This is a genomic window from Rahnella sp. PD4, assembly GCF_049199325.1.
GTDB classification, from domain to species: domain Bacteria; phylum Pseudomonadota; class Gammaproteobacteria; order Enterobacterales; family Enterobacteriaceae; genus Rahnella; species Rahnella perminowiae.
The window spans coordinates 1-57,671 of record NZ_JBLZQF010000008.1; the positions used below are offsets into that span (position 1 = coordinate 1).

Here is a 57,671-nt window from a genome sequence, read left to right on the forward strand (position 1 = left end):
CTGGCTGAATATAACAACGAGCGGCCTCATGAATCCCTGAACAACCTGACGCCGGAAGAGTACCGGCTGATGGCCGAAAACCCGGAAGTCTCAAAAAGTGCGTGGAACTAAAACAGGTGTGCTTACAGATATATCTTCTTTCAGCGACGCGAGGAGTATGGTGGTGGGTATTGGCTTGGACAAGTTTACGCCGACTGGTTCAGCTTTGTTGTGGAAGAACCGGTTTCGCTACATCGTGGCATGCAGTATCTGATATCAATAAAGAGCAATGAAGAGGGGATTATGAAATTCGATGACAGCCTGGATAATTTTATGCTGACGAGTGAGTGACAAATTAGTGACGCACCTATAGTGCCGCAAGAGTGTCACTGATATGTCATTACTTTCCTGTGTGTCACTTGTGAATGCAGGATAAGCCAGTTAAAACAGTGACTTATTGATACGCCGACGTTCTTCTAAGCCTTAGGTCACAGGTTCGAGCCCTGTAAGGCGTCCCATTCAAATCAAGCAGTTAACTGTCAGCCGTTCCCTCCCAAATTTGCGAGTGGGACAGATTTGGGACTGGAACCCCAAAAATAACGTCTATCTGCTTCGCGTGCTCCGTTAAATGATTTGTCGCCAGAAGCGCGATCGCCGTACCATCTCGAGCGACTCCCAGCCGCCCATTTCCTGAAGAACTGATCGCGGGACACCGGCCTTAATCAGCCAGCTTGCATCAGCACTAAGAAATGTCTGATAGATTCAGCTAAGCACAAGAATATGGTTTGGTAAATAAAATACTCATAGGTAGGAAATGAAATGATCAAAAAATCCTGAATCTATGGCTTGATTACATTGATACTGTTGAAGGAATAAATAAAGCTACTGAAAAAGACATACAGCCTGGTCTGTTGAACCAGGCTAAGAATAACAGAAGCTAAAATATCCGTCATATATCTAGTAATTTAAAGTTGATTTCAGCATTGCTTCATTTGGTTGAATGGTAATACAGTTTTCAGAACAATTGTTGCTATTGGAAATCACAGGGTTTTTGGGTACAGAGTATGAGAATCCCTTGCTTTTCTTAATAGTTAAAAGTATGCCTCTTGCAGCCCATGGTGCATAGACAGAGTTCTCTCCGAACTCGTCATATCTCACAATACGGGAAAAGGCACCCCAGTTACGCTTAGAGATATCTACCATAACGGCTCCGCTAAAAGATTTATCTACTTTGTTACTAATTTCAGAAGCTACGGATTCTATCTCTGATATCTGGTTAGATATCATATAGTTATTTATATTTCCTGTCGCGGTCACTCCGGCAGATGCAATCAACAGAACTGATAATACTCCAGCTCCTTTGATTCTGAAGTGTGTGAATAAAAAGTCAGAAAATTTCATTAAACTAAATAATGAGACCGCAACTATACAGATAGACATTGCAACAATGGATCTTTGTGCAGCCCAACTTTCAGATACGTATAAGTTAGGGAAGTACGACCCAGCAATAAAAACAAGCGTGAAGAGAACTTTTTTAATTCCATCTTTATTACTGTAGATATAGGCCAGGCCCATACAAAAGAAGACAAGACCAATTATAAGCATGGGTTCGCTGGCAGATATACTGTAGTTAGCCAAGGAGTTTGGTATAGCTTCACCAAAAAACCATCGGATTTTACCCGTTGGGTTATCTGTCATCGTAGAGCGAGATAATGTTTGTCCAAAAGCTAGCAGAGGGACAACTTTAATCATGATGAGGCTTGAAAGCATGCCAGAGCACATCATCACAAAAGAATTAAAAAGAACGCGGTAATTAACGGATTTTGGTGACAGGCACTGATCTAACAAAGCAAAAGCCATAAATGCCATGCCGGCAGGTTGATATATTGCAAATGAGCAACATATAAACATCCATGATATTAACCATCTGACCAGTTTTTTGTTAAAAAAAGAAGAAGTCAAACAAGAGTAAGATAAACCACTAAACAATACAGCAAGAGTAAAAGGATAACATGTTGCCCAAGACGAATACACCTGAAAAGAAGGAAGCAAGGCAATCATCAAGGGAAATGTGAAATTATATTCGTCCCTGTTAAAAAGATGTATTTTAGTTATAAATCTGTTTATAAATACAGCAAGAGCAAAAAGAGATATCACTGAAAACGATCTCTGCATCCAAAGGTCTTCAATGCCACTAGTTATCACTCCATCTATTATTCTGAAAAGGGCAAAAAGAGGCCTGCCTGAGGATATATCAAATACATAGGGTGCATCTAAACCTGCTAATGCGTTTTCAATAGTGCCAAAATCATCCAAAAAAGCATAAGTGGATGTTAAGACACTTGAGTAAAAAGAAATTATTACTATGAAATAGGATAATAATATAAATTTTATATTGTTAAGATTTATAGGCATATGTAAATTCCATTGCTTAATGGCATCTTTTAAATGATTAATAAGTCTTTATGGTTATTTAGGATAAGTCTTATCTCAAACGATCGCAATAATTACTGAAAATTACTTGCGGCAAGCATAGAAAAGCCCGGTAGCTGGAAGGATACAGTCTTAGTTCGTATCAGCAGATTGCGGTATAAGGTATTTAAGATTAGTGACTTATCGCGCCGGCTACCCGGCTAACACTCCATCTTTTCTTAAAGCTTTACCCATCTGTTGACTGGTACGCCTTGATCAAAAGTGCTGAATGATACAACCATTTATTCATTCAGAATCTTCAAAGGGGCCTCATCACCATCACCATCCAAAAGTGCCAGAGTAGTCACATGAATTGCCATAACGTCGTCAATTTTTGCATGCGCGTTTGGCCTGTTCATTTGCTGACAGGTATACATGCCTGCGTACTATTACGATAGATGAGCCATCTTCCATTTTCTGCAATGCCGAAAGTGACACGCCGGCCTGAGCCCGGCAGCTTGCCTGCGTATTGCGAAGGCCATGAAATTAGTAATACCCTCTGCCTTGGTATTCTCCGCATACATAATTGTTGAGTACTACAACTCCCGTGCCGCAGTAAGTATCATGGTCGGGGACAGGCAAACCGGGTTGAAAGCCGATGCCGGAAAATCTACAGCGGTAGCCTGTTGCTCTGTCATAAAATTCAGTCAGTAGTTGATGTTGAATTGGGAAGTGTTAAGATAATGCTTACTGGCAATAAACAATCATTTTGCAGGGTAGGGTAATGCAATCATTAGTAAACCATAATGCCATCCATGAAGAATTGCCTGTCGCGGCCAATGATGCAAATGCCTTAGCAACCACTATTGATACTATCGTAACTGCAAAGGGTATAATCCCTGCCTGTGCTGCAAAAATTTTATATGTGGCTACAGAATTCAATAATGAAACATACGATATAACAAAAAAACCGGCTTATCCTATATTTCGTTATTAACATAAGCGCCCAATAAGGGCGCCTGTATCTTTAAATGTTTGATTTAATATCGTTTGCTATTATCTGATGAACCATGCCTTTGTTGGGTAGTACAATGCTTTCCAATTCAGCGATTTCATTATTTTTATCTTCAAGACTTCCATCATTAAATTTGTCGAGGAAAAATAGAACACTAGCGAAATCATTCGCTATGTGATTGCATTTTGCAGCAAGAATTCCTAATTCGTTGAACTCAGCGTGGTTATCATTTTCAATAAAAATGGATGGTTTATGGAATAAAGGATATTCTACAATAAAGGATATACCATCGGTCACAAGGATATCGGACCAATCAAAGGAAGCAACATAATCATAATCGTAGTCCATGCTGGTATTATTCAGCGATGTCCATTTAGAAAGAAAATAATCAACATTGCTCTTTATTTCGTCAGATTTTGCCCGCATAAAATCAAAAAGGGCCGGATGCGGTCTTAATTTGATGTGAACATCGTTATTTTCTTCAGCGTAACGCAAAAAATCCAGATAATTTTTATCGAACGTACCAAATGATAGCCACCCTTGATCTACACTATGATGCGGTGCCCATAATATATTTGTAATTCCGGATTTTTTTTCAGAATCGCCAGTTTCTTTCATTTTAGTATGTATGTAATCAAGCTTCGGGTGTCCGAAGTATCTTGCGTTCACGCCGCGTAAAAGAGAGTTTTTGCACAGTTTTTCATAGGCATATTGTGTGTCGCAGTAAATCCGCCAACTATTATTGTGCAGATCCTGATTTGACTGGAAGTCAAAATCTGTTCCTGATGAAATATTTTTTACTATATTTACTGCATAATAAGGAACATAACATAATTTTGCGAAATTTATTCTGTTAGCACTGAATCCTGGTGGAATATCATGATCCCATGGCGATTGTCTAAATATAACATCAGGAGATAGTGTTGTGAGGATTGTAGAAATTTCCTTGTCAGAATAACTACTAATTCTCATATGATTAATGCCGATTTTTGATAAGGCAGCACTGGTAATCTCTTCGCCAGAATAACCCTCCACACCAGGGAAGGATCTCGGTATGCTTGCAATGGTTACTTTTAAATCGGGATCTTGAGATAATTCAAGAAATAAATTAGCGACAGAATACCATGTATTCATATTATGAATTAAAAATAAAACATGTGGTTTCATTTTATTATATGAATTTTTCTTTGATATGATATTTAGTAAGCTAAAGATTCGCTCTGCATCCTCTCCTTTAACCGGCGATTCTAGCAGTTCTAAAACTCCAGAGGAAATAGTATCTAAAGATTTATTCGTTAATTTTAAAGTTTCTATTTGTTCTTTTAGTATTACTAATTCATCTGTAATACGAGAAAGTGCTAATTGCTCTTTTTCTTTCTCAGTAACAAAAATGTCTTGCATGTTTTTGACTGACATTAATAAATTATCAATGCCTGATTTATTTTCATTAATACCATAATGAATGTTATCAAATCTTTTAAGGAAAGGTGATAATAAATATTTAGCCACTTTTTTCATTGTTAAGCCTTATTTATGAAAATAAACTCAAATTGTCATTGAAATATACTGTAACTTAACACAATAGCTATCAAGGGTATTAGAGATTTCTTTGAGAAAACTCTTAGAAGGGGCGTTGATATAAATTTCTTTGCTACCGGTCACTCAAGCATGGGAACAATGAGTGGCCTGAGTGATCCGAAATCGAGGTCCTTAACGCCTGCGCATTCCACTACGAGACCTCTGGCTGATTGCTGTTATGGCGGCTTAAAGTGAAATTTTGGCTGTTTGGGTATCAGGAGTCATATCTGGCTTCATGTGATCACGACTTTTACTGGGTGGCAACTGTCTTACGCAAGGGGATTCGCTAACTATCAGCGCACCGGTAAAGTGTGTCCTCCGATTTGACACGGAGGAGAGATAAGATCTTTGACTTTCCTTTTAATACAGGTATTTCAGTCAACATCTTTTATATGCCTGAACTTCAGTCCCTGTAAAAGGGCCGGGACATTTCTACTCAGCGGGGACTAAAAATCCAGTTCAAGAGCAAAACACAGGTAGGACATCAACGGTGCACAATGTCTGAACTGTTCTGCGCAAAAATCGATAACATCAGGCTTACACAGATCCTCAAAAGCGATGTTTTTAATTGCGATAAAATCTTTGCGTTTTAATTCAGCTAACAATGGGTGATTTTTATCGAAGCCTCTTGGCGGACGACTGAGACTGTCGCCATCCATTACAAACCCGTTATCATGCAATGTTTTGAGCGCTTTTTGATAAGCATTGGGGTTTTCATCAATGCACGCGCGAATCGCGTTTAACGCTTTTGATTCCGGATGCCAGATCCCCGCTGCAATAAAACAACCGTCTTCGGCGATGTGCAGATAGAGTCCCGGAGCGTGAACATCTTTGCCCTGAAAGTGACGAAACTGAATGCCAACATTGGTTTTGTATGGCGTTTTATCTTTGCTGAACCGGCTGTCGCGCTGCGGGCGCATCAGGCTGCCGCCCACTTTTTTCGCGACGGCAGTCAGTCTCGGAGAAATGGCAATAATCTCAGGCTGCATTTGCTCGATAAAGCGCAGCGCGGGGGTTCTGAGCGTGTTCTCGTATTCATCCTGATTGGCTTTAAACCAGTCGCGGGTATTGTTTTGCGCGAGCTTATTCAGAAATTGCAGGCCGGCGGCGCTAAAGATTGTCCCAGCCGCAACCGGCGTTTTAGGTGTCTGAGTCGTCATTATCATTGAACCTTTCTTACTGCTGATGGAAGAATCAGGGAAGATCCTGACGCCTGAACCCATTCAGTGCAAACTGAAAAGTAAAAAATTTTCATGATTAAACGATGTGGGGAGCAGTGTGCTCTCAAGCCCGCCAGTGGAGTTCGGCGGGCCTTTTCATGTCTGAGACCGGTCAGTTAATCGCGGCAGTTACTTTTCCCGCTTTCCCTAACCCGCCATTCGCCCGTTCACTCAGCTCAAACAATACGGGTAATAAATGTGCGGTCGCCTTCAGATAGGCGCTGACCTGCGGGATGCCTTCCGGCGGTACTATCTCGCCATTCTCCAGCCCTTCACTCAGGCACAATAAGCCGTGACACAACCCTTCGGCAGAGTCGGATGCCAGCGCGCTGATACCATAAAGAAGACCACCTGAGACGCTAGACTCGGGTGGCAGCTCAGACAGGGTTAGCGTACCGGCTTACACGAATCCGATGCTTCTTGCGAAGCCCCTGCCTGAGCCACCATTATTTGGGGTGAATCAAAGCATACGAAATTATCACATAATTTCGTCGTGTAAGTATCGGAACGCTAATTCCGGCTGCGGATCGTGCCGCAGCGGGGAAACTTTATTCCTGCTGCCGGAACAAATAAACAGGCTGGATGCATTTACAGGGAGTTGTATTCAGATTTGGAAGACATCTCGTAAGGTTCTGCTCTGCCTGTCTTTTATTCTGCCGTAATATTTCCCCGTCATCTTCTCTCCGGTGATCCCGATCACAAAAAGTCCGGCGCAGCACGATTGTGTATATATGTGCCTTTCCTGCTCTCACCCCACAGGGCACTTGTGCTTATCGTAATGACTGAATGATTTTTTTCTGATGTCCGTTGCTGTATTCCCTCTTTCCGGAGAAAAAAATGTCGTCATCTGATGTAGCAAAACTGACTGAAAGTCCGCTCAAAAATACCAAAGTAATGAACCTGTTTGTGTCTTTTGCGGCGGCGATGGCGGGGCTGTTATTCGGTCTCGATATTGGCGTGATTTCTGGTGCGCTTCCCTTTATTACTGATCATTTTGTGCTGAGCAGTCGTCAGCAAGAATGGGTTGTCAGCATCATGATGCTTGGTGCGGCGTTCGGTGCACTGGCCAATGGCTGGCTTTCTTTCCGGCTGGGACGTAAATACAGCCTGATGGCGGCGGCACTGCTGTTTATCCTCGGTTCTCTGGGCTCGGCTTTCGCTTCGAGCGTCGAAATCCTGATGGTGTCGCGCCTGATCCTCGGCTTTGCTGTCGGCATTGCCTCCTACACCGCACCGTTGTATCTGTCTGAAATGGCGTCAGAAACTATTCGCGGTAAGATGATTGCCATGTATCAGCTGATGGTGACACTTGGCATTTTGCTGGCCTTCCTTTCTGACACCGCCTTCAGCAGCAGCGGTGACTGGCGCGCGATGCTGGGCGTGCTGGCTATCCCGGCATTTGTTCTGATGATCGCCGTGTGTTTTTTACCGAACAGTCCGCGCTGGCTGGCTGCCAAAGGGCAGCATATTGAAGCCGAGCGTGTGCTGAGAATGCTGCGCGACACCTCGGAAAAAGCCCGTCAGGAACTGAATGAAATCCGTGAAAGCCTTAAACTGAAACAGGGCGGATGGGAATTGTTTAAAGCCAACGGCAACGTTCGCCGCGCCGTCGGTTTAGGCATGTTGTTGCAGGCAATGCAGCAGTTTACCGGCATGAATATCATCATGTATTACGCGCCGAAGATTTTTAATCTGGCGGGATTTACCAGTACACGCCAGCAGATGATCGCCACCATTATTGTCGGGCTGACGTTCGTGCTTGCGACGTTTATTGCCATCGGCATGGTCGATAAGGCCGGACGCAAACCGGCACTGAAAATTGGGTTTAGCGTGATTGCGCTCGGCACGCTGGTGCTGGGATATTGCCTTCAGCAGTTCAATCTGGGTACGGCCGGTACAGCACTTTCCTGGCTGTCGGTCGGTATGACCATGATGTGCATTGCCGGTTACGCCATGAGTGCTGCGCCGGTGGTGTGGATCCTGTGTTCTGAAATTCAGCCGCTGAAAAGCCGTGATTTTGGTATCACCTGTTCGACGACCACCAACTGGATTTCGAACATGATTATCGGCGCTACTTTCCTGACACTTATGGATAATATCGGTGCGGCAGGGACATTCTGGCTATACACCGCGCTGAACGTGGTGTTTGTGGTGATCACTTTCATCCTGATACCGGAAACGAAAAACGTCACGCTGGAGCAAATTGAAAGAAATCTTATGGCCGGGAAAAAACTGCGCGATATCGGGCAGTAAAGACCCCGATCCTTCATAGTGGATGTGAACTTTATCAAGGAGCAGTTGATGCGCGATTTACATAAAATGACGGGTGGGCTGGATTACCATATTAATGACGACGAATTACGCGAAATTCGTTATCAGACCCGAGATAAAGTGGACGCATTTAATGCGCTGGGCGCCCGTCAGACGGCGGAGAAAGATGCCCTGATCAGGGAAATTTTTGGGGAAGTAGGCAGCAATGTCCATTTTGAAAAAGGCATGCGCATTGACTACGGCATAAATACCCGAATCGGGAATAATGTATTCATCAATTTTAATTTTGTATTACTCGATTGCGCGCCGGTCACAATAGGGAATAACGTTTTTATCGGCCCTGATGTGCAAATTTATACCGCACAGCATCCGCTGGATATCGATTTACGTCGTGAACATATTGGCAGCGCCCGGCCGGTGAGCCTGGGTAACGATGTCTGGGTTGGCGGCGGATGCGTGATATTACCCGGTGTGACCCTCGGCGATGGCTGCACAATTGGCGCCGGAAGTGTCATCACTCGACCAGTGCCTGCGGGGGTTGTCGCCTGTGGAAATCCCTGCCGGGTGGTACGCAACCTGACGTAATTTATATCTGACAGTCTTTCAGCCATAAAAAAGCCCGCTCCAGGCGGGCTGCAAATGCAAAAAGTACAATATTTCTTAAAGTGCGGACAGAATGAGACACAACTTAAATAAAATCAATTAATTATCTTCATGAAATAAGTATCAACACTCTTTGCGTGTGTTTTGATTAAATAGTGATCTGTGCGACTAATTTTTATATCGCAGCGCATCAAGCAGCAAGGCAAACTTGCCCTCTGGTCGCAAGAAACGAACGGCGTTATGGTTTATCCCATGACGAACTTTCCAGCAGTGGTTACCGAAGCGGAGAATGAGATGACAGATAAAATGAAAATTACCAAAAGCGGTTCTGTACCTTCACAAACAGGGCCGGAAAATTATTTTACCGGCACAGTACGTATCGACGCGCCGTTCAGCGGCACCGAATCCGCCCGTGTCGGTGGCGCAACCGTGACCTTTGAACCGGGCGCACGTACCGCATGGCATACGCATCCGTTGGGTCAGACGTTGATCATCACACACGGCCGCGGCTGGGTGCAGGAGGACGGCGGCGAAATCCGCGAAATGAATGTGGGTGATATTGTGTGGATCCCGGAAGGGGTGAAGCACTGGCACGGAGCTACTCCGGAGAATGCGATGACTCACATCGCGATTGCTGAATCCCTCAATGGCAGTCCGGTTGAGTGGATGGAGAAAGTGACGGAAGCTCAGTACAGTAAGTAATTTTTTGCTGTTGTGAAATTTATATCACTTTGCTCAAAGGGGAGGGTAAAAGCCGCTTTTTTGCAGCATAAGGTAAATGCTTAAAATCACGACAGCTATTTCTGTTTTTGCGGCTTTTTAACCTAAACTTTTCGGTTAACCATTGACCTGTCTTATTTAACGCTAAAAACCCCCGCTGTTCGGCCCATTAAAAACACCGCTTTCAGTAGCTCTGAGATCAGTAACTCGACTAATATAAATAAAAATCAACTCAAGAGCCGTTTCCCGTATGCCATATTATTCTCCAGGTGAAAGTCTCGTTCGCGAGCGCTCAGAGCGCTTCTTGCGGCGAATGTACTTAATGCGGATACTTGGCACTTTTCTTTGCTTTTTTCCTGTATTTTCGGTGCTTCTTGAACGCAATGCATCCTGGATACCCATCAGCCTGCTGGCGCTGAATGCCTTTGTCTGGCCGCATATTGCCATGCTGATTGCACAGCGTTCAAATCATCCTAATCAGGCGGAATTCCGAAACCTGGCATTCGATGCCATCGCGGGAGGCGCCTGGGTGGCGCTGATGGGGGTTTGCCCGCTGCCGTCGGCCATTATTACGGCTATTCTCATCGCTGACCGCTTTTCCGCCGGTGGCTGGCAATTGCTGCGCCGCGCCGCGTTGTTTTATTGTGCTGGTTTTATTATCTGCTGGCCATTATCGGGAATGACGTTTTACTCCACCGTTACCAACCGGACGTTGTGGCTGACGTTGCCGCTTTCCACGATTTATATTATTGCTTTCAGTGCCGCCAATTATTCTATTTCCAGAAAGCTGCGGGATAAACAACACGAGCTGGAAAAAGCCGCCCTGATGGATCCTTTTCTCGGTTTGCCTAACCGGAGGCTACTCGACCGGCGGCTGATGCTGGAGTTTGAACGCGCAAAACATGATTTATCCTGCCTGATGGTGCTGGGCGTCGATGATTTGAAAATGGTGAATGATTTGTTCGGGCGTGAAGCGGGGGATTATGTTTTGCGCTCGGTATCAGCGATTTTACGTCAGGAAACCGGGCAAAATGATTTCCCGGCTATTCTGGGGGGTGACGAATTTGTAGTAATCCTGCCGGGTATTTCCGAAGAAGAAGCGTATGCCGTGGGTTACCGGTTATTACTCAAAACCTCAGAAATACGCTTATCGCAGGATTCAGGTTTCCAGTGCTCGCTGAGTATCGGCGTGGCGACATCCCGAAATTATGATGATTATAACCAGTGGCTGGAGGCTGCCGAACGGGCATTGGTGAATGTGAAACACAATGGCAAAAACAGTATTGGCAGCGTGAGCCGGACGGATGTCTCTGCTCAGCTACACTTATAACGTTAACGTTTTCCGGGATGAGTAATGAAAAAGATCACCATGATGTGGGTTGCCGCGGCAGTCGCTGCGGGTTTACTGGCAGGCTGTTCATCTATCGATAAACCGGTTGGCGATGCTCCCTATCGCCCGGCCAATTTTGACCCTTCCTTCACCCAGGGTGAGGCAAGTTACACAACGTCCGTCTTTTCAATCCTTGAACGTCAGCGCCGTGCGGACACTTATAAAAAGATTTTCGATTTTTGTACCGGCAAATTCCAGACAATGGGGGAGAGTAATGACGGTGAGAAGGTTCATATAAGATTTACCTGCTTGCCGAAACAGACTGTACAGACGCAAAACTCGTACTCCATGCAGCAGACGTCACCTTCGTTGTACTAAAAATGACTATCGGCAACTTTATCCGGAGATTTTATGCACAAGGAAAGACCTGATTTTATCCGACACTGGACCGAACTTGAAGGTCCTGACGACGGCAATTATCCCGGTGATGATGAACTGATGTCGCTGGGTGCCCCCCTTGGCAGAGCGCTTGGCCTGACGAAAATTGGCATTCATCACGAACGTTTGTTACCGGGACGTCGTACCTGTTACGCCCACGCGGAAAGTGCTGAAGATGAATTTGTGTATGTGCTGGAAGGGCATCCTGATGCGTGGATTAATGGTTATCTGCACCCGCTGAAACCGGGCGATGCTGTGGCATTTCCGCACGGTACCGGTATCTGCCACACCTTCATTAACAACAGCGATGAGGAAGTGCGCCTGCTGGTCGTCGGCGAGGCCAACAAGCCGGAAAATCGCATTTATTATCCGCTGAATCAGGAATATGAAGCGACGCGCAAAGACCGCTGGCGGGACGTACCGGAGCAGCAATTTGGTGATCATGACGGCCTGTCGGATTTGCATCGTGAGCAAAAGAAAAAACCGGTCAGTTGAATACCGGCTTTTCTCGTGAAGACGTGCTTTTAAGCCCATTTACTGAATGGAGAGCGATTGCCAGCGCTGCTGACAATACGGCATCATTCGGTGAATTTTCAGGCTCTGTGCCTGATGACGGTTCAGTGAATAGCCCTCCGGCGTAATTTCTAACGTGTCGCCGGTTTGCAGCTTAAAGTCATTATCAACGGACAAAATCAGCTTCAGGTTTTTAAAAGCCTGAATGCAGATATATTTCAACCCGCTCTGTGGGATATTCAGGATTTCTATGATTTTCCATTCCATACGCGCACTCCTTTTCTGTTACTGCCTGATTTTTCGTTTCCCTTTTCTACATCAGTTCCCTGTCATTTTTTGTCATCACAAGGTAATGATTTCTTTATAGGCGTTCCTGTTATTTCAATGCTTGAAGTGACTCACAAAAAAGGATTGCAGAAACTCCTGCAGATCGCAGAATGGATTATTTAAGAAAATAAACGCGATTTTCGGAAGGTTATTCCGAACCTGACAGAAACGTAAAAGACTTGAAATCACTATCAGAAAACAGGTATTTCTGAACTCTTTATAATTTTCAGGGCTGAATATTATGACAACCGGTTCAATCTTTCCCCCACAAGATGATTTCATCTGGCTCGAAGGTTTACGCAACGAGAAAGCGCTGGAATGGGCGCGTGAGCAAAATACCATCACACTGGCCGCCTTTACGCAGGGCAAAGATTTCGACCCGCTGCGGGAGAAAGTGCTGGCAGGCCTGAACTCACCGGACCAAATCCCCGGTGTCTGGAAATGTGGCAACGACTGGTACAACTTCTGGCAGGATGCGAAGAACCCGAAGGGCATCTTACGCAAGACCACGTTGGATGAATTCCGTAAAGCCGAACCGCAATGGGAAACCGTGCTGGATATTGATGCACTGGGTAAAACTGAAGGGAAAGAGTGGGTGTTTCACGGTTTCTGGAATTTGAAACCGGATTTTGACCGTGCACTTTTAGTGCTGTCTCCGGACGGGGGGGACGCCTCTGAAGTGCGTGAGTTTGATTTAATCACTCAGAATTTTGTGATGGACGGTTTTTATTTACCGGTCGCTAAAAGCCGCATCAGCTGGATTGACCGCGATCATTTATTTGTTGCCACCGATTTTGGTGAAGGTTCCATGACCGGTTCCGGATATCCGCGTATCGTTAAAATCTGGCAGCGCGGAACACCGCTTAGTGAAGCGGTCACCGTATTCAGTGCCGAAAAGACAGACATGATGGCGGTGGGGTATCGCGATGCCCTGAAAGGATTTGAGCGCAATTATGTGGTGCGTGTCACTGACTTCTATCACCGCGAAGTCTTCCTGCTGGATGACCTTAAAAACTTAGTCAAAATCGACGTACCGGCGGATGCCAAATTCAGTACCTGGCGGGAGTGGATCCTGATCCAGCCTTCCAGTGAATGGCAGGTGAACGGTGAAAGCTGGCCATCCGGTTCGCTGCTGACCATGAATTTTGACGCCTTTATGGCGGGCGAACGTACGCTGAAACCGCTGTTTGTACCGGGTCCGCATGTTGCTCTCAGTGGTGTTACGTCAACCCGTGACCAGCTCAACGGCTATTCCTACACCCGTGATCATATTATTCTCAGCATCACGCGGGATGTCGTCAACCGGCTTGAAGTGCTGACGCCGAAAGATGGCAGGTGGCAGCGTGAACCGTTCGGTAAAGTGCCGGAACTGAGCAAAATCAACGCGTGGGGCGTGGATGATGAGACCAATGAATATTTCATGAGTGTCAGTGGTTTCCTGCAACCGGCCAGTTTGTCACTCGGAAATCTCGATAACGGCACGGACGTGGAAGCTGAAATGCTGAAACAAGATCCTTCGCATTTCGATGCCACCCGTTATCAGGTCAGCCAGCTTTTCGCGGTGTCCGACGACGGTACCCGCGTTCCGTATTTTGTCATCTCGTCCAAAGACGTGGTGTATGACGGCAGAAATCCGACGCTGCTGTATGGCTACGGCGGTTTCGAGGTCTCACTTGAGCCGTATTATCTTGGCGTCAGTGGCGTGGCGTGGCTCGATCGCGGCGGCGTGTTTGTGGTGGCGAATATACGTGGCGGTGGTGAGTACGGACCGGAATGGCATAAAGCGGCGCTGAAAGAAAAACGTCTGCGCGCTTATGAAGATTTCGCGTCTGTGGCGAAGGCACTGATTGCCAGCAAAATCACCTCACCGGCCCACCTGGCGGCGCAAGGCGGCAGCAACGGCGGCTTGCTGGTTGGCAATATGCTGACGCGCTACCCGGAATTATTCGGGGCCATCGTGTGTGAAGTGGCGCTGCTGGATATGTACCGGTACACGCAAATCTCGGCAGGCGCGTCGTGGATTGCTGAATATGGCGACCCGCAGAAATCAGAAGAGTGGGCATTTATCCGCGAATTTTCGCCGTATCATAATATCGATCCGACAAAAAAATATCCGCCGGTATTGTTCTCAACAGCGACCAGTGATGACCGTGTCGGGCCTGACCATGCACGTAAAATGGCAGCGAAAATGCAGGCGCTGGGTATTCCGGATGTCTATTTTTACGAGAATACGGACGGCGGCCACAGTGCGGCGGCTGACAAAAAACAATCCGCGTTTAAACGGGCGATGGTGAGCGAATTCCTGCTGCACTTTATCGGCCGTGACAAAGCCGCCGGTTGATATAACCTGTGAGAGTCTGATGTAAAACGGGATGCCTTGCGGTATCCCGTTAATATTTCGACATGTTTTATCCCTTCATATCGGCTTTAAAAACGTTGCTCCTTCCACCTTTCCTTGTTTATTATTTCGGCCTGAATTGATAACAATTATCAAAATCATTTTTTATTCATTCTCATTTTCGGGTGATCGTATGTTAAAGAACACTGCACGTGTGCTGGCTGTTACCGGTCTGATGGCGGCTTCCTTCGCCAGTTTTGCTACCACCTATCCGCTGACGGTCACGGATATGGCCGGCCAGAAAGTCATCATTGATAAAGCACCTCAGCGGATTATTTTGCAGGACGGACGCGATCTTCTGGCTCTGGCCGTGTTAGATAAAGCCAATCCTTTTCAGCATGTAGTGGCCTGGAATAATCTGCTGAAGAAAAGCGACAGTGGCACCTGGGATATGCTGAAAAGCAAATGGCCTGAATCAGCGAAAATTCTCGATATGGGATTCAATGATAAAGGGCAGGTGGATCTGGAAACAGTAATCGCTAAAAAACCGGATCTGATGATTGCGCAATTGCGGGCGAAAGATTCACTGGCTCAGGCGGGCGTACTGGATAAACTTGCCGCGCTGCATATCCCTGTGCTGTTTGTCGATTATGAATTGGATCCGGCAAAAAATACCGCGCCAAGTATTGAGCTGCTCGGCAAAGTGATGAATCAGGAAGACAATGCCCGCGCTTATACCACATTCTATAATCAACATTTCCAGGCTATTCAGAAAGCCGTCTCGGCGATTCAAACCAGGCCGCATGTCTTTATCGAGCCGATTGCCGGTCGTGACGACTCCTGCTGTTTCACCCACGGTAATGCGGGATGGGGAAAACTTATCCAGGCGGTAGGTGCCAGTAACATCGGCTCCAAACTGCTGCCCGGCGCATCAGGCACTGTTTCTCTGGAACAGGTGATCAGCATGAAGCCGGACGTTTACATCATGACCGGTTCGGCGCGTCCGAAAAGCGGTTCCGTGACGCACATCCTGCCGTTCGGCTACGGCGCAGATGAAGCGGATGTGGAGAAAGAGGCTAAAGTGTTGCTTTCACGCACCGGCGTGGCGCAAATCCCTGCAGTGAATGCGGGCCGTGTTTATGGTGTTTATCACCAGTTCTACAACCATCCGTATAATATTGTCGGCATGGAATACCTGGCGAAGTTTATTTATCCGCAACAGTTTAAAGATCTGGACCCGGCGAAGACTTACCACGACATCGTGCGTAACTATACTAATCTGCCGGATCAGGATTTCATCTTCGGCTGGACCCCGAAAAAGTAAGTACAGATATTTTCCCCGCCTGTGGCCTCACAGGCGGATTTTCAACCCCTCAGCGCGTTTTCCTCACTAACTTTACCTCCGTCACATTTGTTGACACTCCGTTAATTCATACAAAAATATAACTGTATTACTGTATCTGTATAACGCCGACTGGCGTCGTTTCTGACGCAGTGCGACACATCAACAAGGTGAATTTATGCAATCTGAAGAACAGCGTTTAATTGACGGGCTTTTTAGTCGCTTACAACAGGCTGAGTCCAGTACGGCACCGCGTGATGCGGAGGCTGAACGTGTGATTCAGGCTCATATCCGGCAGCAGCCGTCTGCCCCGTATTACATGGCGCAGGCGATGATTATTCAGGAAGCGGCGCTGACTAAACTGAATGCGCAGGTACAGGAACTGCAACAGCAGGTACAGCAGTTGCAACAACAGGCACAGACCGCTAAACCGCAAAGCACCGGTTTTCTGGCCGGCTTGTTTGGCGGTGGCTCGTCTCAGCCTGAACCGCAACGCCAGACGTCGCAGGGCAGTCAGCCCATTCCTGGTACGCAGGCGTGGGGAAACCCGCCTCAGCAACCGCAATATGCCTCACAGCCGCAACAGCAGGCACCGGCCGCACCGCAGCAACCGGGTTTTCTGGGCAGTGCATTGCGCACGGCGGCGGGCGTCGCGGGCGGGGTGGTGCTGGCAGATATGCTGACCGGCATGTTCCATCACAGCCAGCCGCAGGAAATCGTCAATATCATCGAAGAACCGCCGGTTCAGGATCTCAATCCGGCTGACAGCAGCTTCCTCGATAACAGTCAGAGTTTCGACAGCAATCAGCTTTCATGGGAAGATGCGTCGTTGCGTAATGATAATGCGGATCCCGGTTTCGGAAATGATGATTTCGACACTGATGATTTCAACAATGATGATGACTCATTTTTCTAACCGCTTGATGTCAGACGGCTATTAACGGCCCTTTTGGCAGCAGAAAAAAGTAACAGAAAGCGAAGAGTGAGAGGTTTATCGCTTATTGCCATCAGAATTCTGGACAAAAGTGAAATCTGTTGCTGTACTGTATTTGACACACGTTTTGTGTCCAACATTCACGTAAAGGTAAGTTTGATGTCTAAGATTAAAGGTAGCGTTAAGTGGTTCAATGAATCTAAAGGTTTTGGTTTCATTACCCCTGAAGATGGCAGCAAAGATGTTTTCGTTCATTTCTCTGCTATTTCCAGCAACGGTTTCAAAACCCTTGCTGAAGGCCAACGCGTAGAGTTCGAAATCACCAATGGTGCCAAAGGCCCGTCGGCTGCTAACGTTATCGCTATCTGACTTTAGCCGATTTATTAAAAAAACCCGCCGAAGCGGGTTTTTTTTTGTCCGTCATGCGTCAATACCTTACGCCGGTTTCCGCACCAGCATGACGAACATCACGATGGCAATCGCGTAGCAGCCGAGAATGGTCAGCCCCATCGATAATGCGGGCTGGCTGCCAAAACCTGTTACCGGTACGGCAATCGCCCCGAGTGCAAACATACACACCCCCAGCAGGGCAGACGCGCTGCCTGCATTTTTCCCCTGACTTTGCATCGCCAGCGATCCGGCATTCGGGCTGATAATCCCGATCACCATCACAGAGAAGAAAAGGGGCACCAGCAACAACACGAGTGGCGCATTCAGGCTGGCGGAAATCACCAGCGCCACAGAAGCCACTGCGGCGATGCACAAACCGGCTTTGACCAGCGCCATTTCGCCGAAGCGACGGCTCAGGCGGGTAGAGACCTGAGCGGAAATCACCAGACCGATGCCGTTAATCGCAAAGCACAGGCTGAACATCTGCGGGCTGAGATGGTAAATCTGTTGCAAAACAAAAGGTGATGCGCCGATATACGCGAACATTCCGGCCATAATAAAGCCCTGCGTCAGGCATAAACCCATAAACGGACGATGTTTCAGCAGGCCGAATACCGAGCCTAACAGACTGAAAATACCGCCCCGGGCACGGCGTTCGGGCAATAAGGTTTCATGCAGTTTTAGTGATGAGAAGCTGAACAGTAAGATGGCAATAAACGCCAGTACACCGAATATTCCCCGCCAGTTAACCCAGCTCAGCAATGCGCCGCCCAGTACCGGGGCGATGATCGGTGCCAGTCCGTTCACCAGCATCAGCAATGCAAAAAACCGTGTCAGTTCATGCCCGTTATACAAATCCCTTGCCACTGCGCGTGATAATACCGCGCCACCGGCTCCGGCGATGCCCTGTAACAGACGGGCGACAATCAGCTGATTGATATCCTGCGCCACCGCACACCAGACCGATGCAGCCAGCAATAAAGCCAGGGACCACAACAGCGGGCGCATACGACCATAACGGTCACTCAGCGGGCCGAACAGTAACTGACCGAAACCGAGGCCAAGTAAACCTGCGGTCAGGCTTAACTGTGCGCTGGCGGTGGACGTATTCAGATCACCCGCCATTTCCGGCAATGCCGGTAAATATAAATCTGTACATAACGGCCCGAGTGCGGCGAGCGAGCCGAGAACAAGGGCATAACCGAGGCGTTTTTCGTGCAGGTGAGCGCTCATGGTAAAAGTTTATTCCCGTTTGCTGGTGGTAAAATCCGTTTCGAAGAGGCTCTGGAAGTAGCGATGGTATAAGGCTTCCAGAAGCTCAGCGTCGGCGTGAACAGTCGTCATACGACGAAAAGCAGTGCCTTCACAAATCACGGCTAAGGATTCGACTTTTGCTGTCATTTCAGCATCAGAAAATTGAGGAAAAGTGGCAGTGAGAAAAGATTTTGCTTCCTTAAACAGCTGCTTTTCGGAATCACGCCAGATTTTTTCCACAATCGGATTGCGGGTCGCTTCTGCAGCGACTTCCAGCATCAGGGCATGGTCAATTTCGGCCTGCTCTTTTTGTCCGGCGCACTGATCTTCTTTATACGGCGCGCTTAAATTGCCGATCCGCCGGTGCGCCAGGTTGTGGGCCACCTGTTGCAGATTGTGCGCGTTGCCGGTCATCAGCCGGATTTTCTTCATCACAATTCGCCGGACAATTTCTTCTATTATCGCGTCTTTATTGGCGAAATAGCGGTAAATCTGTCCCACACTGAGCTGCGACGTTTTCGCTATTTCAGCCATACCTGCGGCGTGGAAACCATGCTTGCGAAAGCACAGACGTGCAGCGGCAATGATCTGGTCGCGTCGTGCGCTGATGCGCGCATCTTTAGTGCATTGTGGTGGGGGATGCATGAGATATCCGGTCATTTGGCTGATGTGGATTGTGAACGATCATTCTCAAGTATAGGGAATAGAGAGAGGCAGGTAAATATTTGTATTATGAATGGGGTAAAAAGCGGTTTTTATTTCTGCGCTATTAAGCACAATATAGACATGAAAACGGCGCCATCAGGAAGAAAGCGCCGTTTACGGAAAGAGATAAAGCTGCGGGCTACGCGGGGCTGTTAAGCAAAGTATGCCTGCAAAAATGCCACCACAGTCAGCACACAGAGGGCTACAGTCAGGAATTCAGAAGATGTTTTTGGAACAGAAAACATGTCATGCCTCAAAGGTAAACCAGGTTGAACTGACACTATTATCTGCAGATAAGATGAAGGAAACATTAAGATACGCGCGTGAGGAGATGGACCGCCATCACAGATTTATCACAGCGATGCCTCTTGTCATAAAAAAGGCATCGCCGGAAGATAGGATTAGTGCGCGCTGAACCAGCTGACCAGCATAAATGCCAGTAATGTCATGGCCAGTGAACCGGCCATGTTCAGCGCCATGTTCAGCAGCGCGGCACCGAAGCGGCCCTCCTGAAGCATGTAGACCACTTCCAGCGAGAAGGTGGAGAAGGTTGTCAGGCCGCCACAGAAACCGGTGGTGATCAGCAGCTTCCAGACAGGGTCGATATGGGTCAGGCGGGTGAAAATTGCGATGCCCAGGCCAATGATAAAGGCACCGATCAGATTCACGGTCAGGGTGCCGGCGGGCAGTACCGGACTCATGCCGTTCATTTTGAGACTGACATACCAACGCACAACGCTGCCTGTACCACCGCCAATAAAGACTGCAAGTAAGGTGCTAAACATAGTAATACCTTAAAAAATAAATGAAATTCAGAAAGGTCCGGGCACAGCGCTACGAACCTCTCGCGAGATTGCGCAGACATCATCAGCCGGTAAAGGCGGTTTGGGAGGAATGTCATCTCCCTGGTACAGAGTCGTGAAGGCGCTCAGTTTACATCGTGTTATGACGCTTGTGTAGCCGTGTTTCCGTAACAGTTTTTTAAAGAGAAAATACCATGTTGATCAGAGAAGGTACCGTGCAGGATGCGCCGGTTCTGGCGCAATTACTGGGGGATTTGGATTATCCCAATACGTCTGAAGCGATAGCAGAGCGTGTGGCAAAAATGGCCGTCAACCCGGACAGTCGTCTGTTAGTGGTCGAGAAAGAAGGCAAAGCGGTCGGCTTTATTTCGTTACATTTCATCCCGCAAATTGCGCTGGCCGGAGAATTTTGCCGTATCAGCTATTTGTGTGTCAGCGATCATGCACGTGGCGGCGGTATCGGCCAGAAATTGCTGGATGAAGCCGAACGTCTGGCAACAGAGCGGGGCTGTGACCGGATGGAGGTTCACAGCCATACCCGCCGCGTACGGGCCCACACTTTTTATGCGCGGGCACAGTACGAGGAATCACCGAAGTATTTGCTCAAAAAACTCTGAGCAATCAGGCATCCAGCGCCAGCACGATAGCGTCGGCGATCAAATCAACCTGCTCAGGTTTCACCTGACTGGTGCTGATACGGATAAATTGCCCCGGCCCGATGCGGCTGCGCTCACCGGGCAGAACTGCAATACCGCGCGCGGCAAGGGTCACCAGCGCAAACTGTTCTGATGGCACCGGGATCCACAGCGCCAGCCCGTCTCGGTCGGGGATATTCACGCCGCGCATGCGCAATGCATCGGACATGGCTTTGCGACGTTCCGCATACACTGTTTTAGCATGCGTAATTCCTTGCTGCGTTTTCGGATCGTTAATCAGCCATGCCAGCGCTTCCTGCAAAATACGGCTCGACCAGCCGGCACCAAAATTGCGGAATGATTTGATTTGCCTGATTAAATCATGTGAGCCCGAGATAACCGCCAGCCGTAAATCCGGCCCGTAGGCTTTGGAATAAGAACGGACATGCACCGTGCGGTCCGGTAGCTTGCTGCCCATACTCAGCGGCGCATAACGCGACAACTGGCCGATACCGTCATCTTCAATAATCAGCGTGTTACTTTGGCTGAGGATATCGGCCAGCGCAGCATAACGTTCTGCGTTAATTGCGTGGCCGCAATGTGAATGGGTGCGTGGCTGAAAAATAAAAGCGGAAGGATTTTTCAGCAGTGCCTGGCTGAGTGACTCCGGTATGGGCCCGAATTCGTCGCACTTCACCGCAATTACCTGTGCGCCCAGATTATCCAGCATATCCAGCAGTCGTGTGGCGGTCGGATCTTCAATCGCGACAACCGACCCCTGCATCAGCAGGGTTTGCAGCGTCAGATTCATCCCATCAAATCCGCCATCCGCCGCCATAAAAGCGGGGGCGTCATAGGGCCAGTCCTGCCGCGCGGCTTTAAGCAGCGACGGCGCAATAGCCTCACGCTGATAGCTGTTCAGATTGCCGGCACCCACACCGTGCTGCATGGCTTCGTGCAGGTCAGGTAACAGTGCCGGATCCGGCGACGACAGGGCCAGATCCGCAATAATATGCTCACCGAAATTACCGATTTTTTCAAAGCGTGCCGGTCTGGGTGACAGCATATCGCCACACACCCAGACGCCGTTGCGTCCGCGTCCGGCGATCACTTTCTGACGTCGTAACTGACCCCAGGCGGCAGAAACCGTGGCCGGACTGACTCCCAGCGCCTGCGCAAGTTCACGCACGGCGGGAAGATGCGAACCAATCTCGATCACACCGGAACGGATCATCGCCGCGGTTTCAAGCGCAATACCCCGCATGGAACGATCCTGTAATTGTGTCGCTAACCATTCTGCATCCAGCGTTTTTTCGAGAGCGTTTTCTGCCATTTTTATGCCTTTTGTTCAGTAACAAAGATTCTATTGTACATATTAATTTATGCCATTAGTATCAAACTTAGCCAACGGAGGCGATAAAATAATCACATTGCCGCAAAGATAAGGGCCTTCGTAAAAAATTTGGTGTGTTTCCGGGAAGGTTTGTAAACGCACCGTTGTTTTTCTGCATATCAACCATGCTGACACTTAAGGGGAAAGATGTGACGATTACCATCAGGCTGGCAGTTCGTGACTGGGATTATTTTACGCCGCTGGCATTAGGCGATCTTAAACCGGAAGGGTTTAATCTTGAGATAGACCGCGTGGGGACGCTGGTTGATAACCTGGGCAGCAGCGACAAATACGATGCGGGTGAAGTGTCTTTCAGTCGTTATGCACAAGGGCGTGCGCGGGGCGAATCTGATTTGCTGGCGATACCGCATTTCCTGATGCGTGGATTCCGCCAGCGCTGCATCATCACCCGCGAAGACAGCCCGTTGACCGAACTTTCGCAACTGGCCGGTAAACGTATTGGCCTGACCGGCTGGCAGGATTCCGGCAATACCTGGACCCGTACATTGCTGGCACGGGAAGGTGTGGGCATTGAAGATGCGAACTGGTATGTCGGCCGTCTGACCGAAGCGCACCCGATTGTCGACCGTCTGGCCGGTTTTGGCCGCGAAGGACGCATTGAAGCCGTTCCGCAAGAGCGTCCTTTGATGGCGTTATTACAGGAAGGCTGGCTGGATGCGGTATTTACACCGTTTATGCCTGAGGGCTTTTTCAAGCCTGATTCCGGTTTCCGTCAGTTCCAGCCGGATTTCCGTGCCGCTGAACTGGCCTATTTCAACCGCGTCGGGTATATCCCCGGTATCCACCTGCTGGCGGTCAAACCTGCGCTGGCCGAAGAGCATCCGTGGTTGCCGCAGGCACTGAGCGACATCATTGACCGTTCTTATGAAATCTGGATGGATAAGCGCGCAAAATACGCCGATACCACGCCATGGCTGCTGGATGATTTACGCCGCACCGTGGCCGATTTACCTGCGGACTGGAATGCAAACGGTTACGCCGCCAATGAAAAGATGATTGATGATTTTGCGCAGGAATTATATGCACAGGGGCTGAGTGCTAAGCGCCTGACGCCGCGAGATTTGTTCCCGAACTTTGCTCAGTAACACTTAACCGATCGCTTTGACCCATGAGCGACAGGGGAGTCAAAAATGAAAGTTGCATTAGGTCAGTTTGCCGTTTCCCGTGAATGGGAAGCGAATGTCGAAACCTGCCTTTCGCTGATGGCGAAATCTGTGGAAGCGGGGGTGGATTTGCTGGTGCTGCCGGAGGGTATTCTGGCGCGTGATATTACCGATCCGGATTTGGTTTTAAAAGCGGCACAACCTCTTGATGGTCCGTTTGTCAGCCAGATGCTGGCGGCCAGCAGGGGTAATCAGATGACCACCATGATGAGTGTCCATACGCCCGCACCGGATGGCCGTGCTTATAATGTGCTGATTTCCCTCCGGAATGGCGAAATTATTTCTGAATACAGAAAGCTGCATCTTTATGATGCGTTCTCTTCTCAGGAATCTAAAAACGTCACCGCAGGCGACGAAGTGCCGCCGCTGGTGAATGTCGCCGGGTTTACGGTCGGCCTGATGACCTGCTATGACGTGCGTTTTCCGGAGCTGGCACGTCGCCTGGTGCTTGATGGAGCCGACGTACTGGTGCTGCCCGCCGCATGGGTGAAAGGCCCGCTGAAAGAAATGCATTGGGAAATACTGGTCACGGCGCGCGCACTGGAAAATACCACCTATATGGTGGCGGTGGGTGAATGCGGCGAGCGCAATATTGGCAACAGCATGGTCGTCGATCCGCTGGGTGTGGCGATTGCCCGCGCCGCCGAAGCCCCGGCACTGGTATTTGCTGAACTGGATAAAGATCGTCTGGCTCATGCCCGAAAAGTATTACCAGTGCTGGCAAACCGCCGTTTTGGTTTACCGCAACTGCGTAACGACTAACGCTGTGTGGCCGGTCCTCAACGGCTGCCTCAGATTTCATGCAGTACCGCGCCCTCACCAGGGAACGCGTTTATTTCTTATATCAGTCACCATAAATAGAAACACCCGGAAAGCTGCCACGGAAGGTAACCACTCTAAAATACACAACATTCATAAACTCACAGACCGACTTTTAACACAGAGGAAATAAAAGAATGATGGCAAAACAACTCCGTCAGGCTGCTGTACTGACTGCTGCATTACTTTCCGTATCTTCGATAAATGCCTTTGCTGCTGAAAATGTGACAATCCCGGCTCAGACGATGGATCCGGCGATCCATGCAAAATTACCTGCGGATATTCAGAAGTCAGGCGTGATGACCTCTGTGAACAATGGCTCATTCCCTCCGTATGAGATTGTGACCGGTGCCAATGGCCTGGATGGTGCGAGTGCGGATCTGGCGCACGCGCTGGCACAAGTGATGGGTGTAAAAATAGAGCATGCTTCCGTGAGCGGTTTATCCGGCATCCTCAGTGGCATGGCCGCAGGGCGCTACCAGATGGGTATCGGCCCGATTGGCGATTATCCTGACCGTCAGGCAAAAAATGATTTCATTGATTTCGTCAAAGAATACGTTGTTTTCGGCGTGCGCAAAGGTAACCCGGAAAACATCAGTTCCCTCGATGATACCTGCGGTAAACGCATTGCCGTGATGGCGGGCGGTTCTGCTGAACAGGTGATCCGTAAGCAGTCTGACGTGTGCGTTAAAGACGGTAAACCGGCGGTGACAGTACAGTCATTTGCCGATCAACCAACGTCGATTCTGGCGGTTCGTTCTAACCGTTCCGACGCATTCTTCTCTTCTCAGGCACCGCTGACCTATTTTGTTGAAAAAGCCAACGGCCAGCTTGAACTGACCGGTACTGGCAAATCAAATGGCTTTGGCGATATCTTCCAGGGGACGGTCGTTGCCAAAGATTCACCGGTTCGTGACGCGATCCTCGCCGGTTATCAGAAACTGTTCGACAACGGCACGTATGCCATCATCATGAAAAAATGGGGCCTGGAAGGCAATATGATCCCGGCACCGGGTATTAACCTGGCAAAGGCGCAGCCTAAATGACTGATAAAACGTATAGTTCAACACCGGCAGTCAGGGACGACTATACGCAGGATCCGCGACGCAACGTTGAGTTTTCCCACGCCCCGCGTCATTACGGCCGCTGGGTGGCCTGGATAGTGGTGCTGCTGATTGCCGCTGACGTGATCTGGGCGGTTTCGCACAACCAGAACTTCGAATGGCACGTGGTGGCGCAATGGTTCACGGAAGGTTCGGTGATCAAAGGCCTGGGCGTCACGCTCGGCCTTACTGTGGTGTCGATGCTGCTCGGAGTGTTCATCGGCCTGATGCTGGCCATTGCCCGTCTGTCTGACAGCATATTGCTCAGGAAATTAGCGGGGCTGTATATCTGGTTCTTCCGCGGTACGCCGCTGCTGGTGCAGTTATTGTTCTGGTACAACATGTCGACATTGTTCCCGCGTGTGGTGTTGGGGATCCCGTTTGGTCCGCAATATCTGAGCTGGAATACGAATGATCTGATCACCCCGCTGACAGCTGCCATTGCCGGTCTGGCGCTGAATGAGGCGGCTTATATGGCAGAAATCATTCGGGCAGGTTTGCTGTCAGTCGATAACGGTCAGGCGGAAACCGCACAGGCATTTGGCATGAGTCGTGGCCGTGCGCTGCGCCGGATCATTATTCCTCAGGCCATGCGGTCGATTATTCCGCCGACCGGTAACCAGCTCATCAGTATGATTAAAGCGACATCGCTGGTCAGCGTTATTGCCATGGGGGATTTGCTGTATTCCGTGCAAACTGTCTACAACCGTACCTTTGAAGTGGTACCTATGCTGATGGTGGCAGTGATTTGGTATCTGTTTATCACGTCATTGCTCAATCTTGGGCAGTCTGCAATTGAACGCTATTATTCCCGCGGCACACGCCGGACATTGCCTAACGTCAAACGTCGTCAAAGCAATGCGGAAGAAAAAACCGCGCCGATCATCAGTACACCGGACATGGTCCGGAAGGAGGATTTATGAGTCAATTACACGCTGACACACAGTCGTCCGGACAAGCATCACTGGTGATCGCCCGTAACGTGCATAAAAGTTATGGTGATAACGAAGTGCTGAAGGGAATCGATCTTGATGTGAAACCCGGCGAAGTGGTGGTGATCCTCGGGCCGTCGGGCTCGGGTAAATCCACCTTTCTGCGCTGTATAAATCATCTGGAAGATATCGATCGCGGTTCCATTATGGTAGGCGGTGAGCAAATAGGTTATGAACTGCGCGGGGACCGTCTGCATAAATTGCCTGAACGGGCAATTGCGCGGCAGCGCCGGGATATCGGCATGGTATTCCAGCAATTCAATCTTTATCCGCACATGACTGTGTTGCAAAATATCATTGAAGCACCGGTGGGTGTGCATAAAGAAAGCCGCCATGAAGCGGAGAAATATGCGCATGAGTTGCTGCAAAAAGTCGGCCTGAGCGATAAAGCCAATGCTTATCCGCGCCATCTTTCCGGCGGTCAGCAACAGCGTGTGGCTATAGCCCGTGCGCTGGCGGTGAAACCTAAACTGATGCTGTTCGATGAACCGACGTCAGCGCTCGACCCTGAACTGGTCGGCGAAGTTCTGGCCACTATGCGGGATCTGGCCATGCAGGGGCTGACGATGATAGTGGTGACGCATGAGATTGGCTTTGCGAAAGAGGCAGCAGACCGCGTAGTGTTTATGGATCGCGGGGTTGTCGTTGAGCAGGGGGCCGCGGAAGATGTCCTGGTCAGTCCGAAACATCAGCGGACACAGGCGTTCCTGAGCCGCTTTATCTGACCGGTAAGACGGGCTGAAGCCGGGAGTGCAGACCGTTATTCTGCAATTTCCACCCGGTTTCGTCCGTTTTACGCAATGCAGTCCGCAATGATGAATACCGCTAAGCCGGATGGTATGAAGCGTTTTCCGCATGGATTTTCATTGCAGGTGGTAAGCCGGAGGGATCATCGGGTCGAAAACAAACATGCCGGGGGAGAGGGTTGCCCGGTAAATAAAAACAGAAATACTTTATGAGCGTACTGTTCACGCTCATAATAGCTCACTCTGGTCACTATGCGCACAGTTCTGGATCCGTTCTGTTACATTTTCGGGTTGTATTAACGTCGCGAATGGCCGTTAATAACGGCATATAGCTATTGCTGTTTTCCAGCACTCAGTGTTAAGAAGGTATGTATGGAAGGTCTAAGTATTACTAAATTGTTGGTGGTCGGCGTGCTGATCGTTTTGTTGTTCGGTACCAGCAAACTCCGTTCTCTGGGCGGCGACCTGGGCGCGGCACTGCGTGGCTTCAAGAAAGCCATGAATGATGATCCTGCTCCCGCTTCTGCTGAAAAAACCGCAGAAGAGAAGCCTGCTGAACGTGTTGAGCATAAAGACTGAGTCTTCAGAGCGACAGTTCCCGGCCCTTTAGCCAAACGAAAAAGGTTGTTCTTGCGAACAACCTTTTTGTTTTTGTCAGACAAAGAAGTTACGAGATGTTACTTAACTTCTAATCCTTTCGCTTGCAGATCGGCGTGGTAAGAAGAACGCACGAACGGACCGCATGCCGCATGGGTGAAGCCCATTTCCATCGCCGCTTCTTTCATCTGATCAAACTCTTCAGGGCTGACATAACGCTGCACCGGCAGATGATGACGGCTTGGCTGTAAATACTGGCCGAGTGTCAGCATCGTCACGCCATGACGACGCAGGTCGCGCATCACTTCGATGATTTCTTCGTTCGTTTCGCCCAGGCCGACCATTAGTCCTGATTTAGTGGGTATTTCAGGATGTGCTTCTTTAAAACGTTGCAGCAGCGTCAGTGACCACTCGTAGTTTGCGCCCGGACGAACCTGACGGTAAACACGCGGCACATTTTCCAGATTGTGGTTAAACACATCAGGCGGGCTTGCATTAAGGATTTCCAGCGCACGATCCATACGGCCACGGAAATCCGGCACCAGAGTTTCGATTTTGATGGTTGGGTTTTTCGCGCGGATAGCCGTAATACAATCTGCAAAGTGCTGAGCCCCGCCGTCGCGCAGATCATCACGGTCAACGGAGGTGATGACTACATAACGCAGACCCATATCAGAAATGGTCTGCGCCAGTTTTTCCGGTTCGTTAGTATCCGGAGCTGTCGGGCGACCATGTGCCACATCACAGAACGGGCAGCGACGGGTACAAATGGCACCGAGGATCATGAATGTTGCGGTACCGTGGTTGAAGCACTCGGAAAGGTTAGGGCAGGCCGCTTCTTCACAAACAGAATGCAGGCCATTTTTGCGCAGTGCTGATTTAATGCCCTGAATTTTCGTTGAGTCGGCTGGCAGTTTGATTTTCATCCATGCCGGCTTACGTAACATTTCCTGCCGGTCACTGACCACGGTTTTCACCGGAATTAACGCCATCTTATCTGCATCGCGGTATTTGACACCGCGTTCCATCTGAATCGGTTTACTCATAATCTTGCAGCTTCCAGGTTTGTCACTCGTTACCCGAGTTTTTTCAGGACATTCAATGAACTGGCTGATTCATCAAAAAAAGTAGAAATAATGCGGAAATTATATCATTGAAGCATCTCTTCGTTCAGCCCTTCGTCATGGCCGGAAGTGCTAAATAGTGCAATTTTTTAACTTTAAAGAAGAAGTGGCCTCGATGAAATCACTTTTTATCGCATTTAGTCTTTTGAAAAGACTGATTATTTTAACGATTCATTACGAGGGCTGAGACGGTGTTAATAGTGTGTAAATATTTTCCCGCGCGCCTGATAAATCCCGGAAACGCGAGGTATGCGGGAAAAGATTAATGCCGGGGGAGCAACGGCCAATAATCACTGCGCTGAAGAGGCATAATGTTCAACCTGCCAGGGCAGGTAATCAACCTGCAGGTAATCAAGACGATGGTTAAAACATTTCACCAGAACAGGCATCACCTGATCGACCGTCAGCCCCGGCTTCTCGAGGCTCGCCTGCGTCATTTCAAGGCCGGCGTAACCACAGGGGTTGATGCGACGGAAAGGCTCGAGATCCATATCAATATTTAATGCCAGACCGTGTAACGAACATCCTTTGCGGATCCGTAATCCCAGCGAACAAATCTTTTTACCCCCGACATATACACCCGGTGCATCCGCGCGCGGGTAAGCTTCAATGGAGAAATGCGCCAGCGTATCGACTACCGTTTGTTCAATCGCCGTCACCAGCTGACGAACACCCAGTTTTTTGCGTTTCAAATCCACCATCACGTACATCACCTGCTGACCGGGACCGTGATACGTCACCTGGCCGCCACGGTCGCTCTGGATAACCGGAATATCACCGGGCATCAGGACATGTTCGGCTTTGCCAGCCTGCCCCTGCGTAAATACACGGGGATGCTGAACCAGCCAGATCTCATCAAGCGAGTCGGCGTTGCGGTGTTCCGTAAAATGGTGCATGGCCAGAGAAACCGGCTCATAGGGCTGAAGGCCAAGCTGGCGCAGTACGATACGTTCTTGCGGATTTTGTGGTTGCACGGCAGTTATCGTCAATCAAGAGGGGGAAAAACGCGCGACAGTGTGGCTCCCGCGCGGATCGGTCAGAAAGGGCTTACAGCACCATGCGGACAATTTCGATATTGCCCAGCTCATCGTACAGGGTTTCGACCTGATCGATGTGAGTCGCAGTTATCGTAATTGAAACGGAGTGGTAATTCCCTTTACTGCTCGGTTTTACCTGAGGATTGTAATCGCCAGGCGCATGGCGTTGCACGACTTCCACAACCTGGTCTACCAGCTCGGGTTGTGCCAGGCCCATTACTTTGTAGGTAAAGGGACAAGGGAATTCGAGCAGTTCGTTCAGTTTGGTTTTCATGTGCACTCCAGCGTGTTGTACAGCGTATTAAGTTTTATCTCTCAAAGTATAACTCCCGCCGTAGCGGGAGTTATAATCTATACCGGTTATATGGGGGTTGTTGCAAATTTTTTCAAGCGGACAACTTAGCCAAACCAGTGGTGGAACATCAGTTTGATGTAATCCACGATGCGGCCGAAGAAGCCGCCTTCTTTTACTTCATTCATGACGACAAGAGGGCGTTCATCAATGGTTTTTCCATCAAGCTGGAAGTTGATTGACCCAACCACCTGATTTTTCTGCAAGGGTGCATGCAGTTCCGGGGTGTTCAGCACATAGCTGGCTTTCAGATCTTTCATGCGACCGCGCGGGATCGTCAGGTAAGCATCTTTTTCAACACCCAGCGCGACGCGATCAGTATCGCCAAACCAGACAGGTTCTGACGCAAACTCTTTACCGGCTTTCAGCGGAGAAACGGTTTCGAAGAAACGGAAGCCCCAGGTCAGGAGCTTTTTACTTTCTACTTCACGGCCTTTATACGTGTGCCCCCCCATCACGGCGGAGATCAGACGCATCTGGCCTTCTGTCGCAGAAGCCACCAGGTTATAACCTGCTGAATCGGTATGACCGGTTTTAATGCCGTCAACATTCAGGCTGTTATCCCACAACAAACCGTTACGGTTCATCTGGCGGATATTGTTGAAGGTGAATTCTTTCTCTTTGTACGTGGCGTACTCTTCCGGCACATCACGGATCAGCGCCTGACCAATCAGCGCCATATCGCGAGCTGAGCTGTACTGACCCGCGGCATCAAGACCATGAACAGTACCGAAGTGGGTATTTTTCAGTCCCAGTGAGCTCACATAGTTGTTCATGATGGCAACGAAAGCATCCTGACTTCCGGCGACATGGTCGGCCATGGCGACACACGCATCATTACCGGACTGCAGAATGATCCCGCGGTTGAGCTCAGAAACCGGTACCCGATCACCCGGTTTGAGGAACATCAGGGAAGAGCCTTTGAAGACCGGATTGCCGGTGGCCCAGGCGTCCGGACCGACGGTAACGATGTCGGTCGGAGAGATTTTGCCGGCTTTGATGGACTGACCGATAACATAACTGGTCATCATTTTTGTCAGGCTGGCAGGATCGCGGCGCGCATCGGCATTCATTTCTGCCAGAACTTTGCCGGAGTTGTAGTCGATCAGGATATAGGCTTCAGCATCAATCTGCGGAACGCCAGGGATCATTGTTTTTAAATTGACATCGTCGGCATAGGCGGACGCTGCACTCAAAGTGATTACGGTGCCCAATGCGAGGCTTTTGACTAAACGTGAAGTATTTACAAGTTTCATGATCGGGACAACAACATCCGTGGGAGTAAGTGATAAACGTGCGCCACTATAGCAGAAGAGTCATAAGTCAGACATCTTCGATTACCGACGCTTACTGACTTTTACTTATACGAAAGGGGACGTATAAGAACGGGGCCGAAGCCCCGCACTGGAGAATTACATACCGGCGGTGACAAAAGATTGCTGCTGAGCTTCGCTGGCCAGGCGCTGTTTCAATTTTTCGGCCTGCTGGCGGGTGCTGAAAGGCCCGAGTTGCACACGATAGGTGCTGCCATTAGCCTGCACCTTGCCTGGTACCGAGAAACGCTGACTGAGGCTTTTTTGCCATAACTGCGCATTTTGCGGGTTACTCAGTGCGCCAACCTGCACCATAAAGCCTGAGGCAGGAATTGCCGTGGTATGCGCGGGTGCCGCAGAAGCAGCAACCACCGGCGCGGCAGTAGCGACAGCCACCGGTGCGGCAACCGGTGCGCTGCCTTCTAAAACACCCTGACGTAATGGTGTCGGTGCACTCAGAAAACCGCCGCCGCTGTTGCCGGACGTGGTGGTGGTGCCGGTGGCAGCAACGGTATTGCCTGCGTTGTCTTCGTCATTGGTCAGCGGTGCGGCATTTGGGTTGCTGAGCGTGCTGTTACTGATTGGACGCACATCTGACGTATCGACCGGCTGAGCGCTCAGCGTAGGCGTGCCCATACTGCTGGCCCCTAAATTCGGACGTGATGGCAGGGCATAAGATTGTTTGGCGACGGTCGTCCCAATCGTACCCGGGCCGGAGAGTGTGCCATCTGGTGCAACGTTGATGAAATCAATACGGACTTTCGTGCTGTTGGTCAGATTCAAACGGTCTGCCGCAGCCTGAGATAAGTCAATGATTTTGCCGGGAACGTAAGGGCCGCGGTCGTTAACACGCACCACCAGCATTCGACCGGTCGCCATGTTGGTGACGCGCACATAGCTTGGGATCGGCAGTGTCGGGTGCGCTGCGGTCATGGCTGTCGGGTCGAATTCTTCCCCGATCGCCGTGGTATTGCCCCCGTTCTCCTGCCCGTACCAGGCGGCTTGCCCGACCTGCGAGAAGTTAGACGGGTCTTTAATGATCTTATAGGTTTTACCGTTAACGGTATAATCCTGCAGGGTGCCCGGATTATAAGGTTCGTAACGCGGATCTGCCCCGCCGATTTCTACCACCGGGCCATTGTAGGCTTGCTGCGGTGCCGGTTGTTGTTGCTGTGTTTCGTCAGTGGCGCAACCACTTAACAGCAAACCGATAATGACAGCTCCAAGCCACTGCTTACGCATTGCTCACCTCTATAAATTTTTCGACAACATTTTTCGATGAGTATGTATCGACATAACGATACCAAACCCTGCCATTAGCACGATGAGTGCCGACCCGCCATAGCTGACCAGAGGCAAAGGTACCCCAACTACCGGGACAATACCACTGACCATGCCAATGTTAACAAACACATAAACGAACAGAATCAGCATCAGTCCGCCGGACATTACACGGCCAAAAGTGGTCTGTGCATGGGCGGCAATCACCAGACCACGCATAATGAGACATAAATACAGCCCGAGCAGCACCAGAACGCCAATCAGCCCAAGTTCTTCGGCGAGTACAGCAAAGATAAAGTCGGTATGTCGCTCGGGCAGGAATTCAAGCTGAGACTGCGTACCGTGTAACCAACCTTTGCCGGAAAGACCGCCAGAGCCGATGGCAATTTTAGACTGAATAATATGATAGCCCGCGCCCAGCGGATCGCTTTCAGGATCAAGCAGCATCATGACGCGGTCGCGCTGATAGTCGTGCATCAGGAAGAACCACAGAATCGGGATAAACGCGGCAACCAGAAGGGCGGCGACGGCAATCAGTTTCCAGCTCATGCCCGAAAGGAACAGTACGAATAATCCGGATGCGGCAATCAAAATTGAGGTGCCCAGATCGGGCTGTGCTGCGACCAGCAGGGTAGGGATAAAGATTAATGCCAGAGCAATTGCGGTATTTTTGAGTGAAGGCGGGCATACGTCGCGGTTGATAAAGCGCGCCACCATCAAAGGCACGGCAATTTTCGCCAGTTCTGATGGCTGGAATTTTATGATCCCCAGATCCAGCCAGCGCTGCGCACCTTTACTGATACTGCCGAAAGCATCAACCAGCACCAACAAAAAGACGCAGAAGATGTAAAGATAAGGTGCCCAGCTTTCATAAACGCGCGGCGGGATTTGCGCCATGACCAGCATAATCACCAGACCCATGAGGATCTGGCCAATTTTACGCTCCATCATGCCCATATCCTGACCGCTGGCGCTCCACATCACGAACGCACTGTAGGTCAGCAGCGCGAGCACGATCAACAGCATCGTCAGGTCGATATGCATTTTCGACCACAATGATCTTTTTTGTTGGTTCTCAGTCATTGACGGTTAATCACCTTCGGTTCCCGGCGGCGCTGGCGCGTCGGCCGGTAATTGTGTCGTGTTGTCGCCCAGTAAAATATGGTCGAGTATCTGGCGTGAAATTGTTCCTACAGCCGGCCCCGCGCCCCCGTTCTCCAGAACCACGGCAACCGCCACGGTCGGTTTGTCATACGGTGCAAAAGAGGTCATCAGCTTGTGGTCACGCAGATGCTCAGCGATTTTATGCGCATTATAGATTTCATTGGCTTTCAAACCGTAAACTTGTGCTGTCCCGGATTTTGCAGCGGCTTTATAAGGCGCGTCAGCAAAATACTTGCGGGCAGTCCCGTTCGGCCGGTTTGCAACGCCATACATACCGTCTTTAGCGATTTCCCAATAGCCGGAATGGATATCGCCAATCTGAGTGGTTTCCTGCTGTTTGTATGGCACCTGCTGGCCGTCAACTTTAGTACTCAGCAGCAAATGCGGCGTTTTGACATTGCCGTCATTAATCAGTGTGGTCATGGCTTTCATGATTTGGACAGGCGTGGCAGTCCAGTAGCCCTGACCAATGCCGACCGGTATGGTATCGCCCTGATACCAGGGTTTTTTGAAGCGTTTAAACTTCCAGTCGCGGTTTGGCATATTCCCGCTACGTTCTTCTGATAAATCGATACCGCTGTACTGGCCGTAACCAAATTTCCCCATCCACTCGGAAAGGCGGTCAATCCCCATATCATAAGCAACCTGATAGAAGAAGGTGTCAGCCGATTCTTCAAGGGCTTTAGTCACATTCAGGCGACCATGTCCCCAGTGTTTCCAGTCGCGGTAACGCTTGTCTGAGCCCGGCAATTGCCACCAGCCCGGATCAAACAGGGACGTATTTTTATTGATAACGCCGGTTGTCAGTGCAGAAACTGAAATATACGGTTTCACAGTAGACGCAGGCGGATAAACGCCCTGAGTCGTCCGGTTGATCAAAGGCTTATTCGGGTCGTTAAGCAGTGTGTTGTAATCTTTGCTGGAGATGCCATCCACAAACAGGTTCGGGTCATAACTCGGGTTAGAGACCAGCGCGCGGATAGCGCCATCACGGGGATCAGTCACCACGACTGCGGCGCGGCTGCCGGTCAGAAGCACTTCAATGTATTGCTGTAACGGTAAGTCGATTGTCAGGTAAATATCTTTGCCTGCCTGCGGCGGTTCTTCGTGAAGCTGGCGGATAACGCGGCCACGGTTGTTCACTTCAACTTCTTCATAGCCGGTTTTACCGTGAAGCGTATCTTCATAATAGCGCTCAATACCGAGCTTACCGATGTCGTGCGTGGCAGCATAGTTGGCCAGAATACCGTCTTTATCGAGGCGCTCAACGTCACGGTCATTGATTTTCGATACATAGCCGATAACGTGCGTCAGCGCGGAGCCGTAAGGATAATAGCGCCGCTGATAGCCCTTGACCTCAACGCCAGGGAAGTGGAACTGGTTTACCGAGAAACGTGCAACCTGGACTTCAGTCAGTGCCGTTTTCACCGCAATAGACGTAAAGCGTCGCGAACGCTGACGCTCTTTTTTGAAGTTATCGATATCTTCCTGCGTGAGGTCAACTATCGGTTTGAGGCCTTCAAGCGTGGCCTGCAAATCGTCCACTTTTTCCGGCACCAGTTCGAGCTGATAAATTGTGCGGTTCAGCGCCAGTGGCGTGCCGTTGCGGTCATAGATAATCCCGCGGCTGGGCGCGATGGGCACCAGTTTGATACGGTTATCGTTAGAGCGGGTTTGGTAATCCTGGAAACGGACAATTTGCAGATTATAAAGATTAAAAGCTAAAACGCCGCTAAGTAGCAGAATGCCGATAAACGCCACCAGTGCACGGCGCACAAAGAGGGCTGATTCAGCCGTATAGTCGCGAAAAGGGTTACGATCTATTTTCATCCCACTACTTAATTCATGTTGCTGACATTCACCACCCGTTATTCGCGGTGGTATGGATGATTAGTGGTAATACTCCAGGCCCGGTAAAGGCTTTCCGCAACCAGAACCCGAACCAGCGGGTGAGGGAGGGTCAACGGAGAGAGCGACCAGCTCTGTTCCGCTGCAGCTTTACAGGCAGGCGCCAGCCCTTCCGGGCCGCCGATTAACAGGCTGACATTGCGTCCGTCCTGCTTCCAGCGTTCCAGTTGTTGCGCCAGTTGCGGGGTTTCCCATGGTGTGCCTGGAATATCCAGCGTCACGATACGATTCCCTTTACCGACGGCGGCCAGCATCTGTTCACCTTCTTTTTCAAGAATGCGCTTGATGTCTGCGTTCTTCCCACGTTTCCCGGCCGGAACCTCAGTCAGTTCAAACGGCATGTCTTTAGGAAAACGGTGCAGATAATCGTTAAAACCGGTTTGCACCCAGTCAGGCATTTTAGTGCCGACGGCGACAAGTTGCAGCTTCACGCATCAGCCCCAGAGTTTCTCAAGCTCATACAGCTGACGGCTTTCTTCCTGCATAACATGCACAATCACTTCACCCAGATCGACAACTACCCAGTCAGCTTCATTGATACCTTTCACACCCATGGCATCAAGACCGGCGGCTTTAATTTCTTCAACCAGATGCCCTGCGATGGACATGACATGGCGGCTTGACGTGCCGGTGCAGATAATCATGCAGTCAGTAATACTGGATTTACCTTTAACATCAATGGCAATGATGTCTTGTGCTTTCAGGTCATCGACTTTATCGACAACAAAATCTTGGAGCGCTTTACCTTGCAAAGGTTCCCCCTGGGGATGTTTGAAACAATTGACCTCACGAGATGTTCGCCGGTGTAACACCGAAACAATGAAAAATCTCATGAAGGATAAACATAGCGGTTATCTGGAAAACAGCTTAAAACGTTTAACAATCAATACATTGTACTGGTTGATTACGCAGCGTTATCGAGAGCCGAAATTAAGCGGCGCAGTATAGCACGCGTTAGCTACTCGCGGTATAAGCCCTGTGATTCTATGTAGCGCTCAACGGCGGAAGGCAATAAATCTGAGCACTCAAGACCCGCATGGCGGCGCTCACGGATTTCAGTCGCTGAAATATCCAGCAATGGAGTATTGGCCTGATAAATGAATCCGGCCGGTTTTTGCTTAAGTGCATCGGCATTATTCACCCGATGGGTGTCATACCATTTCTGCAGTTCTGGTGTATCAAGTTGTTCCTGATAACCCGGGCGTGCCATGACCACGATATGACAGAAATCCAGTAACGATTCCCACCGGTGCCACTTATGAAGCGTTAGTAACGAATCCTGACCAATGATAAACGCCAGCGGGCATTTATCGCCATGTTCTTTACGTAACGTTGCAAGTGTCTCAATCGTGTACGAGGGCGTATCCACAGCCAGCTCACGGGGATCGACTGAAAACAGCGCATTATCCGCCACCGCCAGCTTCGCCATTTGCAGGCGTTGCTGCGGGGTTGCCTCGGGTTGCGGCCGGTGCGGGGGGACGTTATTGGGCAGCAGGATCACCTGATCAAACCCGGCCTGCGCTGCCAGAGCCGAAACGGGTTTCAGATGTCCATAATGGATCGGGTCAAATGTGCCGCCGAAAAAAGCCAGAAGCTTTTCAGTGGTTTTAAAAGAATGTGCAGTGCGGTGCGGCATACTGATGTCCTGCTTCAATACGAACCCAACTCATTAAAGCCGGTAGGTAAGGGTTTCCCACAGAGTAGCATAGACAGGCTTTCAAGCTCGGCCCAGACTGACTGACCATAATCCTGTTTCAGCGTGATTTCTATCTGGGTCAGTAAGCGCACAGCCTGAGCCAGCTGGGCAAGAGACAGACGCTGCAGTGCCTGGGTGACCAGCGGCCGACGGTTTTGCCAGACTTTTTGCTGATCAAACAGGGTCCTGATCGGGATGGTGTCCATTTTACGTTTCAGATTGAGTAACATCAGCAGTTCGCGCTGCACGGTTCGCAGTAAAATAACCGGCTCGCTGTCTTCGTGTTGCAACTGGCGCAAGATATGCCAGGCACGCTTACTTTTCCCGGCCAGCAATGCATCCAGCCAATGATAGGGCGTGAAATGTGCTGCATCGTTAACGGCCTCTTCGACGCGTGGTAACGTGAGTTTTCCATCCGGATAGAGCAGGGAAAGGCGCTCCAGCGACTGCGCAAGTGCCAGCAAATTTCCTTCGTAGCAATAGCACAAAAGCTGATTAGCCGGTTCATCAAGTTCAAGCGAAAGTTCTTTGGCGCGACGGGTTACCCAGCGGGGAAGTTGTGCCTGCTCAGGCGTCTGACAACTGACGAAAACACCTTTGTCACTTAACGCTTTAAACCAGGCGCTGTTTTCCTGTGCCTTGGTCAGTTTTGTACCGCGAAACAGCAGAAGGATATCGTCGTGGAGCAGGGTAGTCAGTTTGAGTAATTGTTCTGCTATCGGCGCCGTCGGGCCATTTTCGGGCAGAATAAGCATCAGGGTCTGGCGGCTGGCAAACAGGCTCAGTGCCTGACAGATGCTAAAAATGGACTCCCATTCGGTATGGGCATCAAGAAGGTAAGTGTAGTGTTCTTCAAAACCCGCCTGCTGGGCCGCCTGACGTATGCTGTCCTGGCTTTCCTGCAAAAGCAAAGGGTCATTTCCACATAACACATAACAAGCACGCAGCCCCTCACGGAGCTGCGCAGCAAGTTGTTCCGGATAAACTCGGATCATTGTGCGAAAGGTGTGGCCGGTGCCGTAGAAGATGCCGCAGAAGCATCAGACGACGTGGCCGCTGATGAACCGGTAGAAATGACTTCTACCTGACGTCCGCCGACATCGTCTGCTTTGTGCAATTCTGAAGCATGGACGGTCAGCAACTTACGGATCAGTTGCTGTGCAGCCTGCTGGCGCATTTCCTCTGTAATGATGTCCTGCTCGTTATCTTTCGCCAGCGCCGTTAACGGGTTGTCAAAGAAGGAGCGGAACACTTTGACATGGAGAGGATACAAATCCTTACCAGGCATCAGTACCGTTGCATTAATCGTCATTTCCATCTGATATTCAGCGGTTTTACCGTCCTGGAAGATCGATGCAGTAGTCTGACCCACTGACTCAGCACCAATGCGCAGCGACGGGATATTCTTACGCTGTTCTTTGGTCGGATCATCAACAATGGTCACATTGCTCAGACGCAACTGAGTCCTGATATTACGGGCCAACGGCCCATACGGATCTCCGCTGTCCAAAACGATTGTTTTCAGTTCGTCAGGCACATTGGTTTTTCCACGCAAATGGAATCCACAACCTGCTGTAACCAGCACTGCTGCGGTGAGCAGCAGTGTCATTATGGGATGTCGCACAGATCCTCCTTGACTCAACCTACAACCAGGTTAAGCAGTTTGCCCGGGACGTAGATTACTTTGCGAACGGTAACCCCATCCAGATATTTTGCGACCAAATGTTCTTCTGCCGCACGATCGCGCACTTGTTGCTCGGTAGCATCAGCGGCTACGGTGATTTTAGCACGCACTTTACCGTTCACCTGCACCACGACCAGCCTGGAGTCTTCAACCATTGCCTGCTCATCAGCTTGTGGCCATGGTGCGGTATCCACGTCACCTTCGCCTTTCAGCGACTGCCAGAGGCTGAAGCAGACATGCGGGGTGAAGGGATAAAGCATACGGACAACCGCCAGCAAGGACTCCTGCAGCAGTGCCCGATCTTGTTCGGTATCCTGCGGTGCACGACCCAGCTTGTTCATCAGTTCCATCACCGCCGCAATAGCGGTGTTAAAGGTCTGACGACGGCCAATATCATCGGTCACTTTAGCGATGGTTTTATGCAAATCACGACGCAGATCTTTCTGTGCTTCATTCAGGGAAGCAATATCCAGGGCGGCAACCGGGCCTTTTTCTGTATGTTCGAAGGCCAGTTTCCAGACACGTTTCAGGAAGCGGTTTGCCCCTTCGACACCGGATTCCTGCCATTCCAGCGTCATTTCTGCCGGAGAGGCGAACATCATAAACAGACGCACGGTATCTGCACCGTATTTATCAACCATCACCTGCGGGTCGATGCCGTTGTTTTTAGACTTGGACATCTTGCTCATGCCGGCGTAAACCAGCTCACGGCCTTGTGAATCGGTCGCTTTGGTGATGCGACCTTTTTCGTCACGTTCAACCGTAGTATCGGCAGGAGAGACCCAGATACGTTCGCCGTTACTGCCGGTGTGGTAGAAGGCATCAGCCAGAACCATACCCTGACATAACAGACGTTTGGCCGGTTCATCAGAATCCACCAAACCTGCGTCACGCATCAGTTTATGGAAGAAGCGGAAATACATCAGGTGCATAATGGCGTGTTCGATGCCACCGACATACTGATCCACTGGCAGCCAGTAGTTGGCGGCCGCAGGATCCAGCATCCCTTCGTCGTATTGCGGGCAGGTGTAACGCGCGTAATACCAGGAAGACTCCATAAAGGTATCAAAGGTATCTGTTTCTCGCAGGCCCGGCATGCCGTTCACCGTCGTTTTTGCCCACTCAGGATCCGCTTTAATCGGGCTGGTGATACCGTCCATGACGACATCTTCCGGCAACACAACCGGCAGTTGATCTTCTGGTGTAGGAATAACAGTACCGTCTTCCAGCGTGATCATCGGGATTGGCGCGCCCCAGTAGCGCTGACGGGAAACTCCCCAGTCGCGCAGACGGTAGTTTACTTTGCGCTGACCCACGCCCTGAGCAACCAGTTTGTCGGCAATGGCGTTGAAACCGTCTTCGTGATTCAGACCATCAAATTCGCCTGAATTGAACAGCGTCCCTTTCTCTGTCATCGCTTCTGCGGTGATATCAGGGTGGCTGCCATCAACGTTCAGAATAACCGGTTTAATCTGCAGGTTATATTTGGTGGCGAATTCCCAGTCACGCTGGTCATGGCCAGGAACGGCCATCACCGCGCCAGTGCCATATTCCATGAGAACGAAGTTAGCGACCCAGATTGGCAGCTTTTCACCGGACAGCGGGTGAATGGCAAACAGACCGGTTGCCATGCCTTTCTTTTCCATCGTCGCCATTTCTGCTTCGGCAACTTTGGTGTTACGGCATTCGTCGATAAAATCGTTCAGGGCAGGGTTTTTCTGTGCACCCAACTGGGCCAGCGGATGACCGGCAGCGACGGCAACATAGGTCGCGCCCATAAACGTATCAGGGCGGGTGGTGTAAACCGTGACTTTTTCATCGCTGTCAGCCACGTCAAACGTGATTTCCACGCCTTCCGAACGGCCAATCCAGTTGCGTTGCATGGTTTTCACCTGCTCCGGCCAGCTTTCCAGCGTGTCCAGATCATTGAGCAACTGATCGGCGTAAGCCGTGATTTTGATGAACCACTGAGGAATTTCTTTACGTTCTACTTTGGTATCGCAACGCCAGCAGCAGCCGTCGATAACCTGCTCGTTCGCCAGAACGGTCAGATCATGCGGGCACCAGTTCACTGCGGAGGTCTTCTTATAAACTAGGCCCTTTTCGTAAAGCTTGGTGAAGAACCATTGTTCCCAGCGATAATAATCAGGTTTACAGGTCGCAACTTCACGATCCCAGTCATAGCCGAAGCCCAGCAATTTAAGCTGGTTCTTCATGTATTCGATGTTTTCATACGTCCACGGAGCAGGTGCGGTGTTGTTCTTAACCGCTGCCCCTTCCGCTGGCAGGCCAAACGCATCCCAGCCGATAGGCTGCAGGACGTTTTTACCGAGCATGCGCTGATAACGGGAAATCACGTCACCGATGGTGTAGTTGCGCACATGCCCCATGTGGAGACGGCCTGACGGATAAGGCAACATGGAGAGGCAGTAATATTTCTCCTTACCAGGCTGTTCGGTAACTTTAAAGGTTTGCTTCTCTTGCCAGTGAAGCTGAACGTGTGACTCGATGTCTTCTGGACGGTATTGCTCTTGCATGGCGGCCGGTGGTCCTGTGAGTGAAAACAGCTACGCCTGTAGCTCAAAAAGTTTTAATCAAAAGATCCGCATAGCATAGCTGATAAGCGGTTGGAGCAACAACACCCAGCGAAGGCTAAAGGGAATTTCTGTCCGCTTCTGGCGCATTATTCATAATCTGCGAGTCAGCGCGGGATAATCTGCACCACGGATCAGGCATTTACGACTAAAATAAAGGCAGTGCGCTCCCGCCGTGAAAATGGTTATGACAGTTCAAGGAGAGGAAATATGAGCAATATTACGCAATCTTACCGTCAGTTGGTGGCATCACTGACCGAACGGTTAAAACAGGGAGAACGCGATATCAGCGCGCTGGTGCAGGATGCCCGCGTCAGGCTGCAGGAAGAGGGCAAGCTGACGGAAATCCAGATTGAACAACTGACATCAGCGGTGCGTCGCGATTTGCATGAATTTGCCCGCAGCTATGAAGAAAACCAGCAAGCCGTGGCTGAAGAAGATGATGGCACGGACAGCGTGTTCATGCGGGTCATTAAAGAAAGCTTGTGGAAAGAGCTGGCAGATATGACTGATAAGACCCAGCTGGAATGGAAAGAGGTTTTTAAAGATGTCAGCCACCATGGGATCTATCACAGCGGAGAAGTCGTCGGACTGGGCAACCTGGTCTGTGAAAATTGTCATTTCCACTTAGCGGTGTATACGCCGGAAATTCTGAGTAAATGCCCGAAATGTGGTAACACGGAGTTTACGCGTCGCCCGTTTGAGCCTTAACGGACAAACACCTGCCCCTGATAATGCGGGCAGGTGTTATTTTTGACTCAGTGCGGATCAGTGCAGGATCTTCGCCAGGAAATCCCGTGCGCGGTCTGATTCAGGATTATTAAAGAAATCGTCTTTGTTGCGATCTTCTACAATCTTGCCTTCATCCATGAAAATCACGCGGTTGGCCACTTTACGGGCGAAGCCCATTTCGTGCGTTACCACCATCATTGTCATGCCTTCGTTTGCCAGCTCCACCATGACGTCGAGGACTTCATTGATCATTTCCGGATCAAGGGCGGACGTCGGTTCGTCAAACAACATCGCGATCGGATCCATACATAACGCACGGGCAATTGCTACACGCTGCTGCTGGCCACCGGAAAGCTGGCCGGGAAATTTATTGGCGTGCGCCGATAAACCGACACGGTCCAGCAATTTCAGCCCTTTATCTTTCGCTGCCGCTTTGTCACGTTTTAACACTTTAACTTGCGCCAGGGTCAGATTATCAATGATAGAAAGGTGTGGAAACAGTTCGAAATGCTGGAAAACCATCCCTACTTTTGCACGCAGTTGTGCCAGATTGGTCTTCTTGTCATTGACCGGCGTACCGTTGACCAGGATCTCGCCTTTCTGAACGGGCTCGAGGCCGTTCACGGTTTTTATCAGCGTTGATTTTCCTGAGCCGGAAGGCCCGCAAACCACCACAACTTCACCTTTTTTAACTTCGGTGCTGCAATCGGTAAGCACCTGAAAGTGCCCGTACCATTTAGAAACATTCTTCAGTGAAATCATGAAACGGTCCTTTTCTTCAAATAACGCACCAGCAAGGAAGCACAAAGGCTGATAACAAAATAAATAAATCCTGCAAACAGCACCATCTCGACCAGCGTACCGTCACGATCGCCAATGTTAGAGGCACTGCGGAAGAAGTCTGCGAGGCCCAGAACATAAACCAAAGAGGTATCCTGGAATAAAACGATAGCCTGCGTCAGCAGTAATGGCACCATCGCGCGGAAAGCCTGCGGCAGGATAACCAGCTTCATGGATTGCCATTGTGTCATGCCCAGCGCCAGTGCGGCGGAGGACTGACCACGGGCGATACTGATAATCCCGGCACGGATAATTTCTGAATAATAGGCCGCTTCAAATAGCGCAAATGCCACCATCGCAGAAATCAGGCGGATATCGGTTTTAGGCGAGAGACCGAGCACCTTTTGCAAGAAACCCGGCACGATCAGGTAAAACCAAAGCAAGACCATGACCAGCGGAACGGCACGGAACAGATTGACGTATGCCGAGGCAAACCAGCTGATAGGTTTGAACGTCGACAGACGCATGACCGCCAACAGGGTGCCCCACAAAATACCCACCACAATGGCCAGTGAGGTGATCTTCAGCGTGATGATCATGCCTTGCCATAAATAGGGCAGGCCGGGACCAATAGAACTCCAGTCGAATTCATGCATGCTTATTTCCCTCCCATGTTGCCCGGCAGGCGGACTTTACGTTCTACGAAATGCATCAGCAGCATGATGACGGCATTGATAAGGACATAAGCAACAGTGATTGCTGTGAATGATTCATATGCATGTGCGGAGTAATCCAGCAGCTTACCGGCTTGCGCGGCCATATCAACCAGGCCAATGGTCGAGGCAATAGCGGAGTTTTTCACCAGGTTGACCATCTCTGAGGTCATTGGCGGGACGATCACGCGGTAAGCATTGGGTAACAGCACATAGCGGTAAGTTTGCGGCAGCGTAAGGCCCATCGCCAGACCGGCATTGCGTTGTCCGCTTGGCAGAGACTGAATCGCTGCACGTACCTGTTCGCATACGCGGGCGGCGGTAAACAGCCCAAGGCAAATGACTGAGGAGGTAAAGAACTGCACGTCAGGTGCCAGTTCAGATTTAAACCACATGCCGATATTTTCAGGCAGCAGTTCAGGGACCACCAGATACCAGATAAAGAATTGCACGATTAATGGCACGTTACGGAATAATTCGACGTAACAAGTCCCTATACCTGAGAGGATGCGGTTTGGAACGGTACGCAAAATACCGAACAGAGATCCGACGAAGAAAGCGATTATCCATGCGCAAATTGACAGTGCGACAGTGACCTGAAATCCATTCCAAATCCAGCCCAGATAAGTGGTGTTACCGAAGGGGGCTTGCTGCAGAAAAATGCCCCAGTTCCAATCTATTGACATAAAAACTCCGTAAAGCGGGTAAAGGCTTACCCATCTGAGTGATGACGCAATTCGCCTAAAGTGAATGGGAAAGAATGCGGGGTGGGGAACGACCACCCCGCATCTGTATCATCACAGGTTGGTGGTCCAACCTTGTATTTTAGTCACTTTTCACTCTTCTCTTGGTTATACCCGTCCATTTGGTATGACTTACAGCGCCTTATCGTTTGGCGCTTTGAACAGAGCTTTCATGTCATCGGACAGCTCAAAGTTCATATTCAGGTTTTTCGGAGGAATAGGTTTTTTGAACCAGGTTTCAAACCACTTGACTGCCTCACCGGAGGTTTGCGCCTGCACGATGGTGTCATCAACTAATTTTTTAAACTCAGCATCATCTTTACGCATCATGCAACCATAAGCTTCTTTAGATTGCGGCGTACCGACGATTTCCCAGTTATCGGGTTTCTTGGCTTTCGCACGTTCACCCGCCAGCAGGGCATCATCCATCATGAACGCTACTGCACGGCCCGTTTCCAGCGTACGGAAGGAATCACCGTGGTCTTTTGCACTGATGATGCGCAGATCCAGTTTCTTCTCTTCGTTGAGTTTGTTGAGCAGAACTTCAGAAGTCGTACCGGAAGTGACAACAACAGTTTTGCCTTTCAGGTCAGTGAAATCTTTAATCTCTGAACCTTTTTTCACCAGCAGACGCGTACCAATCACAAAGATGGTGTCAGAGAAGGCCGCTTGTTGCTGACGTTCCAGGTTATTGGTTGTTGAACCACACTCAAAATCGTAGGTGCCGTTTTGCAGCAGCGGGATACGGTTCTGTGAAGTGATTGGCATCATTTTGACTTGCAGATTTGGCAGGTTCAGTTTTTTCTTCACCGCGTCAACGATAGCGTCAGAATAGTCCTGTGAATAACCCACAACTTTTTGTTCGTTGTTGTAGTAAGAGAATGGCACTGAGGATTCACGGTGACCCACCACGATAACGCCATTGTCTTTAATTTTTTTCAGGGTGCCGGTCAGTTCTTCTGCGTGAGCAAAGCTGCTTACGGTAACGCTTGCCAACAGTACTGATAACGCCAATTTGCGCAATTGCATGTCCAACTCCTTGCTGTCATTAGGGATCCAAACTCAGGGATCAGAAAGTACTAATGCCTCGTCATATGAAGCTAGAAAATAGCTGAATGTGAATATTATGAAACCACATTGTTTCTTTTTTGAGACGAGACACGCACCAAATCAAAGCAATCAAACGGCTATGCACTGAGAAAGTGCATGAGGAAGAGCGTGTTTGTACCGAAATGATGCATTCCGTCATAAAAAGTAACTAATCAGATATCTTTCAATCAGATGTAGCAAGAGTCATGCCAGATGACCTGATTTAACTTCACAAGCGGACAAAAAGGCAGCGCTTAATACCGCAGTCGAAACAATCGGCAGCAGGTAAAAGGGGGAGAATCGGGGGGAAGAAAGCGGTGCTACAAAAAAGAACAGGCACCCCGGGTGCCTGTTTTAAAACGCAGTGCTTTTACTTAGGATTTACGGCGACCGAGCCACAGCGCAACTGCCGCCATGACTGCCGTAGCAAACCACACCGGCCACCAGCCAGCACGGGCATAAGGCGTCATGCCCGTGGTCGGCGTGACCTTCACGTTCAGCACCTGGCGGGTAAACTGAGGAATTTCGTGGGTCACATCCCCCTGTGCATTCACGACGGCGGTAATGCCGTTATTGGTGCTGCGCAGCAACGGGCGGCCCAGTTCCAGTGAACGCATACGCGCCATCTGGAAGTGTTGCCACGGGCCAATCGAATGACCGAACCAGGCATCGTTTGAAATCGTCAGCAGGAAGTTGGTGTCCGGCCGCAGGTTGTCGCGCACCTGCTCGCCAAAGACCACTTCGTAACAAATTGCAGTCGTCAGATTGAGGCCGCTGACAAACAACGGTTTCTGCACGTAATCACCGCTGGTCAGCCCGGACATCGGTAAATCGAAGAACGGGGCCAGGGGGCGAAGAATAGCCTCCAGCGGCACAAACTCACCAAAAGGCACCAGATGATGTTTGTTGAAGCGGTTTTCGTCAGGATAGTGATATTGCTGTTCGCCACCGAGCACAATGGCGCTGTTATACACCTTCATACCCTCTTCGTTGCGACGGGCATCAATAATGCCGGTAATGAGCTGGGTGTTTTGCGCGCGATAGAGATTATCCACCATGCTCAGGAAACCCTGCTGATCGGATTCAATGTCAGAAATTGCCGATTCCGGCCAGATGATTATGCTGGATTTGCCTACGTACGGACGGCTGAGATCCAGATAGGTCTGTAACGCACTTTCCAGCGCTTTCGGATCCCATTTCATGGATTGTGGAATATTGCCCTGGACCAGGGCAACATCAACTGTTTTATCCGGCTGTTCCTGATACCAATGGATATAACGCAGCGGCCACGGCAGGAGCAGCATCGCGGCAGCAATAATCGCCGGTGTGACACGACGCTGATAAACAGCGTAGACAAGCAATCCGCTCAGGGAGGTCAGTAAAAGGGTGATACCGTCGACACCGGTGATCGGCGCGAGACCTTTCAGAGGCCCGTCGATCTGGCTGTAGCCGAACTGTAGCCATGGGAAGCCTGTCAGCACCCAGCCGCGCAGAAATTCGGTTATTTGCCACAATGCCGGTGCACCAAGTGCCAGTTTCCACCAGGTGGTTTTTGGCCACAGTTTGCTGAACAAGCCCACAAACAGCATTGTGTACAGCGACAAATAGGCCGCCAGCAAAACGACCAGGAAAAGGTTAATGGCTTCAGGCATGCCGCCAAAGGTGGCAATGCTGACATACACCCAGTTGACGCCACTGCCAAACAGCCCCATTCCCCAGAAGAAGCCGAGCAGCGCTGCCTGCGCCGGGCGGCGATCCAGCGTTAAGGCCAGCAGTCCACAGAGTGAAATAATTGCCGCAGGCCAGAAGTCATAAGGGGAAAATGACACCGTGCCACAGGCACCGAAAAAGAGCGCCAGCAGGGCGCGAACCCGCTGGCGTTGATATAAAGAGGCAATTGCCATGGAGTGATTATTCTTCCAGTATCGGTTGCGGCGCGTCGTCCGGTATTTTTACGTGAACCTGAATGATACGACGGCTATCGGCCATCGCAACCTTGAACAGGTAACCGTCGATTTCAATGCTTTCACCACGCGCCGGTAAATGGCCGAATGACTGCATGACCAGCCCCCCAATCGTATCGACTTCGTCGTCACTGTAATGGGTCTGGAACACTTCATTAAAATCTTCAATTGGTGCAAGAGCGCGGACGGTATAGGTATGACGGCTGAGCTGGCGGATATCCAGATCTTCTGCTTCGTCGTATTCATCATCGATTTCACCGACGATCAGTTCGAGAATATCTTCGATGGTCACCAGACCGGAAACACCGCCGAATTCATCCACGACAATTGCCATATGGTAACGCTGTGAGCGAAATTCTTTCAGCATGCGATCTACGCGTTTGCTTTCAGGAACAACGACTGCGGTTCTCAGCACTTTATCGATGCTGAATGGCTCAGACTCTGTGCGCATAAACGGCAGCAGGTCTTTGGCCATCAGGATGCCTTCAATGTGATCCTTATCTTCGCTGATCACCGGGAAGCGAGAGTGTGCAGATTCGATAATGACATCGAGGCACTCTTCCAGCGGCTGATTGCGTTTTAGCGTGATCATTTGTGAACGTGGGATCATGATGTCCCGGACGCGCTGCTCGGCGATATCCATCACGCCTTCCAGCATGTCACGGGTATCGGGGTCGATCAGATCATTTTGTTCTGAATCACGGATCAGCTCAACCAGGTCACCACGGTTTTTAGGTTCACCGTGAAACAACTGGCTAAGGATAAGGGAAAAGAAGCCCTTCTTGGGACTGGGGCTGTCACTATTTTGTGAATGGTCATCGCTCATGGCGTTTGGTTTTTTTTACTCGTAGTTAGTGAAAATTAGGCCAGGCGCCTGCGGATAAAATGTTATCGGGCAGACGTCAGGCGAGTTTACGGTGGATCTTAATTATCTTCTTTCTCTGAAATGTAGGGGTCAGGATAACCCAGACCCTGCATGATCTCAGTTTCAATCGATTCCATTTCTTCGGCTTCTTCGTCAACGATATGGTCATAACCCAGCAAATGCAAACTACCGTGAATGACCATATGCGCCCAATGGGCCAGAAGTTCTTTGTCCTGCTCTTTGGCTTCTTTCTCAACCACCTGACGACAAATAATCAGGTCGCCAAGGAGTGGCATCTCCATACCCGGAGGTGCTTCGAACGGAAAGGATAGCACGTTGGTCGGTTTATCCATCCCCCGATAAGTCATATTAAGTTCATGACTTTCAGGGACATCGACCAGCCGAATTGTCACTTCCGATTCTTCCTGAAATTGCGGAAGCACCGCCTCAAGCCAGGTCTGGAAGTCATTTTCTGACGGTAAACCTGCTGCATCTTCACAGGCAATTTGTAAATCGAGAATTACCGTATTCATTGACTGACCTGTTGTGTCGCATTGTGCTGATGTTCTTGTTTACGGTCTGCGGCAATCGCATCGCGGCGTTTTTGATCTTCTTCTTCCCAGGCTTCGTAGGCGACAACAATGCGCGCAACTACCGGATGACGTACCACGTCTTCACTGTGGAAGAAGTTAAAACTGAGTTCCCCGACTGACGAGAGGACTTCAATCGCATGACGAAGGCCTGACTTCTGATGACGCGGTAAGTCGATTTGCGTGACGTCACCGGTGATTACCGCTTTGGAGTTAAAACCAATACGGGTCAGGAACATCTTCATCTGTTCAATCGAAGTGTTCTGGCTTTCATCAAGGATAATAAAGGCGTCGTTCAATGTACGGCCACGCATGTAAGCCAGCGGGGCGACTTCAATAACGTTGCGCTCAATCAGTTTTTCAACTTTCTCAAAGCCGAGCATTTCAAATAATGCGTCATACAGCGGGCGCAGATAGGGATCGACTTTCTGACTGAGATCGCCGGGCAGGAATCCCAGTTTTTCACCCGCTTCAACGGCAGGACGGGTCAGCAGGATACGACGTACTTCCTGACGCTCCAGGGCATCCACTGCAGCAGCCACGGCCAGATAGGTTTTACCGGTCCCCGCAGGGCCAATCCCGAAGGTAATATCGTGGTCGAGAATGTTGGCAATATACTGCGCCTGATTAGGCGTGCGCGGCTTTACCATGCCACGCTTGGTCTTGATGATCACGGCCTTGCCGAAATCAGGTACGCTTTCTGCCGTTTGTTCCAGCACACGGCTTTCTTTGATCGCCAGATGAATTTTTTCAGGATCAATATCCTGGATTTCACCGCGCAGCGGCGCAGTGTCTACGTATAAATCACGCAGGATGTCGGCGGCTGCCGCAACAGGCAGGCTCTTTCCGACCAATTTAAACGTGTTATCACGACGGTTGATTTCAACGCCCAACCGGCGTTCCAGTTGTTTGATATTGTCATCAAACGGCCCGCACAGGCTCAGCAAACGCTGGTTGTCTTCGGGCTCCAGTAAAATCTCTTGTGTTACAACGTTCAAACGAATCCTTTGGGTCGCTTCGGACCAGTTTACCCTTCATATTTCAAGCCGCAGATGCGTTGGCTGTATTCACTCACCCGAATTTGCCGCCTTACTGCAACTCGAATTATTTCGGGTACGTTTTATTAAACACCCGGCTGATAACTACTTTCAGCCGTCAACCATACCTGAGTTAATAATACATGCCCTTGGCAAAATATGCTGCACGGTGGCAGCCGTTGCAGGTACCTTCATCCGGATATGCGGCCTTTGCTGGAAAATTAAACCCTTGTGATGAAGTTATTACCGAAAATCTCAAAAGAAACAGGACGCCGGAGCGCCCTGTTGTTTTAAGGTAATGCCTCTTTCTGATGGTTTAGGGTTGATACACTCCAACGCCCAATTCATTTTCTTTACGGGTGCGTTCGATAACAGATTGCGGAGATTCATGCAGGCGAAGCGCCATCTGTTCTTCCGTGCGGACAACCACACCGCGCAGCGAATTGGCATAAACATCGACAATTTCGACATCAACGAACTTACCAATCATATCCGGCGTACCTTCGAAATTGACCACGCGGTTACATTCGGTCCGGCCCGTCAGTTCCATAATGTTCTTGCGGGATGTCCCTTCCACCAGAATGCGCTGAACGGTGCCCAGCGTGGCGCGGCTGAAACGCATAACCTGCTGGGTAATTCGGTCCTGTAACAGCGCCAGACGTTGTTTCTTCTCGTCCATGCTCACATCATCAATCATGTCGGCTGCCGGTGTACCAGGACGCGGAGAATAGATAAAGCTGAAACTGACGTCGTAATTGACCTGCGCAATCAGATCCATCGTACGTTCAAAATCTTCGTTCGTTTCGCCAGGAAAACCGATGATGAAATCTGAACTGAAATGAATATCGGGGCGTGCGGCGCGTAATTTACGGATCGTCGATTTGTATTCCAGCACCGTATGAGGGCGTTTCATCATCGTCAGTATACGATCGGAACCGCTCTGGATCGGCAGGTGCAGGAAGCTCACGACTTCTGGCGTGTCTTTATATACCTCGATGATATCATCAGTAAATTCGACCGGATGGCTGGTCGTGAAACGGATACGGTCAATGCCGTCAATGGCCGCCACCAGACGCAGCAATTCCGCGAAGGTACAGACGCCGCCATCAAAGGCCTCACCACGATAGGCGTTAACGTTCTGACCCAGCAGATTAACCTCACGCACGCCTTGCGCGGCCAGTTGCGCGACTTCAAACAGGACATCATCGCACGGGCGGCTAACTTCTTCGCCACGGGTGTAAGGCACCACACAGAAGCTGCAATATTTATTACAGCCTTCCATGATGGAAACAAAGGCTGTCGGGCCGTCTGCGCGGGGTTCCGGCAGGCGGTCAAATTTTTCAATTTCAGGAAAGCTGATATCCACGACCGGGCTTTTGGTGCCGCGTACATGGTTCACCATTTCCGGCAAACGGTGCAGAGTTTGCGGGCCGAAGACGATGTCGACGCAAGGCGCACGTTTACGCAGCATTTCTCCTTCCTGCGACGCAACGCAACCCCCGACGCCGATGATGATATCCGGGTTTTTCTTTTTCAGTAATTTCCAGTGTCCGAGCAGGCTGAACACTTTCTCCTGCGCTTTTTCCCTTATTGAGCAGGTGTTCAGCAGCAGGATATCTGCTTCATCAGCGTTATCCGTCAGCTGGTAACCATGGGTGCTGTCGAGAAGGTCAGCCATTTTGGATGAATCATATTCATTCATCTGGCAGCCCCAGGTTTTTATGTGCAGTTTTTTAGTCATCAGCGTGTCAGTACTCAATACGGGGAACGTTAGATCGGCAGTGCCGCAGTGCATAGCCTATTCAGGGGGGCTATTGTAAACCCTCACTCCAGTGCTGACCAGTGCAGGAAAACAGCTTAGGCCCTGATGCTGACACAAAAATCCGGTACACTTCGCATAATGAACCGAACAGAAAGCCGGAACACAATGAATAATTCTGATAAGACATTTGATGCAGTGATTGTCGGTGGCGGCATGGTTGGTGCTGCAGCCGCACTGGGGATGGCGCAGCAGGGATTGCAGGTCGCACTGATAGAGAACGAAGCGCCTGCCGGATTTGACCCGTCAGCGCGCGCTGATTTGCGCATCTCCGCGATTGGTTGCGCATCAGTACGCTTTTTACAGAAACTGGGAGTGTGGGATGCGGTTGAAAAAATGCGCTCAGTACCGTACCGCCGTCTGGAAACCTGGGAAGCGGACGGCTCTGAAGTGAAATTCGATGCGCAATCCCTCGGATTACCGGAACTGGGCTTCATGGTCGAAAATCGGGTACTTCAGCTCGCGCTGTGGCAACAGTTCGATGCCCATAACAATCTGACCCGTTTTTGTCCGGCAAAGTTACGCCATCTTTTACAGCACGGTGATAAAACCTGGTCACTGCAACTGACTACCGGGGATTTGCTGCGCACGAAACTGGTTATTGCCGCCGACGGTGCGAACTCCCTGGTGCGCCAGCTGGCGGGAATTGGGGTGGACGGGTGGGAATACCGTCAGCACTGCATGCTGATTAATGTCGAAACTGCCACGCCGGATCAGGACGTGACGTGGCAGCAATTTTTCCCTTCCGGCCCGCGGGCGTTTCTGCCATTGTCCGGCAATCAGGCCTCGCTGGTCTGGTATGACAGCCCGCAGCGTATCCGTTACCTGAAAACGCTGAATATGCAGCAGCTCACGACAGAAGTGATGCAGGCCTTCCCGGCACGTCTGGGCACGGTGAAAGCAATATCTGCAGGTGCGTTTCCGCTGGTTCGACGCCACGCTCAGCGTTATGTCTTACCGGGGCTGGCGCTGGTGGGTGACGCGGCACATACCATTAATCCGCTGGCCGGGCAGGGCGTGAACCTCGGGTACCGCGACGTGGAAGCGTTATTATCGGTGCTGGAGAAGGCACGTGACCATAATGAAGCCTGGAGCAGCGAAAAAGTGTTGCGGCGCTATCAGCGCCAGCGTCGTCTGGATAATCTGCTGATGCAAAGCGGGATGGATTTATTCTACACCGCCTTCAGCAATGATCTGCCGCCGGTGAAAGCATTGCGTAATCTGGCGCTGATGACTGCTCAACGTGCAGGTGTGCTGAAAATCAAAGCGCTGAAATATGCTTTAGGGATTTAACAACCTAAAGGCTGGCGATGAACACCTTTGCCGGCCTTTTTTGCAGGATAGTAGAAGTGTAGAAAAGCAAAAGGCCTGCTAAAAAGCAGGCCTTTCTAATGTGGCTGGGGTGCCAGGATTCGAACCTGGGTATGCTGGTATCAGAAACCAGAGCCTTACCGCTTGGCGACACCCCAATTTTGTTTCTCACTACCTTTTGAGCAGTGTACTGCAAGTAAAATGGTGGCTACGACGGGATTTGAACCTGTGACCCCATCATTATGAGTGATGTGCTCTAACCAGCTGAGCTACGTAGCCAAATTTTACTGACTTACTTCAAAACTTCAAGCACTAATTTAACTAACTTAATAATAAATTTCAAGTGCTTACCAATTATACAGAAAGAAGTATGGCTGGGGTACCTGGATTCGAACCAGGGTATGCTGGTATCAAAAACCAGTGCCTTACCGCTTGGCGATACCCCAACAGTACAACTTCTTCAAACTGGATTTTCCTCACAACCACATCAATATAACAATGTGAAAGGTAAGAAAATGGCTGGGGTACCAGGATTCGAACCTGGGAATGCTGGTATCAAAAACCAGTGCCTTACCGCTTGGCGATACCCCAACTGTGCTACCGATGTCTGGAAATGGTGCGGGAGGCGAGACTTGAACTCGCACACCTTGCGGCGCTAGAACCTAAATCTAGTGCGTCTACCAATTTCGCCACTCCCGCAAAAAGATGGTGGCTACGACGGGATTCGAACCTGTGACCCCATCATTATGAGTGATGTGCTCTAACCAACTGAGCTACGTAGCCATCTTTTTTCGCGCTACCTTCATCGGCGTTGCGGGGCGCATTATGCGTATATGACCGTTTTGCGTCAACACCTTTTTTGGAGAAAAAGGCCGGAGGGCGTCCATTTGTCTGGCTTATAACCACTCTGGTGATTAATTGGGCAAAAGACATTATTTTTACTGGCTTTCCTCATAAAAAAACGGGCCCTGAGAGGCCCGTTTGCTATAAGGAGATTTACCGGTAAATCGGTTATTTGTAGGCGGACTGATGCACGCCAACAGCACGGCCTGACGGATCGTCCATGTTTTTGAATGCTTCATCCCACTCGATCGCTTTCGCTGAAGAACAGGCTACTGACGGACCGCCAGGCACACATTCTGCCGCACTTGGCACCGGGAACAGTTCTTCAAAAATCGTACGATACAGGTAGCCTTCTTTTGATGTTGGTGTGTTGTACGGGAAACGGAAATGTGCAGTTTCGAGCTGTTGATCGGTGATCTGCTGAGAGGCCACTTCTTTTAAAGTATCGATCCAGCTGTAACCTACACCATCAGAGAATTGTTCTTTCTGACGCCATGCAACGCTGTGTGGCAGATAAGACTCGAAACATTCACGCAGGATATGCTTTTCCATCTTGCCATTACCGCACATTTTGTCTTTTGGGTTGATACGCATTGCGACGTCGAGGAATTTTTTATCCAGGAACGGTACGCGGGCTTCCACACCCCAGGCTGACATCGCTTTGTTGGCACGCGCACAGTCATACATGTGCAGAGCCAGTAATTTACGTACAGTTTCTTCGTGGAATTCTTTGGCATTCGGCGCTTTGTGGAAATACAGATAACCACCGAGGACTTCGTCCGCCCCTTCGCCGGACAACACCATCTTGATACCCATCGCTTTGATTTTACGCGACATCAGATACATTGGTGTTGACGCGCGGATCGTCGTGACATCGTAAGTTTCGATGTGATAAATCACGTCGCGGATCGCATCCAGACCTTCCTGCACGGTGAAATGAATTTCGTGGTGCACTGTACCCAAATGGTTTGCCACTTCCTGAGCTGCACGCAGGTCGGGGGAACCTTGCAGGCCGACGGCAAAGGAGTGCAACTGCGGCCACCAGGCTTCGCTCTGATCTTTATCTTCGATACGGCGGCCGGCAAATTTCTTGGTAATGGCAGAAATTACGGAGGAATCCAGGCCACCGGATAGCAGGACGCCGTAAGGCACATCAGACATCAGATGACTTTTCACCGATTCTTCCAGCGCATCTTTCAGCGCTGTGGCGTCGGTCACGTTGTCTTTGACATTGTCGAAGTCAAACCAGTCGCGCTGGTAGTATTCGCGAATTTCACCGTCCTGGCTCCACAAATAACTGCCTGCCGGGAATTCTTTGATGGTGCGGCATACCGGCACCAGCGCTTTCATCTCTGAAGCCACATACATGTTGCCGTGTTCGTCATAACCCATATACAGCGGGATGATGCCTAAGTGGTCACGGCCAATCAGATACGCGTCTTTTTCGGTGTCATAAAGGATGAAGGCGAACATGCCTTGCAATTCATCGAGGAAGGCAGGGCCTTTTTCCTGATACAACGCCAGAATAACTTCACAGTCAGACGCAGTCTGGAATTCATACTTATCGCCCAGTTCAGCGCGCAAAGCCTGGTGGTTGTAGATTTCGCCATTAACAGCCAGAACATGCGTGTGTGCCGCGTTGTACAAAGGTTGTGCGCCGTTGTTGACGTCGACAATAGACAGACGCTCATGCGACAGAATGGCTTTATCGCTGGCAAACACACCGGACCAGTCGGGTCCGCGGTGACGCATCAGGCGCGACAGTTCCAGCGCTTTTTTGCGCAGCTCGACAGAGTCAGTTTTGATATCGAGCACACCGAAAATTGAACACATATTACTTTCTCCCTAACGACGTTTCTCTGGCTGTCATTTTTATGATTACGAATGAGGATCAACGTTGCCGTTCTTTCAGTTTTAACCCGGCGTTGTTGTGTTGCTGACTATGAAAATGCGTCAAAACCCCCATGTTGTGCAAGCGGTTTAACGCTCTTCTGATAAATAGTTGGTTGATGACGGGTTATCTTTGATGGATTATCAATTTTTAGGGTGTTTAATTAGCGGATTATTAATTTAATCGTCAAAAATTGAGGAGGATTCAAAAAAAGAGAAAATTGGATAAAAATCAGGCGAAAAGGTCAAAAAAAAGAGCCTGAATAAAAATTCAGACTCGTTTTCAGGCAGTTAACGGAAAGGCTTAAATCACGTCAATGTCGGCCACGGAAGGGTAAATCCAGGTCGGGCGGAAAGGCATGCCCTCTATATCATTGAGCGTAGAAACGCCGGTCAGCACCAGAACGGTTTCCAGACCTGCCTGGAAGCCCGCCAGAATGTCAGTCCGCAGATTATCACCCACGATGACGGTATCTTCGGAATGCGCCTGCATTTTATTGAGTGCCGAACGGATAATCCACGGACTCGGTTTGCCGACATAAAACGGCTGGCGTCCGGTGATTTTTTCGATAGGTGCACACAACGCACCGCAGGCAGGTACAAAACCGTGCCCGTGATTATCAGGATTCGTTGCGATAAAGCGCGCGCCGTTTGCCACGAAATAGGCGGCTTTATGGATCATGTCCCAGTTATAAGAACGGGTCTCACCGACAATCACGAAATCAGGATTGATATCGGTAATGGTAAAACCGGCTTTATATAATTCATGAATCAGGGCACCTTCGCCGACGACATAGGCTTTTTTGCCTTCCTGACGTTTGAGAAAATCAGCGGTGGCCATGGCGGAAGTGAAAAAAGCACTTTCAGGCACGTCAAGACCGGCAGCGCTGAAACGGTTTGCCAGATCTTGTGCTGTCTGGGAAGGGTAGTTAGTGAGAATGACCAAAGGCATCCCCTGTTCCTGAATCCGCGCCAGAAAACGGTCGGCACCGGGTACTGCGGTATTGTCGTGCAACAGCACGCCATCAATGTCACAAATTACGTTCTTTATCGTCATGATTTCCAAACCCACATTTTCAGTCCCATTTCTGGCAGCCAGATACTATAGCACGTCTTAATTTTCCATCAGGCGCTGTAACAGAACGCCATTTAACATTGCCCGTTTAACCAGGGCAAACGCACCAATCGCTGACTGATGATTCAGGGCGGACGTCACAACAGGTAAATTACGCCGGAAATCTTTCAGAACCTGCGCATTTATACAGTTCTGAATCGCCGGGAGCAGCACTTTATCGGCTTCGGTAATTTCGCCGGCTATCACCACTTTTTGCGGATTAAACAGGTTTATCGCGATCGAGACACCTTTACCCAACTGGCGGCCAACGTGTTCGATGACTTCGGTTGCCAGCGGATCGTGGCGGTTGGCGGCTTTGCAGATCGCTGAAATTGAGCAATCGTTCAGGCTGAGTTTGCTGGCATAACCTTGTGTCAGTAAATGACG

The 57,671-nt window shown here is 49.9% G+C and carries 54 protein-coding genes, 6 tRNA genes, 2 pseudogenes and 1 riboswitch (1 of these 63 running past the window's edge); of the genes and pseudogenes, 21 read left to right on the top strand and 41 right to left on the bottom strand.

What is annotated here, in order from left to right:
- Positions 1-111: pseudogene (locus tag ACOZIO_RS18355) on the top strand (integrase); the annotation flags it as partial.
- A 400-nt stretch (positions 112-511) separates the two neighbouring features.
- Here ACOZIO_RS18355 and ACOZIO_RS18360 read toward each other — a convergent pair.
- Together ACOZIO_RS18360 and ACOZIO_RS18365 are read right to left on the bottom strand one after the other, a co-directional pair.
- Positions 512-714: pseudogene (locus ACOZIO_RS18360) on the bottom strand (integrase); the annotation flags it as partial.
- Between the two features lie 222 nt (positions 715-936).
- A complete protein-coding gene (locus tag ACOZIO_RS18365; RefSeq protein ID WP_421595568.1) occupies positions 937-2,394 on the bottom strand; it encodes a hypothetical protein in 1,458 nt (485 codons plus the stop codon).
- A gap of 781 nt (positions 2,395-3,175) precedes the next feature.
- On the opposite strand from ACOZIO_RS18365, the gene ACOZIO_RS18370 reads away from it, so the two are divergent.
- Entirely contained in the window at positions 3,176-3,388 is a 213-nt protein-coding gene (locus ACOZIO_RS18370) for a hypothetical protein (RefSeq protein WP_129952085.1), read from the top strand.
- 30 nt (positions 3,389-3,418) lie between these two features.
- Here the strand turns inward: ACOZIO_RS18370 and ACOZIO_RS18375 are convergent, their stop codons facing one another.
- The 3 genes from ACOZIO_RS18375 to ACOZIO_RS18385 form a co-directional block, all read right to left on the bottom strand.
- Positions 3,419-4,924 (bottom strand): hypothetical protein, encoded by a 1,506-nt coding sequence (locus ACOZIO_RS18375; RefSeq protein WP_421595569.1) that lies wholly within the window; start codon positions 4,922-4,924, stop codon positions 3,419-3,421.
- Positions 4,925-5,430: 506 nt separating this feature from the next.
- Positions 5,431-6,144, bottom strand: coding sequence for a DUF2461 domain-containing protein (locus tag ACOZIO_RS18380; protein WP_129952083.1), 714 nt, complete (start codon positions 6,142-6,144; stop codon positions 5,431-5,433).
- Positions 6,145-6,316: 172 nt separating this feature from the next.
- Positions 6,317-6,490, bottom strand: a complete 174-nt coding sequence (locus ACOZIO_RS18385) for a hypothetical protein (RefSeq protein WP_238483054.1) — start codon at positions 6,488-6,490, stop codon at positions 6,317-6,319.
- Positions 6,491-7,014: 524 nt separating this feature from the next.
- On the opposite strand from ACOZIO_RS18385, the gene ACOZIO_RS18390 reads away from it, so the two are divergent.
- From ACOZIO_RS18390 to ACOZIO_RS18415, 6 genes are all read left to right on the top strand, one after another.
- A complete protein-coding gene (locus ACOZIO_RS18390; RefSeq protein ID WP_255466661.1) occupies positions 7,015-8,457 on the top strand; it encodes a sugar porter family MFS transporter in 1,443 nt (480 codons plus the stop codon).
- Positions 8,458-8,505: 48 nt separating this feature from the next.
- Positions 8,506-9,060: a sugar O-acetyltransferase gene (locus ACOZIO_RS18395; RefSeq protein WP_129952080.1), complete on the top strand. Its 555-nt coding sequence runs from the start codon at positions 8,506-8,508 to the stop codon at positions 9,058-9,060.
- 324 nt (positions 9,061-9,384) lie between these two features.
- Positions 9,385-9,780 carry a (R)-mandelonitrile lyase gene (locus tag ACOZIO_RS18400; protein WP_129952151.1) on the top strand — a complete coding sequence of 132 codons (396 nt, stop codon included), beginning with the start codon at positions 9,385-9,387 and terminating at the stop codon, positions 9,778-9,780.
- 340 nt (positions 9,781-10,120) lie between these two features.
- The gene (locus ACOZIO_RS18405; RefSeq protein ID WP_238485773.1) at positions 10,121-11,128 is read left to right on the top strand and encodes a diguanylate cyclase domain-containing protein; all 1,008 of its coding nucleotides are present in this window, start codon (positions 10,121-10,123) and stop codon (positions 11,126-11,128) included.
- Between the two features lie 24 nt (positions 11,129-11,152).
- Positions 11,153-11,506, top strand: coding sequence for a hypothetical protein (locus ACOZIO_RS18410; RefSeq protein WP_129952078.1), 354 nt, complete (start codon positions 11,153-11,155; stop codon positions 11,504-11,506).
- 33 nt (positions 11,507-11,539) lie between these two features.
- A complete protein-coding gene (locus tag ACOZIO_RS18415) occupies positions 11,540-12,061 on the top strand; it encodes a cupin domain-containing protein (protein ID WP_129952077.1) in 522 nt (173 codons plus the stop codon).
- A gap of 39 nt (positions 12,062-12,100) precedes the next feature.
- Here ACOZIO_RS18415 and ACOZIO_RS18420 read toward each other — a convergent pair whose 3' ends face one another.
- A complete protein-coding gene (locus ACOZIO_RS18420) occupies positions 12,101-12,346 on the bottom strand; it encodes a hypothetical protein (RefSeq protein ID WP_129952076.1) in 246 nt (81 codons plus the stop codon).
- Positions 12,347-12,647: 301 nt separating this feature from the next.
- Here ACOZIO_RS18420 and ACOZIO_RS18425 point away from each other — a divergent pair, with 301 nt between their 5' ends.
- The 4 genes from ACOZIO_RS18425 (at position 12,648) to cspE (ending at position 17,389) form a co-directional block, all read left to right on the top strand.
- A complete protein-coding gene (locus ACOZIO_RS18425) occupies positions 12,648-14,747 on the top strand; it encodes a prolyl oligopeptidase family serine peptidase (protein ID WP_421595570.1) in 2,100 nt (699 codons plus the stop codon).
- A gap of 190 nt (positions 14,748-14,937) precedes the next feature.
- Positions 14,938-16,068 carry an ABC transporter substrate-binding protein gene (locus tag ACOZIO_RS18430; RefSeq protein ID WP_421595571.1) on the top strand — a complete coding sequence of 377 codons (1,131 nt, stop codon included), beginning with the start codon at positions 14,938-14,940 and terminating at the stop codon, positions 16,066-16,068.
- Between the two features lie 196 nt (positions 16,069-16,264).
- Positions 16,265-17,002, top strand: coding sequence for a DUF2076 domain-containing protein (locus ACOZIO_RS18435; protein WP_129952073.1), 738 nt, complete (start codon positions 16,265-16,267; stop codon positions 17,000-17,002).
- A gap of 177 nt (positions 17,003-17,179) precedes the next feature.
- Positions 17,180-17,389, top strand: coding sequence for a transcription antiterminator/RNA stability regulator CspE (cspE, locus tag ACOZIO_RS18440; RefSeq protein ID WP_009636912.1), 210 nt, complete (start codon positions 17,180-17,182; stop codon positions 17,387-17,389).
- Between the two features lie 66 nt (positions 17,390-17,455).
- On the opposite strand, the gene ACOZIO_RS18445 is transcribed toward cspE, so the two are convergent.
- The 3 genes from ACOZIO_RS18445 to crcB form a co-directional block, all read right to left on the bottom strand.
- Complete coding sequence (locus tag ACOZIO_RS18445) at positions 17,456-18,643, bottom strand: multidrug effflux MFS transporter (protein ID WP_129952072.1); 1,188 nt, start codon at positions 18,641-18,643, stop codon at positions 17,456-17,458.
- Between the two features lie 9 nt (positions 18,644-18,652).
- The gene (locus ACOZIO_RS18450) at positions 18,653-19,309 is read right to left on the bottom strand and encodes a TetR family transcriptional regulator (RefSeq protein WP_205951551.1); all 657 of its coding nucleotides are present in this window, start codon (positions 19,307-19,309) and stop codon (positions 18,653-18,655) included.
- 461 nt (positions 19,310-19,770) lie between these two features.
- Complete coding sequence (gene crcB / locus ACOZIO_RS18455) at positions 19,771-20,154, bottom strand: fluoride efflux transporter CrcB (RefSeq protein ID WP_421595572.1); 384 nt, start codon at positions 20,152-20,154, stop codon at positions 19,771-19,773.
- A 66-nt stretch (positions 20,155-20,220) separates the two neighbouring features.
- Positions 20,221-20,283: riboswitch (Fluoride riboswitch) on the bottom strand.
- Between the two features lie 83 nt (positions 20,284-20,366).
- Between crcB and ACOZIO_RS18460 the strand changes: the two genes are divergently transcribed.
- On the top strand, positions 20,367-20,789 hold the full coding sequence (locus tag ACOZIO_RS18460) for a GNAT family N-acetyltransferase (RefSeq protein WP_129952069.1): 423 nt from the start codon (positions 20,367-20,369) through the stop codon (positions 20,787-20,789).
- Between the two features lie 4 nt (positions 20,790-20,793).
- On the opposite strand, the gene ACOZIO_RS18465 is transcribed toward ACOZIO_RS18460, so the two are convergent.
- On the bottom strand, positions 20,794-22,140 hold the full coding sequence (locus tag ACOZIO_RS18465) for an aminotransferase class I/II-fold pyridoxal phosphate-dependent enzyme (protein WP_129990594.1): 1,347 nt from the start codon (positions 22,138-22,140) through the stop codon (positions 20,794-20,796).
- 209 nt (positions 22,141-22,349) lie between these two features.
- On the opposite strand from ACOZIO_RS18465, the gene ACOZIO_RS18470 reads away from it, so the two are divergent.
- The 6 genes from ACOZIO_RS18470 to tatE all read left to right on the top strand — a co-directional run bounded on the left by ACOZIO_RS18470 (position 22,350) and on the right by tatE (position 27,623).
- Positions 22,350-23,306, top strand: coding sequence for a nitrate ABC transporter substrate-binding protein (locus tag ACOZIO_RS18470; protein WP_129952067.1), 957 nt, complete (start codon positions 22,350-22,352; stop codon positions 23,304-23,306).
- Positions 23,307-23,351: 45 nt separating this feature from the next.
- Positions 23,352-24,146, top strand: coding sequence for a deaminated glutathione amidase (locus ACOZIO_RS18475; RefSeq protein WP_129990593.1), 795 nt, complete (start codon positions 23,352-23,354; stop codon positions 24,144-24,146).
- 194 nt (positions 24,147-24,340) lie between these two features.
- A complete protein-coding gene (locus tag ACOZIO_RS18480; RefSeq protein WP_129990592.1) occupies positions 24,341-25,249 on the top strand; it encodes an ABC transporter substrate-binding protein in 909 nt (302 codons plus the stop codon).
- A complete protein-coding gene (locus ACOZIO_RS18485) occupies positions 25,246-26,229 on the top strand; it encodes an amino acid ABC transporter permease (RefSeq protein ID WP_129952064.1) in 984 nt (327 codons plus the stop codon). The genes ACOZIO_RS18480 and ACOZIO_RS18485 overlap by 4 nt, the downstream gene beginning before the upstream one ends.
- On the top strand, positions 26,226-27,023 hold the full coding sequence (locus ACOZIO_RS18490) for an amino acid ABC transporter ATP-binding protein (protein WP_129952063.1): 798 nt from the start codon (positions 26,226-26,228) through the stop codon (positions 27,021-27,023). Before ACOZIO_RS18485 ends, ACOZIO_RS18490 begins: the two co-directional genes overlap by 4 nt.
- Before the next feature lie 393 nt (positions 27,024-27,416).
- Positions 27,417-27,623: a twin-arginine translocase subunit TatE gene (gene tatE, locus ACOZIO_RS18495; RefSeq protein WP_129952062.1), complete on the top strand. Its 207-nt coding sequence runs from the start codon at positions 27,417-27,419 to the stop codon at positions 27,621-27,623.
- Between the two features lie 98 nt (positions 27,624-27,721).
- Here the strand turns inward: tatE and lipA are convergent, their stop codons facing one another.
- From lipA to leuS, 13 genes are all read right to left on the bottom strand, one after another.
- The gene (gene lipA, locus ACOZIO_RS18500) at positions 27,722-28,687 is read right to left on the bottom strand and encodes a lipoyl synthase (RefSeq protein WP_013576503.1); all 966 of its coding nucleotides are present in this window, start codon (positions 28,685-28,687) and stop codon (positions 27,722-27,724) included.
- 368 nt (positions 28,688-29,055) lie between these two features.
- Positions 29,056-29,739 (bottom strand): lipoyl(octanoyl) transferase LipB, encoded by a 684-nt coding sequence (lipB, locus tag ACOZIO_RS18505; protein ID WP_129952061.1) that lies wholly within the window; start codon positions 29,737-29,739, stop codon positions 29,056-29,058.
- A gap of 73 nt (positions 29,740-29,812) precedes the next feature.
- The gene (ybeD, locus tag ACOZIO_RS18510; RefSeq protein WP_013576500.1) at positions 29,813-30,076 is read right to left on the bottom strand and encodes a DUF493 family protein YbeD; all 264 of its coding nucleotides are present in this window, start codon (positions 30,074-30,076) and stop codon (positions 29,813-29,815) included.
- Between the two features lie 125 nt (positions 30,077-30,201).
- Positions 30,202-31,410, bottom strand: coding sequence for a D-alanyl-D-alanine carboxypeptidase DacA (gene dacA / locus ACOZIO_RS18515; RefSeq protein ID WP_129952060.1), 1,209 nt, complete (start codon positions 31,408-31,410; stop codon positions 30,202-30,204).
- Between the two features lie 156 nt (positions 31,411-31,566).
- A complete protein-coding gene (gene rlpA / locus ACOZIO_RS18520) occupies positions 31,567-32,709 on the bottom strand; it encodes an endolytic peptidoglycan transglycosylase RlpA (protein WP_129952059.1) in 1,143 nt (380 codons plus the stop codon).
- Positions 32,710-32,718: 9 nt separating this feature from the next.
- Entirely contained in the window at positions 32,719-33,831 is a 1,113-nt protein-coding gene (gene mrdB / locus ACOZIO_RS18525; protein WP_129952058.1) for a peptidoglycan glycosyltransferase MrdB, read from the bottom strand.
- A 6-nt stretch (positions 33,832-33,837) separates the two neighbouring features.
- Positions 33,838-35,742: a peptidoglycan DD-transpeptidase MrdA gene (mrdA, locus tag ACOZIO_RS18530; protein ID WP_129952057.1), complete on the bottom strand. Its 1,905-nt coding sequence runs from the start codon at positions 35,740-35,742 to the stop codon at positions 33,838-33,840.
- Positions 35,743-35,780: 38 nt separating this feature from the next.
- A complete protein-coding gene (gene rlmH, locus ACOZIO_RS18535) occupies positions 35,781-36,251 on the bottom strand; it encodes a 23S rRNA (pseudouridine(1915)-N(3))-methyltransferase RlmH (protein ID WP_013576495.1) in 471 nt (156 codons plus the stop codon).
- 3 nt (positions 36,252-36,254) lie between these two features.
- On the bottom strand, positions 36,255-36,572 hold the full coding sequence (rsfS, locus tag ACOZIO_RS18540) for a ribosome silencing factor (protein WP_129952056.1): 318 nt from the start codon (positions 36,570-36,572) through the stop codon (positions 36,255-36,257).
- A 206-nt stretch (positions 36,573-36,778) separates the two neighbouring features.
- On the bottom strand, positions 36,779-37,456 hold the full coding sequence (gene nadD / locus ACOZIO_RS18545; protein WP_421595573.1) for a nicotinate-nucleotide adenylyltransferase: 678 nt from the start codon (positions 37,454-37,456) through the stop codon (positions 36,779-36,781).
- A 14-nt stretch (positions 37,457-37,470) separates the two neighbouring features.
- On the bottom strand, positions 37,471-38,511 hold the full coding sequence (gene holA, locus ACOZIO_RS18550) for a DNA polymerase III subunit delta (RefSeq protein WP_258453081.1): 1,041 nt from the start codon (positions 38,509-38,511) through the stop codon (positions 37,471-37,473).
- On the bottom strand, positions 38,508-39,140 hold the full coding sequence (gene lptE, locus ACOZIO_RS18555; RefSeq protein WP_258453082.1) for an LPS assembly lipoprotein LptE: 633 nt from the start codon (positions 39,138-39,140) through the stop codon (positions 38,508-38,510). The genes holA and lptE overlap by 4 nt, the downstream gene beginning before the upstream one ends.
- A gap of 14 nt (positions 39,141-39,154) precedes the next feature.
- Positions 39,155-41,737: a leucine--tRNA ligase gene (leuS, locus tag ACOZIO_RS18560; protein ID WP_129952052.1), complete on the bottom strand. Its 2,583-nt coding sequence runs from the start codon at positions 41,735-41,737 to the stop codon at positions 39,155-39,157.
- A 267-nt stretch (positions 41,738-42,004) separates the two neighbouring features.
- Between leuS and ACOZIO_RS18565 the strand changes: the two genes are divergently transcribed.
- Positions 42,005-42,505, top strand: coding sequence for a zinc ribbon-containing protein (locus ACOZIO_RS18565; RefSeq protein ID WP_015698158.1), 501 nt, complete (start codon positions 42,005-42,007; stop codon positions 42,503-42,505).
- 57 nt (positions 42,506-42,562) lie between these two features.
- On the opposite strand, the gene ACOZIO_RS18570 is transcribed toward ACOZIO_RS18565, so the two are convergent.
- The 9 genes from ACOZIO_RS18570 to miaB form a co-directional block, all read right to left on the bottom strand.
- Positions 42,563-43,288, bottom strand: a complete 726-nt coding sequence (locus ACOZIO_RS18570; protein ID WP_013576488.1) for an amino acid ABC transporter ATP-binding protein — start codon at positions 43,286-43,288, stop codon at positions 42,563-42,565.
- Entirely contained in the window at positions 43,285-43,962 is a 678-nt protein-coding gene (gene gltK / locus ACOZIO_RS18575) for a glutamate/aspartate ABC transporter permease GltK (RefSeq protein ID WP_129952051.1), read from the bottom strand. The genes ACOZIO_RS18570 and gltK overlap by 4 nt, the downstream gene beginning before the upstream one ends.
- 2 nt (positions 43,963-43,964) lie before the next feature.
- Positions 43,965-44,705: an amino acid ABC transporter permease gene (locus tag ACOZIO_RS18580; RefSeq protein ID WP_095921162.1), complete on the bottom strand. Its 741-nt coding sequence runs from the start codon at positions 44,703-44,705 to the stop codon at positions 43,965-43,967.
- Positions 44,706-44,894: 189 nt separating this feature from the next.
- On the bottom strand, positions 44,895-45,791 hold the full coding sequence (locus ACOZIO_RS18585) for an amino acid ABC transporter substrate-binding protein (protein WP_129952050.1): 897 nt from the start codon (positions 45,789-45,791) through the stop codon (positions 44,895-44,897).
- Positions 45,792-46,225: 434 nt separating this feature from the next.
- Positions 46,226-47,755: an apolipoprotein N-acyltransferase gene (lnt, locus tag ACOZIO_RS18590; protein ID WP_421595574.1), complete on the bottom strand. Its 1,530-nt coding sequence runs from the start codon at positions 47,753-47,755 to the stop codon at positions 46,226-46,228.
- Between the two features lie 7 nt (positions 47,756-47,762).
- The gene (corC, locus tag ACOZIO_RS18595; protein WP_015698153.1) at positions 47,763-48,641 is read right to left on the bottom strand and encodes a CNNM family magnesium/cobalt transport protein CorC; all 879 of its coding nucleotides are present in this window, start codon (positions 48,639-48,641) and stop codon (positions 47,763-47,765) included.
- Positions 48,642-48,739: 98 nt separating this feature from the next.
- Positions 48,740-49,213 carry an rRNA maturation RNase YbeY gene (gene ybeY / locus ACOZIO_RS18600; protein ID WP_129990588.1) on the bottom strand — a complete coding sequence of 158 codons (474 nt, stop codon included), beginning with the start codon at positions 49,211-49,213 and terminating at the stop codon, positions 48,740-48,742.
- Positions 49,210-50,268, bottom strand: coding sequence for a PhoH family protein (locus tag ACOZIO_RS18605; protein WP_129952048.1), 1,059 nt, complete (start codon positions 50,266-50,268; stop codon positions 49,210-49,212). Before ACOZIO_RS18605 ends, ybeY begins: the two co-directional genes overlap by 4 nt.
- Positions 50,269-50,623: 355 nt before the next feature.
- On the bottom strand, positions 50,624-52,048 hold the full coding sequence (miaB, locus tag ACOZIO_RS18610) for a tRNA (N6-isopentenyl adenosine(37)-C2)-methylthiotransferase MiaB (protein WP_129952047.1): 1,425 nt from the start codon (positions 52,046-52,048) through the stop codon (positions 50,624-50,626).
- Positions 52,049-52,234: 186 nt separating this feature from the next.
- On the opposite strand from miaB, the gene ubiF reads away from it, so the two are divergent.
- Complete coding sequence (gene ubiF / locus ACOZIO_RS18615) at positions 52,235-53,419, top strand: 3-demethoxyubiquinol 3-hydroxylase (RefSeq protein ID WP_421595575.1); 1,185 nt, start codon at positions 52,235-52,237, stop codon at positions 53,417-53,419.
- A gap of 101 nt (positions 53,420-53,520) precedes the next feature.
- Here the strand turns inward: ubiF and ACOZIO_RS18620 are convergent.
- The 9 genes from ACOZIO_RS18620 to nagC all read right to left on the bottom strand — a co-directional run.
- Positions 53,521-53,595: transfer RNA gene (locus ACOZIO_RS18620), tRNA-Gln, on the bottom strand.
- A gap of 44 nt (positions 53,596-53,639) precedes the next feature.
- Positions 53,640-53,716, bottom strand: a tRNA-Met gene (locus ACOZIO_RS18625).
- Between the two features lie 92 nt (positions 53,717-53,808).
- Positions 53,809-53,883: transfer RNA gene (locus ACOZIO_RS18630), tRNA-Gln, on the bottom strand.
- A 70-nt stretch (positions 53,884-53,953) separates the two neighbouring features.
- Positions 53,954-54,028, bottom strand: a tRNA-Gln gene (locus ACOZIO_RS18635).
- Between the two features lie 23 nt (positions 54,029-54,051).
- Positions 54,052-54,136, bottom strand: a tRNA-Leu gene (locus ACOZIO_RS18640).
- A gap of 7 nt (positions 54,137-54,143) precedes the next feature.
- Positions 54,144-54,220 (bottom strand) — tRNA-Met (locus tag ACOZIO_RS18645).
- Between the two features lie 228 nt (positions 54,221-54,448).
- Complete coding sequence (gene asnB / locus ACOZIO_RS18650) at positions 54,449-56,113, bottom strand: asparagine synthase B (protein ID WP_129952045.1); 1,665 nt, start codon at positions 56,111-56,113, stop codon at positions 54,449-54,451.
- 361 nt (positions 56,114-56,474) lie between these two features.
- Positions 56,475-57,227, bottom strand: a complete 753-nt coding sequence (locus ACOZIO_RS18655) for an HAD-IIA family hydrolase (protein WP_037040039.1) — start codon at positions 57,225-57,227, stop codon at positions 56,475-56,477.
- Positions 57,228-57,284: 57 nt separating this feature from the next.
- Positions 57,285-57,671, bottom strand: partial view of a DNA-binding transcriptional regulator NagC gene (nagC, locus tag ACOZIO_RS18660; protein WP_129952044.1) — the end only. Its footprint extends 837 nt past the window's final position; the window shows 387 of its 1,224 coding nt (coding positions 838-1,224); its start codon lies off the right edge, out of view; it ends in the stop codon at positions 57,285-57,287.

Bases quoted from the DNA above. Each gene is read 5' to 3' on its own strand.
- ACOZIO_RS18365 (WP_421595568.1), bottom strand. From the start codon at position 2,394: ATGCCTATAAATCTTAACAATATAAAATTTATATTATTATCCTATTTC.
- ACOZIO_RS18370 (WP_129952085.1), top strand. From the start codon at position 3,176: ATGCAATCATTAGTAAACCATAATGCCATCCATGAAGAATTGCCTGTC.
- ACOZIO_RS18375 (WP_421595569.1), bottom strand. From the start codon at position 4,924: ATGAAAAAAGTGGCTAAATATTTATTATCACCTTTCCTTAAAAGATTT.
- ACOZIO_RS18380 (WP_129952083.1), bottom strand. From the start codon at position 6,144: ATGACGACTCAGACACCTAAAACGCCGGTTGCGGCTGGGACAATCTTT.
- ACOZIO_RS18395 (WP_129952080.1), top strand. From the start codon at position 8,506: ATGCGCGATTTACATAAAATGACGGGTGGGCTGGATTACCATATTAAT.
- ACOZIO_RS18400 (WP_129952151.1), top strand. From the start codon at position 9,385: ATGAAAATTACCAAAAGCGGTTCTGTACCTTCACAAACAGGGCCGGAA.
- ACOZIO_RS18405 (WP_238485773.1), top strand. From the start codon at position 10,121: ATGCGGATACTTGGCACTTTTCTTTGCTTTTTTCCTGTATTTTCGGTG.
- ACOZIO_RS18410 (WP_129952078.1), top strand. From the start codon at position 11,153: ATGAAAAAGATCACCATGATGTGGGTTGCCGCGGCAGTCGCTGCGGGT.
- ACOZIO_RS18415 (WP_129952077.1), top strand. From the start codon at position 11,540: ATGCACAAGGAAAGACCTGATTTTATCCGACACTGGACCGAACTTGAA.
- ACOZIO_RS18420 (WP_129952076.1), bottom strand. From the start codon at position 12,346: ATGGAATGGAAAATCATAGAAATCCTGAATATCCCACAGAGCGGGTTG.
- ACOZIO_RS18425 (WP_421595570.1), top strand. From the start codon at position 12,648: ATGACAACCGGTTCAATCTTTCCCCCACAAGATGATTTCATCTGGCTC.
- ACOZIO_RS18430 (WP_421595571.1), top strand. From the start codon at position 14,938: ATGTTAAAGAACACTGCACGTGTGCTGGCTGTTACCGGTCTGATGGCG.
- ACOZIO_RS18435 (WP_129952073.1), top strand. From the start codon at position 16,265: ATGCAATCTGAAGAACAGCGTTTAATTGACGGGCTTTTTAGTCGCTTA.
- cspE (WP_009636912.1), top strand. From the start codon at position 17,180: ATGTCTAAGATTAAAGGTAGCGTTAAGTGGTTCAATGAATCTAAAGGT.
- ACOZIO_RS18445 (WP_129952072.1), bottom strand. From the start codon at position 18,643: ATGAGCGCTCACCTGCACGAAAAACGCCTCGGTTATGCCCTTGTTCTC.
- ACOZIO_RS18450 (WP_205951551.1), bottom strand. From the start codon at position 19,309: ATGCATCCCCCACCACAATGCACTAAAGATGCGCGCATCAGCGCACGA.
- crcB (WP_421595572.1), bottom strand. From the start codon at position 20,154: ATGTTTAGCACCTTACTTGCAGTCTTTATTGGCGGTGGTACAGGCAGC.
- ACOZIO_RS18460 (WP_129952069.1), top strand. From the start codon at position 20,367: ATGTTGATCAGAGAAGGTACCGTGCAGGATGCGCCGGTTCTGGCGCAA.
- ACOZIO_RS18465 (WP_129990594.1), bottom strand. From the start codon at position 22,140: ATGGCAGAAAACGCTCTCGAAAAAACGCTGGATGCAGAATGGTTAGCG.
- ACOZIO_RS18475 (WP_129990593.1), top strand. From the start codon at position 23,352: ATGAAAGTTGCATTAGGTCAGTTTGCCGTTTCCCGTGAATGGGAAGCG.
- ACOZIO_RS18480 (WP_129990592.1), top strand. From the start codon at position 24,341: ATGATGGCAAAACAACTCCGTCAGGCTGCTGTACTGACTGCTGCATTA.
- ACOZIO_RS18485 (WP_129952064.1), top strand. From the start codon at position 25,246: ATGACTGATAAAACGTATAGTTCAACACCGGCAGTCAGGGACGACTAT.
- ACOZIO_RS18490 (WP_129952063.1), top strand. From the start codon at position 26,226: ATGAGTCAATTACACGCTGACACACAGTCGTCCGGACAAGCATCACTG.
- tatE (WP_129952062.1), top strand. From the start codon at position 27,417: ATGGAAGGTCTAAGTATTACTAAATTGTTGGTGGTCGGCGTGCTGATC.
- lipA (WP_013576503.1), bottom strand. From the start codon at position 28,687: ATGAGTAAACCGATTCAGATGGAACGCGGTGTCAAATACCGCGATGCA.
- ybeD (WP_013576500.1), bottom strand. From the start codon at position 30,076: ATGAAAACCAAACTGAACGAACTGCTCGAATTCCCTTGTCCCTTTACC.
- dacA (WP_129952060.1), bottom strand. From the start codon at position 31,410: ATGAAACTTGTAAATACTTCACGTTTAGTCAAAAGCCTCGCATTGGGC.
- rlpA (WP_129952059.1), bottom strand. From the start codon at position 32,709: ATGCGTAAGCAGTGGCTTGGAGCTGTCATTATCGGTTTGCTGTTAAGT.
- mrdB (WP_129952058.1), bottom strand. From the start codon at position 33,831: ATGACTGAGAACCAACAAAAAAGATCATTGTGGTCGAAAATGCATATC.
- mrdA (WP_129952057.1), bottom strand. From the start codon at position 35,742: ATGAAAATAGATCGTAACCCTTTTCGCGACTATACGGCTGAATCAGCC.
- nadD (WP_421595573.1), bottom strand. From the start codon at position 37,456: ATGCCGCACCGCACTGCACATTCTTTTAAAACCACTGAAAAGCTTCTG.
- holA (WP_258453081.1), bottom strand. From the start codon at position 38,511: ATGATCCGAGTTTATCCGGAACAACTTGCTGCGCAGCTCCGTGAGGGG.
- leuS (WP_129952052.1), bottom strand. From the start codon at position 41,737: ATGCAAGAGCAATACCGTCCAGAAGACATCGAGTCACACGTTCAGCTT.
- ACOZIO_RS18565 (WP_015698158.1), top strand. From the start codon at position 42,005: ATGAGCAATATTACGCAATCTTACCGTCAGTTGGTGGCATCACTGACC.
- ACOZIO_RS18570 (WP_013576488.1), bottom strand. From the start codon at position 43,288: ATGATTTCACTGAAGAATGTTTCTAAATGGTACGGGCACTTTCAGGTG.
- gltK (WP_129952051.1), bottom strand. From the start codon at position 43,962: ATGCATGAATTCGACTGGAGTTCTATTGGTCCCGGCCTGCCCTATTTA.
- ACOZIO_RS18580 (WP_095921162.1), bottom strand. From the start codon at position 44,705: ATGTCAATAGATTGGAACTGGGGCATTTTTCTGCAGCAAGCCCCCTTC.
- ACOZIO_RS18585 (WP_129952050.1), bottom strand. From the start codon at position 45,791: ATGCAATTGCGCAAATTGGCGTTATCAGTACTGTTGGCAAGCGTTACC.
- lnt (WP_421595574.1), bottom strand. From the start codon at position 47,755: ATGGCAATTGCCTCTTTATATCAACGCCAGCGGGTTCGCGCCCTGCTG.
- corC (WP_015698153.1), bottom strand. From the start codon at position 48,641: ATGAGCGATGACCATTCACAAAATAGTGACAGCCCCAGTCCCAAGAAG.
- ybeY (WP_129990588.1), bottom strand. From the start codon at position 49,213: ATGAATACGGTAATTCTCGATTTACAAATTGCCTGTGAAGATGCAGCA.
- miaB (WP_129952047.1), bottom strand. From the start codon at position 52,048: ATGACTAAAAAACTGCACATAAAAACCTGGGGCTGCCAGATGAATGAA.
- ubiF (WP_421595575.1), top strand. From the start codon at position 52,235: ATGAATAATTCTGATAAGACATTTGATGCAGTGATTGTCGGTGGCGGC.
- asnB (WP_129952045.1), bottom strand. From the start codon at position 56,113: ATGTGTTCAATTTTCGGTGTGCTCGATATCAAAACTGACTCTGTCGAG.
- ACOZIO_RS18655 (WP_037040039.1), bottom strand. From the start codon at position 57,227: ATGACGATAAAGAACGTAATTTGTGACATTGATGGCGTGCTGTTGCAC.